47 protein-coding genes and 1 pseudogene (1 of these 48 running past the window's edge) are annotated in these 57,671 nt (G+C 61.3%); 24 read left to right on the top strand and 24 right to left on the bottom strand.

Features of this window, described 5'->3' with window-relative positions:
• The 6 genes from ACZM8Y_RS01520 to ACZM8Y_RS01495 all read left to right on the top strand — a co-directional run.
• On the top strand, positions 1-278 hold the final stretch of the coding sequence (locus ACZM8Y_RS01520; protein WP_302552225.1) for a hypothetical protein. It extends 1,126 nt beyond the left edge of the window; the window shows 278 of its 1,404 coding nt (coding positions 1,127-1,404); its start codon lies off the left edge, out of view; it ends in the stop codon at positions 276-278.
• A gap of 10 nt (positions 279-288) precedes the next feature.
• Positions 289-1,437, top strand: a complete 1,149-nt coding sequence (locus tag ACZM8Y_RS01515) for an MBL fold metallo-hydrolase (protein ID WP_005029938.1) — start codon at positions 289-291, stop codon at positions 1,435-1,437.
• Positions 1,438-1,771: 334 nt separating this feature from the next.
• Positions 1,772-3,511 (top strand): CobW family GTP-binding protein, encoded by a 1,740-nt coding sequence (locus ACZM8Y_RS01510; protein WP_482333936.1) that lies wholly within the window; start codon positions 1,772-1,774, stop codon positions 3,509-3,511.
• Positions 3,512-3,522: 11 nt separating this feature from the next.
• Positions 3,523-4,296: a MotA/TolQ/ExbB proton channel family protein gene (locus tag ACZM8Y_RS01505; RefSeq protein ID WP_482333934.1), complete on the top strand. Its 774-nt coding sequence runs from the start codon at positions 3,523-3,525 to the stop codon at positions 4,294-4,296.
• Positions 4,290-4,712, top strand: a complete 423-nt coding sequence (locus ACZM8Y_RS01500) for an ExbD/TolR family protein (RefSeq protein WP_279043446.1) — start codon at positions 4,290-4,292, stop codon at positions 4,710-4,712. Before ACZM8Y_RS01505 ends, ACZM8Y_RS01500 begins: the two co-directional genes overlap by 7 nt.
• Positions 4,709-5,221, top strand: a complete 513-nt coding sequence (locus ACZM8Y_RS01495) for an energy transducer TonB (protein ID WP_482333931.1) — start codon at positions 4,709-4,711, stop codon at positions 5,219-5,221. Before ACZM8Y_RS01500 ends, ACZM8Y_RS01495 begins: the two co-directional genes overlap by 4 nt.
• Before the next feature lie 183 nt (positions 5,222-5,404).
• On the opposite strand, the gene ACZM8Y_RS01490 is transcribed toward ACZM8Y_RS01495, so the two are convergent.
• On the bottom strand, positions 5,405-5,647 hold the full coding sequence (locus ACZM8Y_RS01490) for an aldolase/citrate lyase family protein (RefSeq protein WP_482333929.1): 243 nt from the start codon (positions 5,645-5,647) through the stop codon (positions 5,405-5,407).
• Here ACZM8Y_RS01490 and ACZM8Y_RS01485 point away from each other — a divergent pair.
• The 8 genes and pseudogenes from ACZM8Y_RS01485 to ACZM8Y_RS01450 all read left to right on the top strand — a co-directional run.
• A pseudogene (locus ACZM8Y_RS01485) lies at positions 5,637-6,279 on the top strand (UGSC family (seleno)protein); the annotation flags it as partial. The gene ACZM8Y_RS01490 and the pseudogene ACZM8Y_RS01485 overlap by 11 nt on opposite strands.
• 196 nt (positions 6,280-6,475) lie before the next feature.
• Complete coding sequence (locus ACZM8Y_RS01480; protein WP_479858699.1) at positions 6,476-6,721, top strand: hypothetical protein; 246 nt, start codon at positions 6,476-6,478, stop codon at positions 6,719-6,721.
• A 397-nt stretch (positions 6,722-7,118) separates the two neighbouring features.
• The gene (locus ACZM8Y_RS01475) at positions 7,119-7,877 is read left to right on the top strand and encodes an IclR family transcriptional regulator (protein ID WP_302552230.1); all 759 of its coding nucleotides are present in this window, start codon (positions 7,119-7,121) and stop codon (positions 7,875-7,877) included.
• A gap of 13 nt (positions 7,878-7,890) precedes the next feature.
• Positions 7,891-8,688, top strand: a complete 798-nt coding sequence (locus ACZM8Y_RS01470; protein WP_302552231.1) for an SDR family NAD(P)-dependent oxidoreductase — start codon at positions 7,891-7,893, stop codon at positions 8,686-8,688.
• A gap of 274 nt (positions 8,689-8,962) precedes the next feature.
• Positions 8,963-10,651 (top strand): thiamine pyrophosphate-binding protein, encoded by a 1,689-nt coding sequence (locus ACZM8Y_RS01465; RefSeq protein WP_479858698.1) that lies wholly within the window; start codon positions 8,963-8,965, stop codon positions 10,649-10,651.
• A 239-nt stretch (positions 10,652-10,890) separates the two neighbouring features.
• Entirely contained in the window at positions 10,891-11,823 is a 933-nt protein-coding gene (locus tag ACZM8Y_RS01460) for a tripartite tricarboxylate transporter substrate binding protein (protein ID WP_337430463.1), read from the top strand.
• 57 nt (positions 11,824-11,880) lie between these two features.
• Positions 11,881-12,360 carry a tripartite tricarboxylate transporter TctB family protein gene (locus ACZM8Y_RS01455; protein WP_479858697.1) on the top strand — a complete coding sequence of 160 codons (480 nt, stop codon included), beginning with the start codon at positions 11,881-11,883 and terminating at the stop codon, positions 12,358-12,360.
• Between the two features lie 278 nt (positions 12,361-12,638).
• Positions 12,639-14,135: a tripartite tricarboxylate transporter permease gene (locus tag ACZM8Y_RS01450; RefSeq protein WP_482333971.1), complete on the top strand. Its 1,497-nt coding sequence runs from the start codon at positions 12,639-12,641 to the stop codon at positions 14,133-14,135.
• A gap of 254 nt (positions 14,136-14,389) precedes the next feature.
• On the opposite strand, the gene ACZM8Y_RS01445 is transcribed toward ACZM8Y_RS01450, so the two are convergent.
• From ACZM8Y_RS01445 to ACZM8Y_RS01435, 3 genes are read right to left on the bottom strand one after another with little or no spacing between them, the layout of a single operon-like run.
• Positions 14,390-14,521, bottom strand: a complete 132-nt coding sequence (locus ACZM8Y_RS01445; RefSeq protein ID WP_479858696.1) for a hypothetical protein — start codon at positions 14,519-14,521, stop codon at positions 14,390-14,392.
• A 23-nt stretch (positions 14,522-14,544) separates the two neighbouring features.
• Positions 14,545-15,147, bottom strand: a complete 603-nt coding sequence (locus tag ACZM8Y_RS01440) for a sodium:solute symporter family transporter (RefSeq protein ID WP_479858695.1) — start codon at positions 15,145-15,147, stop codon at positions 14,545-14,547.
• A 5-nt stretch (positions 15,148-15,152) separates the two neighbouring features.
• Complete coding sequence (locus ACZM8Y_RS01435; RefSeq protein WP_337430459.1) at positions 15,153-15,476, bottom strand: sodium:solute symporter family transporter; 324 nt, start codon at positions 15,474-15,476, stop codon at positions 15,153-15,155.
• A 468-nt stretch (positions 15,477-15,944) separates the two neighbouring features.
• Between ACZM8Y_RS01435 and ACZM8Y_RS01430 the strand changes: the two genes are divergently transcribed.
• From ACZM8Y_RS01430 to ACZM8Y_RS01420, 3 genes are all read left to right on the top strand, one after another.
• Positions 15,945-16,547 (top strand): hypothetical protein, encoded by a 603-nt coding sequence (locus ACZM8Y_RS01430; protein ID WP_479858693.1) that lies wholly within the window; start codon positions 15,945-15,947, stop codon positions 16,545-16,547.
• A 16-nt stretch (positions 16,548-16,563) separates the two neighbouring features.
• Positions 16,564-19,374 (top strand): hypothetical protein, encoded by a 2,811-nt coding sequence (locus ACZM8Y_RS01425; RefSeq protein ID WP_482333968.1) that lies wholly within the window; start codon positions 16,564-16,566, stop codon positions 19,372-19,374.
• Between the two features lie 1,256 nt (positions 19,375-20,630).
• Positions 20,631-20,867 (top strand): hypothetical protein, encoded by a 237-nt coding sequence (locus ACZM8Y_RS01420; protein WP_479859393.1) that lies wholly within the window; start codon positions 20,631-20,633, stop codon positions 20,865-20,867.
• A 504-nt stretch (positions 20,868-21,371) separates the two neighbouring features.
• Here the strand turns inward: ACZM8Y_RS01420 and ACZM8Y_RS01415 are convergent.
• The 5 genes from ACZM8Y_RS01415 to ACZM8Y_RS01395 form a co-directional block, all read right to left on the bottom strand.
• Positions 21,372-21,521, bottom strand: a complete 150-nt coding sequence (locus tag ACZM8Y_RS01415) for a hypothetical protein (RefSeq protein WP_483971602.1) — start codon at positions 21,519-21,521, stop codon at positions 21,372-21,374.
• Positions 21,522-21,601: 80 nt separating this feature from the next.
• Positions 21,602-23,392, bottom strand: a complete 1,791-nt coding sequence (locus ACZM8Y_RS01410; RefSeq protein WP_489501512.1) for an FAD-dependent oxidoreductase — start codon at positions 23,390-23,392, stop codon at positions 21,602-21,604.
• Positions 23,323-23,886 (bottom strand): alkyl hydroperoxide reductase subunit C, encoded by a 564-nt coding sequence (gene ahpC, locus ACZM8Y_RS01405; RefSeq protein ID WP_308772284.1) that lies wholly within the window; start codon positions 23,884-23,886, stop codon positions 23,323-23,325. Before ahpC ends, ACZM8Y_RS01410 begins: the two co-directional genes overlap by 70 nt.
• Positions 23,887-24,913: 1,027 nt before the next feature.
• The gene (locus ACZM8Y_RS01400; protein WP_487480168.1) at positions 24,914-26,521 is read right to left on the bottom strand and encodes a GGDEF domain-containing protein; all 1,608 of its coding nucleotides are present in this window, start codon (positions 26,519-26,521) and stop codon (positions 24,914-24,916) included.
• 8 nt (positions 26,522-26,529) lie between these two features.
• Positions 26,530-27,567 (bottom strand): substrate-binding periplasmic protein, encoded by a 1,038-nt coding sequence (locus ACZM8Y_RS01395; protein ID WP_482333919.1) that lies wholly within the window; start codon positions 27,565-27,567, stop codon positions 26,530-26,532.
• A gap of 168 nt (positions 27,568-27,735) precedes the next feature.
• Here ACZM8Y_RS01395 and ACZM8Y_RS01390 point away from each other — a divergent pair, with 168 nt between their 5' ends.
• A complete protein-coding gene (locus tag ACZM8Y_RS01390) occupies positions 27,736-28,053 on the top strand; it encodes a hypothetical protein (protein WP_489501511.1) in 318 nt (105 codons plus the stop codon).
• A 907-nt stretch (positions 28,054-28,960) separates the two neighbouring features.
• Here ACZM8Y_RS01390 and ACZM8Y_RS01385 read toward each other — a convergent pair.
• From ACZM8Y_RS01385 to ACZM8Y_RS01340, 10 genes are all read right to left on the bottom strand, one after another.
• Positions 28,961-29,104, bottom strand: coding sequence for a hypothetical protein (locus ACZM8Y_RS01385; RefSeq protein WP_482333915.1), 144 nt, complete (start codon positions 29,102-29,104; stop codon positions 28,961-28,963).
• Between the two features lie 165 nt (positions 29,105-29,269).
• Complete coding sequence (locus ACZM8Y_RS01380; protein WP_308771683.1) at positions 29,270-29,872, bottom strand: TetR/AcrR family transcriptional regulator; 603 nt, start codon at positions 29,870-29,872, stop codon at positions 29,270-29,272.
• Positions 29,873-29,880: 8 nt separating this feature from the next.
• A complete protein-coding gene (locus tag ACZM8Y_RS01375) occupies positions 29,881-31,404 on the bottom strand; it encodes a DHA2 family efflux MFS transporter permease subunit (protein WP_302552644.1) in 1,524 nt (507 codons plus the stop codon).
• On the bottom strand, positions 31,401-32,627 hold the full coding sequence (locus ACZM8Y_RS01370) for an EmrA/EmrK family multidrug efflux transporter periplasmic adaptor subunit (RefSeq protein ID WP_482333910.1): 1,227 nt from the start codon (positions 32,625-32,627) through the stop codon (positions 31,401-31,403). The genes ACZM8Y_RS01375 and ACZM8Y_RS01370 overlap by 4 nt, the downstream gene beginning before the upstream one ends.
• A gap of 92 nt (positions 32,628-32,719) precedes the next feature.
• Positions 32,720-32,968 (bottom strand): hypothetical protein, encoded by a 249-nt coding sequence (locus ACZM8Y_RS01365; RefSeq protein WP_479858750.1) that lies wholly within the window; start codon positions 32,966-32,968, stop codon positions 32,720-32,722.
• Positions 32,969-33,459: 491 nt separating this feature from the next.
• On the bottom strand, positions 33,460-34,368 hold the full coding sequence (locus tag ACZM8Y_RS01360) for a DMT family transporter (RefSeq protein WP_482333908.1): 909 nt from the start codon (positions 34,366-34,368) through the stop codon (positions 33,460-33,462).
• 741 nt (positions 34,369-35,109) lie between these two features.
• Positions 35,110-36,186 (bottom strand): ABC transporter substrate-binding protein, encoded by a 1,077-nt coding sequence (locus ACZM8Y_RS01355; protein ID WP_479858753.1) that lies wholly within the window; start codon positions 36,184-36,186, stop codon positions 35,110-35,112.
• Positions 36,187-36,354: 168 nt separating this feature from the next.
• Positions 36,355-37,455, bottom strand: a complete 1,101-nt coding sequence (locus tag ACZM8Y_RS01350) for a DmpA family aminopeptidase (protein ID WP_479858754.1) — start codon at positions 37,453-37,455, stop codon at positions 36,355-36,357.
• Positions 37,452-38,099: a GntR family transcriptional regulator gene (locus ACZM8Y_RS01345; protein ID WP_482333426.1), complete on the bottom strand. Its 648-nt coding sequence runs from the start codon at positions 38,097-38,099 to the stop codon at positions 37,452-37,454. The genes ACZM8Y_RS01350 and ACZM8Y_RS01345 overlap by 4 nt, the downstream gene beginning before the upstream one ends.
• Positions 38,100-39,505: 1,406 nt before the next feature.
• On the bottom strand, positions 39,506-40,654 hold the full coding sequence (locus ACZM8Y_RS01340; protein ID WP_482333428.1) for an MFS transporter: 1,149 nt from the start codon (positions 40,652-40,654) through the stop codon (positions 39,506-39,508).
• Between ACZM8Y_RS01340 and ACZM8Y_RS01335 the strand changes: the two genes are divergently transcribed.
• Both ACZM8Y_RS01335 and ACZM8Y_RS01330 read left to right on the top strand, forming a co-directional pair.
• The gene (locus ACZM8Y_RS01335) at positions 40,636-40,872 is read left to right on the top strand and encodes a hypothetical protein (RefSeq protein ID WP_487480194.1); all 237 of its coding nucleotides are present in this window, start codon (positions 40,636-40,638) and stop codon (positions 40,870-40,872) included. The genes ACZM8Y_RS01340 and ACZM8Y_RS01335 overlap by 19 nt on opposite strands.
• Before the next feature lie 490 nt (positions 40,873-41,362).
• Positions 41,363-41,596, top strand: coding sequence for a hypothetical protein (locus ACZM8Y_RS01330; RefSeq protein ID WP_487480195.1), 234 nt, complete (start codon positions 41,363-41,365; stop codon positions 41,594-41,596).
• Positions 41,597-41,746: 150 nt separating this feature from the next.
• Here ACZM8Y_RS01330 and ACZM8Y_RS01325 read toward each other — a convergent pair whose 3' ends face one another.
• On the bottom strand, positions 41,747-43,102 hold the full coding sequence (locus ACZM8Y_RS01325) for a 5'-deoxyadenosine deaminase (RefSeq protein WP_482333430.1): 1,356 nt from the start codon (positions 43,100-43,102) through the stop codon (positions 41,747-41,749).
• A gap of 532 nt (positions 43,103-43,634) precedes the next feature.
• On the opposite strand from ACZM8Y_RS01325, the gene ACZM8Y_RS01320 reads away from it, so the two are divergent.
• Entirely contained in the window at positions 43,635-45,251 is a 1,617-nt protein-coding gene (locus tag ACZM8Y_RS01320; RefSeq protein WP_482333432.1) for an amidohydrolase, read from the top strand.
• Positions 45,252-46,311: 1,060 nt separating this feature from the next.
• On the opposite strand, the gene ACZM8Y_RS01315 is transcribed toward ACZM8Y_RS01320, so the two are convergent.
• Positions 46,312-47,496, bottom strand: coding sequence for an MFS transporter (locus tag ACZM8Y_RS01315; protein ID WP_302552659.1), 1,185 nt, complete (start codon positions 47,494-47,496; stop codon positions 46,312-46,314).
• A gap of 328 nt (positions 47,497-47,824) precedes the next feature.
• Positions 47,825-49,384, bottom strand: a complete 1,560-nt coding sequence (locus tag ACZM8Y_RS01310) for a BCCT family transporter (protein ID WP_482333434.1) — start codon at positions 49,382-49,384, stop codon at positions 47,825-47,827.
• A 421-nt stretch (positions 49,385-49,805) separates the two neighbouring features.
• Between ACZM8Y_RS01310 and ACZM8Y_RS01305 the strand changes: the two genes are divergently transcribed.
• From ACZM8Y_RS01305 to ACZM8Y_RS01295, 3 genes are all read left to right on the top strand, one after another.
• Positions 49,806-51,692, top strand: coding sequence for an alkaline phosphatase family protein (locus ACZM8Y_RS01305; protein WP_489501509.1), 1,887 nt, complete (start codon positions 49,806-49,808; stop codon positions 51,690-51,692).
• A 415-nt stretch (positions 51,693-52,107) separates the two neighbouring features.
• Positions 52,108-52,662 carry a hypothetical protein gene (locus ACZM8Y_RS01300; protein ID WP_479860002.1) on the top strand — a complete coding sequence of 185 codons (555 nt, stop codon included), beginning with the start codon at positions 52,108-52,110 and terminating at the stop codon, positions 52,660-52,662.
• Between the two features lie 730 nt (positions 52,663-53,392).
• Positions 53,393-53,620, top strand: coding sequence for a hypothetical protein (locus tag ACZM8Y_RS01295; RefSeq protein ID WP_482334726.1), 228 nt, complete (start codon positions 53,393-53,395; stop codon positions 53,618-53,620).
• 212 nt (positions 53,621-53,832) lie between these two features.
• Here ACZM8Y_RS01295 and ACZM8Y_RS01290 read toward each other — a convergent pair whose 3' ends face one another.
• Positions 53,833-54,849, bottom strand: coding sequence for a DMT family transporter (locus tag ACZM8Y_RS01290; RefSeq protein WP_482334724.1), 1,017 nt, complete (start codon positions 54,847-54,849; stop codon positions 53,833-53,835).
• A gap of 1,110 nt (positions 54,850-55,959) precedes the next feature.
• The gene (locus ACZM8Y_RS01285) at positions 55,960-56,667 is read right to left on the bottom strand and encodes a GntR family transcriptional regulator (RefSeq protein ID WP_479859238.1); all 708 of its coding nucleotides are present in this window, start codon (positions 56,665-56,667) and stop codon (positions 55,960-55,962) included.
• Positions 56,668-57,671: the final 1,004 nt, after the last annotated feature.

The following is a 57,671-nucleotide window of genomic DNA, read 5'->3' as shown; positions in this document are numbered from 1 at the left end:
TCTCCCACCCGCAGCAGTTCCCCATGATCCCCATGATCTGGCTGATCAACATCTGGCTGATCAACTGGTGGTTCATGGACGGCTGGCCGGGCTGGCGGCGTGAATTCAAGACCGCCGAGGAATTCGCCGCCGAGGAGCGCCATCTGGCCGCCAACGCCGCATGGAACCCCGCCATGCTGCCCGGCGTGATCATCGGCCTCGTCGTGGGCGTGATCGCCTACTTCGCCATCGTGGCCCTGCTGCCTCTGGCGAGCGCAACTTTCACTCTGGTTCAATAGGAGGGACGAAATGGACAGACGCGAATTCATGAAGGGCGCCGCGCTCGGCGTGGGCGCGGGCGTGCTCGGCTCCATGGGGCTGTACTCGTATTCGCCGCTCCGCAGGGCCTTCCTTCCCGAAGTGAAGCGCGGCACGGCGGACATCGGGGTGTGCAAGTCGGTCAAGGTCACCAATATCTCCGAGACGAGCTGGTTCGACAACGGCATCTTTATGAACGACGTGACCGGCGCGGGCGGGCTGCTCGTGGACCAGTACACCTTCAACTGGGCGCCCTTCGGCAACGGCAAGGGCGTGGGCAAGGGGACGTTCGAGGAGGGCCTCAAGCGGATCAAGCACCTGCTGCCGCACAAGATCGACGAGGCGTGGGCCATCGCCAAGGAAAACTGCGTCCATGCCGACAACGCGGGCGGCTACTCCTGCCTCGTCGAGATCGAGAGCATGGAAGGCGAGACAACCCGTTACCTGTTCGATACCGGGTGGAATTACGACTGGATGGACACGTGCTTCAAGCGCGAGGGCATCGACGTCATGCTTGCCGACAACAAGATCGACGCCTTCATCCAGACCCATGAGCACATGGACCACTACTGGGGCTTCCCCGTGGTCACCAAGTACAATCCCAACATCCACGTCTACACGCCCAACACCTTCTACCCGGCGGGCAAGGAATACCTGAAGGCCTGCGGGCATGTGGGCAAGTGGACGGAAGTGCCGAAGGGCCTGCACACGCTCCAGCCCGGCGTGGCGCTCTATCAGTTCGACTGCCCGATCATCTTCAAGGTGTTCGGCGAGATGTCGCTGTACTGCAACGTCAAGGATGTGGGCTTGGTGAGCATCACCGGCTGCTGCCATCAGGGGATCATCCTCTTCGCGGACACGGCCTACAAGGAGCTTGCCTACGAGAAGGATCAGTTCTACGGCCTGTACGGCGGGCTGCATATCTCGCCCTTCGACGACTGGGACCCGAAGTACGACGACCTCGTCATCGGGCTCAAGAAGTGGAACCTCCAGCAGGTCGGCTGCAACCACTGCACGGGCCTCATCACCGCCCAGAAGTTCGTGGACGCGGGCTATCCGGTGGTGAAGGGCACGGCCCGGTTCCGCTCCAAGACCACCAACTACCTCGGCAACGGCGACGTCATCAAGTTCCCCGCCTAAGATGAGAAAGTATTGGGGAAGGGAGGGAAACCGTCTCTGAAAGGGCCGCGCTTTTCCCTCCCTTCCCCAAACCCGCCGGCGCGGAGCTCGTCCCTCCATTTCCCAAGGTTTTTTGTGTACCGGCTCTCTGTTCGCGTGCGTTTTTACTTGCTGAAATGGTGTTCCTGTTTCGTTTTCCCATTCGGTTTGTGTCTGGTTGTTGCCTGTTTCATCCGCCGCTTTTTGGCGTGGATCGCTTTTGAAAGAATGCCGTTTCAAAACGGAACGGCTTAGACCATGACGGGGCGGGGCCGTGTCCCACGGGACGGGCTCCGTCCCGGCCCCGGAGCCCGCGATGCGACTTGAAACACTCCTTCCCCGGCCCCTCGACCCCTGCGGCGGGTCCGAGTGCGCCACGCTCATGGGGGCCCTCATCGCCGCCATCCATCTGGATCGCCGCCGCGCCCGCGCGCTGGGCTGGCGGGGGGTGCGTCCCTCCGGTTCTCTGCTGCCCGCGTGGACCTGCCGCGTGGCCGGGAGCGGGCTCGTGTTCGGGCTCGTCTTCTTCGGCGAGGACGCGGACGGAGGCGCACTGCGCGGCACGTTCGCGGCCTACGCCTTCCCGCTCCCTGACGATCCCCTCCTTGAGGTTTTTCCGCTGGAAGCCCTGCGCCTTGCCGTGGACCCCGGCTACGGCGACCGCATCCGGGCGCTTTCGGAGCACGCCGAAACGCTCTCCCCATTCCGGATCGGCACGGTTTCGCTGCGGGCCGCCGTCGACGGCTCCGGGCTGTCCCTGACCCTGTCCGCCCCGGCCCGCCTGCGCATGGCGGCGCTGGACGGTGTGGCGACTTCTCCCGGCGGGCAGCGCTGGCTCGTGGAGCCGGGCGGCTGGGAAACGGACGTGCCCGCCTTCCGGCTGCTCCTGCGCCCGTTCGCGGCCTTGTCGGCCACGGCTGAAAGCCTGCTTGGGGACCCCGCCCGCGTGTCGTTGGACGGCGAGGCGGCCCCGATCCCCGGTTTCGACGCCGCCGGGAACATCCGGCACATCCCCGGCGGGACAGGGCGGGAACTCCGGCTCACGGCGGCGTTCGGCAGCGCCGGAGCCCAAGGGCGTCCCCTCGCCCGTCTGCCCCTGCGCCACAAGCCGCTTGAGGAGGAATCCGGCCTGCCCGTGCTGCACATCCTCACCGGTTTTCTCGGCTCGGGCAAAACCACATTCCTGCGGCAATGGCTGGATTTCCTGCACGGGCGTGAGCGCTATACGGGCGTCATCCAAAATGAATTCGGAGAAATCGGCCTTGACGCGGCGCTTCTGCGCGGCGAAACCCAGGTGGAGGCGCTTGATGAGGGGTGCGTGTGCTGTTCGCTGGCGGACAGCCTGCGTCCGGGGCTGCTGCGGCTCATCGGGGACATGCCCGCCGAGCAGTTCATATTGGAAACTACGGGGCTGGCGAACCCCGCCAACGTCATGGACGCGCTGTCCGAGCTGCGCGACATCGTGCAGCCCGGCCTTGTGATCACGGTGGCGGACGCCCTTGATCTGTGCCGTTCGGAAGGGGACATTGCGGGCATCCGCCGGGCGCAGGCGGCGCGGGCGGACGTGATCGTCCTGAACAAGGCCGACACCGTGGAGCCCGCCGCGCTAGAGGCGTTGGCGGAACGGCTGCGGGCGCTGAACCGTCAGGCGCTGATCCTGCCCGCGCGCCACGGGGCCATCGCCTTCGCGGAGCTGGACGCCTTCTATGCGGACTGGGCGGATCGCCGGGGCACGCCGCTGCCGTCGCATCGGCCAGCCCTGCCGTGTTTCGGCGAAACGGTGACCCACGCGGATGAGGGGTTTGTCTCGGCTGCGCTCCGCCTGTCCGCCCCGCTGGACGAGGCCGCGCTCCTGGCGTTGCTGGACAGCGCCGGGCCGGGGCTGTGCCGGGCCAAGGGCGTCGTGGATCTGCGGCTGGACGGCGGCGTGACGGTGCCCGCGACGGTGCAGTACGCCGCCGGACGGCTGGGCTTCGAGCCTGCCCCGGAAGGCGAGGAGCGCTATCTGGTGTTCATCGGCACGGATATTTCCCTGCCGGAAGCGCCGTCTTCGTAAAGGAGGAGCTTGTGGGGCTGATCGAACTGGGCGGCTGGATGATGTGGCCGCTGTTGGCCGTCTCGGTGGCGGCGCTGGCGATTGTCGTCGAGCGGGCGCTGGTGTTCATGGGATGTCCGTTCCCGGACTCCCGTTTTCCCGGCCTCGTGCTGGAGGCGATGCGCACGGGCGACGTGCGGCCTCTGGCGGCCCGGCTGGAGGCCGTCCCCTCCCTGCGGGACTTCGCGGCGCTCCTGGGCTCGCCCCTTCCGAACCGTGAAGCCGCCTTGCGCCTCGCCGGGGAGACGGTGCTGGAACGGCTGGAAACGCGGCTTTCCCTGCTGTCCGTGCTGGCGCGGCTGGCCCCGCTCATGGGGCTGCTCGGGACCATCCTCGGGATGATCACGACCTTCTCGCGCATTGCCGAGGCCCGCTCGGGCGTGGACATGTCCCTGCTCGCCGGGGGGATCTGGCAGGCCCTGCTGACCACGGCGGCGGGGCTGTGCATCGCCATTCCCGCGCTGTTTTTCCTGTCCTGCTTTCAAGGCAAGGTGCGCCGCGTGGCCGACGCCCTGAACAAGGCCGGAAACGCGGCTCTGCTGGCCGACGGCGGACCGGGCATCACCGTTCGGGCCGGGGCGGAACCGCTTCAGCTCGGAGACATTCCCCGTGGGGGCGGCACTGCGGAAGGGGACTCTTGCCCGGAATCGCCGGAACCTCGCGGCAGCGCTCCGGAGGGCCGGGAAGCCCCGCAATGCCGGGATAACGCCGGGGAAAGGCTGCCGGACGGAGGGCGATCATGCTGAACCTGCGGCCCAAGGCGGCGCGGGACGACGAGCCGGATCTCACGCCGCTCATCGATATGGTCTTCATCCTTTTGATTTTCTTCATCCTCGCCGCGTCGTTCGCGGTGCGGGGCATCGACCTCGACCTGCCTCCGGCGCACAGCGGGCAGGCGCTTTCCGGGCGCGTGGTGGAAATCCGGCTGCTCAGGGACGGCTCGTTCCTGTGCGAGGGCATACCCGTGGCCCGCGCCGACATCCGCGCGAAGCTGCAAAGCCTCGTGCGGGACTTCCGGGCGCGCCCCGGACAGCTTGTGCTCAAGGCCGCGCCCGACGCGCCGGTGGAGGCGCTGGTCTTCATTGTGGACGAGGTGCGGATGCAGGGCGGGGAAAAGCTGCTCATCGCCACGGCTCAGCCCGACGAGGCGGGGCGCCCATGACGGAAAAGGAATGCCTCACCGCCGGGATCGTCGTGTCCCTGTTCGCGCATTTCGCGCTGCTGATCACCCCGAGGCCGCCCAAGCCCGAGCCGTCCTTCACCACCGTTGTCCAGATGGACATGGCGTCCCCGGCAGTGGCAACGAGCCGGGAAAAGGGCATCGGCATAGCCGCCGCCAGCCCGCGCGACATGGACAAGGCCGATGCCGCCGACCGCAAGCGGCAGGCCTTCCTGCGCTACCTCGACGACATCGACGAGGCCGTGCACGCCCGGCGTCTGGACGGCGGCGAAACCGGGCTCATCGGCGTTGCCGAATATATGTTCACCGTCCGGCCCGACGGGACGTTCACCGATCCCGTGCTCCGCGCATCCTCAGGATCGGCGCAGCTCGACGCCTCGGCGCGCCGGGCCGTCCTCGCCGCCAGCGGCAAAGTCCGCCGCCCCGCCATCATCGGAACGGAACCCATCCCCGTCATTCTGCACGTCAAATACCAATACGGCCTCCGCTGATCGCGCCACCGCCCGGCAATCCAGCAGGATCGCACGGAGAGGGCAGGGTGCGGGGCTGACGGTGCAATCTCTTTTCAGGTGCGCTTCAGCGCGGAGGCAGGCCGTTCCCGGGCGCGGCCACGGGCGGTTGCCGCGCATGAGCCGGGCCTGTCCCGCCCTTCCCGGACGGGGCTTTTCGGAACATTACGCCTGCAACATGCCCTGAATGGCCTTGACCAGAAAGGCCGTATCCGTGCCTATGGCCGCGCCCTGATAGCCTTGTGCGAAGTACGCCCGGGCTTCCGGCATGGTATTCGCGTAGATGAACGCCAGTTTGCCGGAAGCCCGGCAAGCGGCAATCACCCGGCTGAGAGCTTCGGTGAACCGCGGAGTGGCGAACCGCGCCGGAGCGCCCAGCGCCACGGAAAGATCATACGGCCCGACCATCACCGCCGCCACCGTACCCGTGTTCTTCATCAGCGGACCTATCATTGACAAGCTGAAGCTCAACCCCGGCACCGGTACAGCCGGAGTGAAACCCCGGTGACCAAAGCCCTCGGCTATTTCGTCAACCTCGTCGGCGGCGTGGAGGGAGGCTCCGTACCCCCGAACCTCAACAAGAGCACGCTCGGCTCCTCGGCCGACCTTGTGGCCATGGTATTCACGGAAAACACCAAGGGAAAACTCGTGGAAGACGGCCTACATCGAAGAAGCGGGCTTCAAGGCGAGCGGTAGCATTGTGAGGCATTTCAACGCCTATTTCGGCAACGCCGACATCGACCATGACAGCAAGACCGGCCAGTACCTCCTGACCACCCTGTCCACCGGACTGCTCGGCTCGACTTCCGGACTCGCATCCTGCCTTGCCGACTACGATGCCAGCTGTACCATCAACAACAAGGTTTCCTTCGCGTTCATCGTCCTGTGCCCGCGAACACGCGGCGACCATTGTCAAGGACTTCCCGGAACAGTGCGCCGCCCGCGACTTCATGCGGGAAACGGTGGCCATGCCGTACAAATTCTACTCGCAGGAAGCCTGCGTTCCGGGCAAGGACTACGATCCTTATGAGAAAAGCACCTTGTAGGGCGAGAACATGAGTGTCATGGGAACGTCGATGGGCCCGAGCTCCTTCGAGGCACGGGCGGCGAACATGTTGGTGACCGCCCCGGCCTTTATGTCGGCCACGCTGGGGCCGTAGGCGCGGCCCCTCCACCCGGAAGGGGCGGGCCGCCGTTCCGGTGGGGAATACCGTACCCATGTGTCCTAGAAAAACGATGCCCGGCCCGGCTGCCCGTTCGTGGGTACGGGCGGAAAACACGCTGCCGAGCTTCTTCATCCAGCTCTCGTCGGGGTCGATGGCGGGCTTGGCGATCTTTTCCGTATGGAATCCCGCCTCCCGCGTCCAGCCGGAAACGGTTTCCCCGACCTTATTCACGTCCTCTCTGTCTTCGGGAAAGGAATCCATGTTTACCACCCGTTCGATCATGCCCATGATCTCCGGCTGGCGCCCGTTAAAGTAGAGATTGAGTTTCCCGGTCGCGCTCTCCAGTTCCATGAAAGGCTCTTTCTCCGGCTGACCGCCGGACGGATACACGGTTGGGGGAGGAATGGGGCGGACCGTCTGCTGTTACGGAGGAACCCGCCCCGCAAGGCGGCCTGACGTGATGTTCCTTGAAAAGGGAGTGGAGTTCGGCTTATTTCGGCAATGCCTCCGCCTTGTTCCGCAGCTGTCCAAACTGGGGAAAGCCAGAAACGGGGGCCGTCCCTCAATCAGCCCGCTGTGGGCAACCCTTTTTCGCTGCAGGCGCTCTCCGGCGGGAAAATCGCTTGACAGAAAAAGGACAACAAAATAATGTGAGCTTACGATTTCGTTAAACGGAATAGCATTCCGTAACACGGAATGAAAGAGAGGACAGCATGTCGGCTTCCATCCAAGTTCTGACCCGTGCCATGCAGCTTCTGGAGATCCTGACCCGGAAGGATGCACCCATGTGCCTTGCGGAGATCGCCGAGGCGTCCGGCCTGCCCAAAAGCAGCGCCCACCGCATCCTCATGGCGCTTGAGGCCGAAGGGTATGTCCGCTCAGAGGGGCAGGGCACGTATGCCGTGGGCATGTCCATGATCTGCCTCGCGGGCAAGGTCGTCCGCCGGGGCATCGTCTTTCAGGCCGCCCGGTTCATGCGCGAGCTGCGCGACCTCACCCAATGCAGCGTCTACCTCTCCACCGTCAACAATTTCGAGCTCGTCTACCTGCACCGCGCTCCCGGCCCCATCGCTCCGGTCAACGACATCGGGTACATCGGGGATATTTACTACGGGACCGGCGGGCGGGCCATCCTCTCCACCTACTCGGAGCAGCAGATTGAGGAGTTGTTCCTCAGACGCCCGTTGACTCCCCGTACGGATCTTTCCCTGAAAACGCGTGAAGCCTTCCTTGAGGAGCTGGAGTGTACCCGCAAGCGTGGGTATGCCCGTTCCGTTGGCGAATACCTTGTCGGCGTGTCCGGGATCGGCGCACCGATTTACGACTATACCGGCGAATGCGTAGCGGCCCTGAGCCTGTCCGCCGTAGCCAGTACGATTCCCTGCGATATTGAAGATTATGCTGGTGTTCTACTGCGCACCGCCGAAGAGATTTCGCAGTGGCTGGGGTACGGGAAAAACGCCTCCGCATAACACGGGGTTTGCCATGTATTCTGAACTCAAGGGAAAAGCGGCGTTCGTCACCGGGGCCGCACTTGCGACGGGTATTGGATTCGGGATTGCGGAACAGCTTGCCGCCAACGGCATGGACGTACTCCTCGGCGACCTGGCCGCGCAAGGCGGGCCGCTTGAGGAAAACTGCGCGGCGCTGCGGCGGGATTACGGCGTCAGGGCCGAACCGATCACGCTTGATGTTTCCGATGCGGAGAGCATCCGGGCGGCGGTGGAAAACATCCGGGCCTTTGCCCCGTCCCTGCGCGCCCTTATCAATAACGCGGGCATCAACAGGGGGGCCAGCAGGATCGGGGAGTACGACGCCGGGCTGTGGAAGTCTGTGCTTGACGTCAACCTCATGGGCCCCTTTCTGCTCACGAAGGCACTGCTGCCGTTCATGGAGCGGGGGGGCACAGTGGTCAACGTGGCTTCGCGGGCCGGAAAGCGCCCCCTGCCCACATGCAGCGCCTATTCGGTCAGCAAGGCCGGGCTCATCATGTTTACCAAGTGCCTCGCCGTCGAGTACGCGGCTGAAGGCATCCGGGCCAACGCCCTCTGCCCCGGCCAGATCCTTACGGATATGAACGTGAAGCGGTACGCCCGTGAAGCCGCCGCCGAAGGCTGCGCGCCCGAGGAAACCATGCGGCGGGCCATTGCCACCGTCCCGCTCGGACGGATCGGCACGCCCCGCGATGTGGGCCTTGCCGCCGCGTTCCTCGTTTCAGACGCTTCCGCGTACATGACCGGGCAGGCGCTGAACGTGACCGGGGGCCAGATCACCGAGCTCTAGCCAAACTTTCGGATGCTCTTTCCAGAGGCGTTTTTTTCCGTTTTCCTCGGTGGTTCTTTCTTTCGTAACCCCTCTCCGTAATCGGGACGCTCCAGCGCCCGTATTCATATATCCGTTTCCTTTTTCCTCTTCGGGAGGGGCTCAAGCCCCGTGCCCGGCAGGGGACACACCAACCCGCTGTGCCTTTTCTTCGGATTGCTGCGCACGCCGCTTTCAAGCGGTGGTCTGTCGTTGCGTCCCTTGGAGTGGGGCGGCGGCGCAACAGGAGCCCTACATGAAATGTTCGACAGGCGGAGAAGCTGCGGCAAAGGCGCTCATCGATCTCGGCGTGGAGTACGTCTTCACCCTGACCGGAGGGCATCTGAACCACATCCACATGCATCTTGAGGGGAGCCCGGTCAAGCTCATCGGTACCCGGCACGAGCAGGGGGCCACGTTCATGGCCGACGCCTACGGTCGTATGACCGGACGCCCCGGCGTGGCCATGCTTACGGCTGGGCCCGGATTCACCAACGCGCTGACCCCGATCATGCACGCGCTGTTCTGCAACACGCCCCTGCTGGTCATTGCCGGGGCCGCGGGTATCGAGCACCGGGACAAGCTGGATCTTCAGGATGCCCCGCAGATCGCCGCGGTCACGCCCATGGTCAAGAAGGCGTTCGTCTGCACGCAGGCCTCCCGCGTGGCCGAATATGTGGAGATGGCCTACCGGACGGCCTATACCGGGCGCCCCGGCCCGGTGTTTCTGGAGCTGCCCTGCGACGTGCTCGGCGCGGCGATCCCCGGCGGCGAAGCCCCGTATTTCAAGACGGAAGTGCACTCCCAGCCCGTGGATCGCGAAGCCGCCGCAAAGACGCTGGAAATCCTGCGCAGCGCCAGTAAACCCATCATCGTCGCCGGAAGCGGTGCAGGATTCGCCAAGGCCGGGCCGGATCTGCAACACTTCATCGAAGCGGCGGGCATCCCGCTGTATACCTGCAATATGGGGCGCGGCATCGTCTCCGACGAGCACCCGCTGTGCTTTGGTCTCGCCCATCCGAGCCGTAACGGGGCGGCGACACAGGCCTATCTCGAAGCGGACGCCGTGCTCGTCCTCGGGCACCGTATCAGCCTTGTGGAATTTTTCGGCGCGCTCATCAATAAGGACGCCGTGCTCATTCAGGTGGACATCGAAGGTGAGGAGCTGGGCCGGAACCGGCAGGTGCAGGTTCCCGTGGTGAGCGACGCGGGTGGTTTTGTGCGGGAGCTGAACGAGCTGGCCGCGAAATCCCCCCTCGATCCCCGGCGTTATGAGCCGTGGGTTGCCTTTGTGCGCGGTGAACAGGAGCGGTACGAGGAGGAAAGGAAGGCCGCCGTCACCAGCGACGCCGTACCCATCCATCCTCAGCGGCTAGTCCGTGAGCTTGATAATTACCTGAACGGCGAGGACGACATCATCATCGCGGACGGAGGCGACACGCACACGTGGGTTCAGTTGGGCCGGACGGTGCGCAAGCCCTACCGTTTGTTGGATCACGGGCTGTTCGGATGCATCGGCGGCGGTATCTGCAACACCGTCACCGCCCGCCTGCTCCATCCCGAAAGCAGGCTGGCCCTGCTCACCGGAGACGGCTCCCTCGGCTTTAACTTCATGGAGATCAACACGGCGATCCGCTACGGGATGCGTTTCGTCATCGTCGTGTGCAACGACGCAAGCTGGGGCATGATCCGGCACAGCCAACAGCTCCGCTTCGGGCGGCCTTTCGACTTCGTGGCGTGGCTCGGCGCAACACCCTACCATACCATGATCGAAGGCATGGGCGGCAAGGGCTTCCTCGTCACCAAGCCGGAAGAACTGCGGCCCGCGCTTGATGCTGCCTTTGCTGCCGATACGGTCGCGCTGATCAACGTCATGGCCGACCCGGAAATCATCAGCCCGGCAAGTACGTCGCTGTCCAAGCTTGGGGCTTACAAGACGACCTGATGTTTCGCCCCGGCGGGGGCATGCGGAAAACAAGGGTACGCGTACCCCGCCCGGACGCCTCCCGCCGGGGCGGAATCCACAAGTTGCATGGCCTTAGGCCGTACCGTTATTTTGTATGTAATTATTTGAAATTATTAAAATAATCTTTGCGGTTTGAAAAATTATTAAATAATTTCAATAGATTATATCTAATTAACGACACGGCCTAAGAGCTTTCAGCATCGGTAAGGAGATACGATATGAAGCGTTTCTGGCAACTGTTGATCCTGTGTCTGGCCCTCATGCCCTGCGGAGCCTTCGCCGGGTACCCCGAAAAGCCGATCACGCTCCTCGTCCCCTACACGGCGGGCGGAAACGTCGACATGCTGGCCCGTGGGCTCGCGCCCGCCCTTGAAGAAGAGCTCGGCGTCAAGATCATCGTCACGCCCACGCCCGGGGCCGGGGGCATGGTCGCCACCATGAAGATGCTGCAAAGCAAGCCCGACGGCTACACCTTGCTCATCGGCAACCAGACCATTTTCGCCATGCGCCCGTTCATGCAGAAGACGCGCTTTAAGGCCGGGGCGGTGACGCCCGTCTGTTCCGTGGCCCTGCCCGTGCATGTGCTCGGCGTGAACAAGGACGGCGCCTATAAGACCCTCGACGACGTGATCGCCGCTGCCAAGGCGCGGCCCGGCATGGTTTCCGTGGCCCTGCTCGGCCGGGGCGGGCTGCATGAGATCATGGCGGTTATGGTCATGCGCGAACTTGGCATCGACCTGAAGTTCGTTCCGTTCAACAGCGGCCCCGAACAGGTGACGGCCCTGCGCGGGGGGCATGTGGATCTCATCATCACCGACAACTACAACCCCGATATTCTGCCCGTGGCCTCGTTCAACGACGACTGCAAGGCCATCTATCCCGAAACCAAGAGCTTCAAGGAACAGGGGTATCCCCGGCTTGGGAGCCTGCTCAATGTATACAGCCTCTACGCCCCGGTCGGCACGCCCAAGGAAGCCGTGGAGCGTTTCGCGCAGGCCGTGCGCAAGGCCGTGGCCTCGCCCCAGTATGTCACGGTCGCCGAAAACCTGCGGGTCCCCCCGGACTTCATCGACGCCGGGCAGCTTGCCGAGCGCATCCGCTCCGACATCGCCCTGATGCAGGAACTCAAGAAGAGCGGCGCAATAGAGTAGCCCCTTCACCGGAACGCGGCCTCTGTCCCGCCGCGTTCCGCCACACGGAGCCGAACCATGACGTACCATGAAAAGAATCTGGTGGTCGGGCTGCTGGCCCTTGCCGTGGGCCTGGCCTACGCCCTGTGCATCCCCTATGAGGTCTCGGATTACTCCGAAGGCCACAACGTGAGCGGGCGCACGCTGCCCGCCATCCTCGCCGTCCTGCTCATGCTGGCCGGGGCCGGGCTGTCCGTCCGGTCGTGGCTGGCCCGGAAGCGGAACCTTCCGGCGGCGGGGGCCGAGACGCCTCCGATGAACCCTGCCGCCCGGCGTCGCGTCGCCGCCTATGCCTGCCTTGTCGCCGGGTACACGCTCGGCCTCACCTATGTGGGGTTCATCGTTTCGACGGCCGCCGCCATGTGGCTGGCCATGCGCCTCAGCGGAGCGGGCAGGCCAGTGCTGACAGCCGGGATCAGCATCGCCGGGGCCGTATTCCTCTATGTCTTTTTCACCCTTGTTATGGATGTGTACTTCCCTTCCGGTTGGCTCCTGTAAGGCGGAAGCCGCAGCCATATTGAGAAAACGACAGCCCGGCGAAGCCACGGCCCCGATTGGACGGGCGCCGTACCCTTATAAGGAAAACTTCCACTCCACAATAATTCTTTGAAATCATGGAAGCCGCACCCGCGCAGGGGAGCGGCCCGTACGGGGCATCCGTATCTGGAAGTCCCGGCCTTCCGCCGGGGCGGCGGGGCTCTATGCCGAGTCCTCGCCTCCCCGGAAGGCTCCCCGCAAACCCTCTTTCGTTTTCCGCGCCCGGCAAGGAGGACAACATGATCGAATGGTTCATGGATTTGGGCATGGGGATGCTCCATGCCATGCAGCCCGCCGTTTTCGCCGCCGCCTTCATAGGCGTGCTGATCGGATGCGTAATCGGCGTCATCCCAGGGCTGGGCCCGGCAGTGGCCATGTCGCTGGCTATCCCCCTGACCTTTACCCTGCCCGCCAGCGTAGCCATTTCGCTGCTGCTCGGCATTTATAAGGGCGGCACCTACGGCGGCTCCATCTCTGCCATCCTCATCAACACCCCCGGAACCCCGGCGGCCGCAGCGACCATCCTCGACGGCTACCCGCTGGCCCGGCAGGGGAAGTCGGGGAAGGCGTTGTACATGGCCCTGTACGCCTCGGTCTTCGGCGACGCCCTCAGCATTTTCATCCTGATGGCCGTGGCCCAGCCGCTGGCGTCCGTAGCCCTTATGTTCGGGCCGCCGGAACTGTTCGCCCTGCTGCTCTTCGCCCTGACCGTCATCGGCGGGCTGTCCGGCGAGTCGCTGTTCAAAGGCTTCATCTCGGCCTGTCTCGGACTCATGCTCGCCACCATCGGCACCGACACCATCACCGGGGACATCCGGTTCACCTTTTCCCTGCTCTATTTTGAGGATGGGCTGTCCATCATCCCCATGATCATTGGCCTGTTCGCCATTTCCGAAGTGTTTCAGCAAATGCGCGGCGTCGGGGAAATGCAGGCCGAAACCCTGCTCCCGCCGCCCTCGTGCCCGGACGACAACCGCGTGAACCGACGCGAGTTCATTTCCAGCCTGCCCATTTTCGTCCAGTCCAGCCTTATCGGGGTGAGCATCGGCGCGCTGCCGGGCACGGGCTCTACCACCGCCGCCTACCTGAGCTACGGCGCGGCAAAGCGGCGCTCGAAGCACCCGGAACTGTTCGGCAAGGGGAGCCTTGAGGGGGTTGCCGCCGCGGAGTCGGGTAACAACGCGGTGTGCGGCGGTGCGCTCATCCCCATGCTCAGCCTCGGCATTCCCGGCGACGTGGTGACCGCCATCCTCATGGGCGCGCTCACCGTGCACGGCATCATCGTCGGGCCGAGCATTTTCGTGGAGCACCGGGCGTTCATGTTCACCATCTTTTCCATGCTGCTGCTCTCCGTCCTCATGCTCTGGCTGATCGGGTACGGGGCCATCCGTTCCTGCCGGGTGCTGGCGAACCTGCCGCAGGCGCGCATCATGCCCGTGGTCATGATCCTGTGCGTGCTTGGATCGTTCTCAACGAATCTTAGCGTCAACGACATTTGGCTCATGCTGGTCATGGGGCTGTTCGGCCTGTTCATGAACACCTTCGGCATCCCCATCGCTCCGCTGGTCATCGGGTTCGTCCTTGCGCCCAAGCTTGAGCAGAGCCTGCGGCAGGCGCTCATCCTGTCTGACGGCGGCTACTCCATTTTCCTGACCCGGCCCATTGCCCTGTTTTTCCTGTGCCTGGCGGTGTTCTCCCTGTGGCAGATCCTCAGGATGTCCCGCAAGGCCGCATAAGCCTTCCGTTGGAAACGGCTGGCCCGGCAGGGCTGCCCGGACGTTATGGAAAAAGGGGGGAGAGCCATCTCCCCCCTTTTTCCGCGGGGATGCGCTGCGGTCCTTTCCCGGCGGGGCGGGCCTACTGTCTGTTCAGATCCCTGAGCCACTGGATGATGCCGAAGAATACCCACACGTCCAGGCGATATTCAGGAAGAAGGAAAGATAGAACAAGTATTTCGTCAACTGAAGCCACATGATGACGCCTCCGGCGGTTAGTTGAGATCGGGGAGGAAGGGGCCTTCGGGCTTGTGGTTCTTCATCTTCTGATGGATGAAGAACAGCACGAGGCAGTTCATGCCGATGCCTATGAAGTTGGCGGGGATGCCGAAGGGCTCCCCAAGCACATTGTCGCTCCAGAGGAAGAAGCTCAGGCCGCCGGCGATGACTGCGGGGCGCCCACGTAGGGGGAGATCTTGCCCCAGAGCAGGCCGCACATCAAAGGCGGCAGGATGGCGGAAGGCCACAGCTTGAATAGGTAGATCATCAGCCCGAACACGTCCTGGAAGACGATGGCCACGCCGATGGAGATGCCGCCCACAAGCAGGGTGGACAGGCGGGACTGGCGCAGGAGCTCGGCCTGCGTAGCGGCGGCGTTGATGAACTTGTTATAGATGTCGCGGGAGTAGATGACCGCGGCCGTGTTGATCATGGCCGCGCCGGTGGACATGACGGCGGCGAGCAGCGCCCCGAACACGAGCCCGGTGATGCCGGGGGGCAGGATGTCGCGGATAAGGTTGGTGAAGGCGAGGTCGGGCTTCACGTCGGGCTGGATCGCCATGGACGCCAGGCCGATGGCGGCGGTGGTGGCCATAAAGAAAATCCAGTGCACGCCGAAAATGAGCAGCCCGTTCTTGCTGTCCTTGGCGGACTTTGTGGGGGCGTGGCGCTGGATGTAGTACGGCGCGCAGAACTCGCCGAGCAGGAAGCTGAAGAACAGGCCGAGGAACTGGACAAGGGACCAGTTGGCCATGGGCTTCATGTTCGACTCAAAGCGCGGGTTGGAGTAGAGGATCGAATCATGGCGTCGAACCCGCCGAGGTGATCGATGGCGAGATAGCCGCAGAGCGTAACCCCGATGACGATGATGACGTACTGCACGGCGTCGGTAAGGGTTACGGCGAGGATGCCGCCCGACCATGTGTAGGCCAGCGTCACGATCGAGGCAATCAGCGCGGCGGGGATGAGGCTGATGCCCGTGGCGGTCTGGAGGATGGCGCCCATCGCCAGTATCTGCACCCCGAACGCCCCCACGCAGAACAGCGCCCGGATATGGGGAAGGTACGGAGGCTGCCTCTGCATAGGACACGGACAGCAGGGTATATCCGGGGAAGTACGAGATACCGTCGGACAGATCACCAAGCTGATCAGGAAATCCCCCGTATCCGGGGAAAATGCCGGTGGCGGAGACGCGGCGTGCATCATTGTCCGGGGAACATACTCGCCGTGACTTTGGGGAAGACGAGGTAGAACAGGGAATTCCCTGCGTCCGGGGAACATACCCTTTCCATAGATGTAGCAATTGTCTATGAGGAATCCCACGCATCCGGAGAACGTGCCGAAGCAGGCGCGGATCCCGCCGCCCCGTGGCGGGGCCACGGCATCCGGGGAAGGTGTTGCGGGAACAGCCCCTGCTGGTTATGACTTCTCTGAGCACGGATTTTGCTTGGGCCTTTTGCATGAAGCGCCCGCGCGGGGAAACCGGCAACGCCGTTGGCGGCCCCGTGCGGCATGTCCCGCCGTTTTGCGGCATGACGAAGGAGTCGGACAATGGATGCGACCGTACGGGAATTGCGGCTGCCGGAAGGGTTTGCGGGGATGCTTGAAGACAACGGCCTGCCGTTGCCCCCCCTGCCTCTGGAGGCCGTCAATGAACTGGAACAGATCGACGAATGGTTTTTCGCCACGGACGGGCGGGAGTTCTCCGAGCTTGCCGGGCTTTACCTTGAGGAGCTGGACGCCTTGTTTGGCGGCCCCGGAGCGCCGCAGGGCATCGGGGAAGGCCCCGTCCGCTATCTCGGCTGCGGGCTTGTGGGCAGGGGGCTCCAAAGTTGGCAGTTCCGCTACCTGCTGGATGCGGGACGCCTGCGTCTTGGGCTGTCGCTCCCGTGGGGGGGCGCGTGGGGCGACCCCGAAGCGGAACGCCTGTCCCTTGAGGCGGCATGCCGTTTTATCGAGGTCTGCCAAGCCTGCCTGCCCCGGTCGGGCGTGCTGAGCGTCGTCCTTGACGCCGAGCGCTGCGCGTGGCGCTTGGACACCCCGGAGGGCGAGGTACGGCAGCAGGGCGAAGGGCTGGATGCCCTGCTGGATCTGATGCAGGGCTTCGATTCCGGGCCTGTCGGCATCCCCAACGTCAACTGGATGCGCGTCTAGCGCACGGAGGCCACCTATGAGCTCCACGATTTTCTCCACGACGCCCGGCACGCCCCTCGGCATCGATCCCCATGCGGACGTCGAAGACGCCGGGCGGCAAAACCCAGTCGCCCCCAACGCCACACGGGACGAGGCCCCGGCCCCCGGAAACCCGCCCGGTGCGGATCTCGTCCAGGCCGAGCCGCGGCTGCGCCGGATGCTGGACACGGCCCTTGACCGCTCCGGCGGGCTGCGGGGCATCGGCGGGGATCTGTACGAAGCCCTGAAAGCCGAAATCCCCCGCCCCAAGCTCTTTCACGGCGGCTTCAGCATCCACTCCGCCATGCTGGATGCCGCCAAAGCCTGCGACGCGGCGGCGGCGAAGCTGCGCGGCATCCCCATCGGGGACTTCCGCGGCAACCCGCTTCCCGATGCCGCGTTCAAGGCGCTGAAAGGCTTCGTCGATGCGCAGAACAAGCTGTATTCCCAGATTGCCGCATTCCAAAAGGCCAGCGGTGTTCGGGCCGCCCTGCTTGACTCGCTGGCGCAGGCCACCCAGTTCCGGGCTTCAGAGGCGCTGAATTTTGCGGCCACCATGCAGCTCATGGCTATGCCCGCCAACCGGCAGCAGGAGGTGGCCCCCGGCGTCGCGGAGCCCCAGGCGCCCACGGCGGGGAAAGCCATGCAGGACATGGCGCACTTCATGCACGGCAGCGGCGGCGTCGCCGGGGCGTTCAGGGCTGATGCGGCGCGGCTTTTCGGAAAAATCGACGCGCTGGAAGCCCGCAAGGGGCAGATGCCGCTTGATGTATTTCAAGATACGATAGCCCGTTTGCGCGACGATCTCGAAACCCTGCGCGGGCGCATCGACGCGGCCATCAACCCCGATGCCGCCCCCGACGAAGGGATAGCCCCGGAAGGCGCCCCCACTCCCGACGGAGGCGTGGCCCCGGAAGGCGATCCGGCCCATCTTCCTGACGGAGGCGTGGCCCCTGAGGGCGGCCCCCTCCCGGACGGCGATCCGGCCCCCGCCCCCGACAGCGGCCCGGTCCTCATCCCCGACCGCTCCCTGTTCGCCCCCGCCGAGGCCATGCTTGCCCGCTCCGCCGAGCGGCTGGACGCCCTTGCCGCCGCCGACCCCAAAGCGGGCGTCAGATCCGCCATACGCGCGATCCTGCCGCTTGTGGATCCCTCCCTGTTCCACGAGGCTTCGATCCTGCCCAACGGCCTCGGCACGCAGCTTTCCGTGGGGCTTGCCCGCTACAACGCCAGGGTCGGCGAGCTCATGGCCCGCTTCGACGCCGGGGAGCTCTCGCCTGAACAACTGGCCCACGAAATAAGGGACGCCATGCGCATCCTACAGGCACCGGGCACCCGCCGGGCCTGCGGTACGCTCCTGACCATGATGGAAATCGTGAAGAAGCCCAACATGAGCGCAACGAAGATCGGGAACTATTACCGGAAATTCTGCGGAGAGGAGCTCCGGCCCGGTATGGCGGATCAACTGCGCCGGAGCGTGGGGCAAAGCGGTTTCATGCTCGTGCCGCCTGAGATGAAAAGGCTCGCGGCCCAGATCGAAGGCACGCCCCTGATCACGCGCAGCGGGATTTTGGTTTCCGAGATCATAGAGGTCGTCGGGATGATGCGCTCGACCGGGGCCAACCCGCAGGCGCGGGGCGAATACATCCAGGCCGCGCTGGATCACCATGTGGACATCAATACCGTCCTCGAAGCCTCCCTTCGCGGCATCACGGCCGACCAGCTTGAGCTCCGGGCGGGCGACGCCATCCTGAAGGGCTCCCGCAAGCTGGGGCAGGGCGCGGCCAATACCGTGCACCTGTGCACGTACCGGGGCAGGGACGGCGAAGACATGACGCTTGTCTTCAAGCCTGAGGTGGGCGCACGGCGCGGCCTCGACCAGTTGTGCGCGGGCGGTCTCGGCTACCGCAACGGCGCGCGCGTCATGCAGCTCAACGTGGCGGCCTCCCGCGTGGCGGATGCCATCGGCTGCGGCGGAACCATCGCCCGCTCAAGCATCGGCAGCCATGAAGGGCAGCTCGGCCTGTTCATGGAGGCCGCCCCCGGCAAGACCTTCTACGATATCGTCAAGGACAAACCCGTCTGCCGGATGCCCGACGGCAGGGAGCTCAATTTTCGGGAAGCCTGCCGCGTCCTGCGCTCCAACGGGAAGCTCGGCGCCATGCGCGCCAACCTGATGCGCGAACTTTGCAGGCTGGAATGGGCCGATGTCCTTTCCGGGCAGGTGGATCGCCACGGCGACAACTACCTCGTGGACATCAACCCGCAAACCGGGGCCGTGAAGATCACGGGCATCGACAACGACGCCAGCTTCGGAACCCGCAAAAGGGGCATGGCCGTCATCGACCTGAGCCGCCCCACCCCGAACCAGAAGAAGTTCCTGGAACTGCTGGAAAGCCACGGGCGCGCCATACACAAGGACGGGCGCATCGACCTCTCGAACCTCCCTGAAGAGCTGCTGATCGAAGCGCGCCGTCATTTCGGCTTCAACCAGTTGTTCTGGCCGACGCTTATCGGCCGCGACACGTTCGACAGGCTCATGGCCCTCAATGAAGAGGATTACCGGGCCATGCTCGCCCCCTGCATGGACGCCGCCGCCGTGGATGCCGCCGTCGACCGGCTCAAAGAAGCCAAGGCCTACGCCGCGGAACTTGCGAGGGATGGCCGCGTCGTGGACGACTGGGCCGCACCGGGCATCAGGGAAACGTATGCCCGGCATAAGCGCGGCGCGGAGGGCTCGTTCGGAGGGTACATCCAGAACGGCTTCTTCACCCGCGACTTTCTGGCGAAGTTCAGCGACATCCTCTGAGCCGACGATCCGGGAGGCCGCGAAACGCTTGCGGACGCCGTGCCCCCTTGAGGGATGCGGCGTCTTTTTTCATGAACCGCCTTACGGCAGCGGTGCTGCGCCTTCCGAAAAGGGAAGGGCCGCCATACCGGAGGGAACCCGCTGCCTCCGGGATTTGAGGGTGGCAGCCCCGGATGGCAATTATAGGAAAAGCAAATCCATTCTTCGCACTATGGGCAGCCCCGGATGGGCGGAGAGGGCATGAATCGCAAGGTGATATGGGCTCTTCCCGGCAAGGCAGCCTCGGATGGGCAGGGGGGACATCCCGCCCTTTTATGGATGTCCATTTTATGTGTGCGATATGAGCGTCCGCTTAAAGGGGATATTCTGAGCGTCCATTATATTAGGATAAAGAGACAGGAAAGTGTGAGCGTCCACTCTGACGGGAATTTTTTAGGCTGTGTCATAGAAAATGGTTGATGCTTTTTTCCTTGAAGTTTCAAAGGAATAACCAGCAAAATGCCTTAGCCATAGGTTTCGCCAAGGGGAAAACAGGAGAAATAGGCTGTATTTTCACCACACTGTGGGATGAAACAACCGCATACTATGACAGAGCCATTTTTTATAGGTCCCGTCAGTGCATACGGTTGTTTCATCCCCAGAACATGCTGAAAATACGGCCTTTTTCTCCCGTTTTCCCGGTGGGGCTTGAGAAGCATATCATTGGTCATTCATTTGGAATTTCAAGAAATAAATCGGCAGCCGTTTCCTCTGGAACGGCCTTTTCAACGCATATGGACGGACATTTTGAGCGTCCATTGTATAGGTCAAAGAGACGGGAAATTGTGAGCGTCCATTTTTGCTTATTAATGTAGTCTGTTGTCATTATGAAGGGGTAAAATTGACACTGACATAATAAAAAAGGCCCTGTCATGGTATGTGGTTGTCTCATCTCCACAGCACGGTGAACATACGGCCTTTTTCTCCAATTTTCCCTTTGGCGGACTTCATAGTTGAGGCATTTTGTTGATTATTCCCTTGGAACTTCAAGGAAAAAGGCCTCAGCCATTTTCTATGGCACAGCCTAAAAAAATTCTATGTCTCGGTTTGTGCGGCGTGCGCTCCCCGCATCACGCTTCTCCCATACGCAATACGCGTTTTGGGAAGCCGCCCAGCGGGGGGCCTTCTTTCTCTAAGGCTCTGTCAGAGCATCTGGTTGTTTTATATCTGCAATATGCTGAAAATACAGTTTTTTTAATTTTTCACTGATGGGCTTCATGGTTGGGGGCATCTTATTGGCTATTCCTTTGGAATTTCAAGAAATAAAGTATCGACCGTTTTCTATGGCACGGCCTTCCCTAAAAGGCCGCAATGTCCATTTCCCCGGCGGCAAGCAGGGCTCTGCAAAAAGGCCGCAGGGAACCGTTGCTGCTGGCTTGCCGGAAGCCAAAGCCTTTGAGGAGAGGGACCGTCGGCATCTGCCCCGCCATGTTACCCAAAAGAAAACTTCATGAAAGAAAACCCTGTGCCGGAAAAGCACAGGGCAATGTGTGCAGCCTTGAAAAGAAAGGCTGTGTCATAGAAAACGGTTGATGCTTTTTTCCTTGAAATTCCAAGGGAATAACCAATAAAATCTCCCAATCACAGAGCCCACTAGCGGAAAATTTGAAAAAACATATAGTTTCAATATATTACTGAAACAAAACAGCCATGTACTATGACAGAGCCAAAAGAAAAGGCTGGCAAGCATGAAGGAGGAGAGGGGGGAGAAAGGGGCGTGCCCGCTGTTTTGGGGAAGGGGAACTTTTCAGCCCCCTTCCCCAAAACAGCCCTAGGTTCGCCTATGGAAAGGCTCTGTCATAGTATGCGGTTGTTTCATCCAACAGTGTGGTGAAAATACAGCCTTTTTCTCCAGTTTTCCCCTTGGCGAAACCTATGGCTAAGGCATTTTGCTGGCTATTCCTTTGAAACTTCAAGGAAAAAACATCAACCATTTTCTATGACACAGCCTATGGAAATTACCCGGCGTGCCCGGCCTCCAGTTCCGCCAGCAATTCCGGCAGTTGGGCAAGCGTCTTTTTGCCGAATGCCGTCTTCGCCTTGTTGATGATGAGGCAAGGCACGCTCATGATCTTGTACCGTTCCCGCAGTTCCGGGAAGAGGTTCACATCGTAGGCCTTGGCTTGTCACCAGCGGGTTTGAGGCGGCGATTTTCTGCGCCGCCATTCCAGTTCCGGGCACATGGAAATCACCCGGCGTGCCCGGCCTCCGGTTCCGCCAGCAATTCCAGCAGTTGGGCGAGCGTCTTTTTGCCGAACGCCACCTTCGTCTTGTTGATGATGAGGCAAGGCACGCTCATGATCTTGTACCGTTCCCGCAGTTCCGGGAAGAGGTTCACATCGTAGGCCTTGGCTGTCACCAGCGGGTTTGAGGCGGCGATTTTCTGCGCCGCCATCACCAGTTCCGGGCACATGGTGCAGGTCAGGGAAACCACGATTTGCAGCTCCAGCGGCCTGCCGATGGCGGCGATGGCCTCGGCAAGGGCCGGATCGATGCTCTGGCCGGGGCCCGCCGCGTTGTACAGGCCCACGATGAACGAATTGAACTCATGCCCGCCGGGGACGCCGTGGAAGGCAATGCCGGTATCGTTCCCGTCCGCCCGAAAAAACCGCACGCAGGGGCGTTCCGGCCCGTCAGACGGCGGCGTCCACTCCACGGTCAGCTTATCCGTCAACGCCGCGAGCTCCAGGAGCATCCGGCGCAGATCTTCCGAAACCGGGCGTCCGTCCGGTTCCGCCTTCAGGGTGAGCGGGCTTTCCATCCGGGTGAAGACGCCCGCAAGCTGTTCCCGCTGTTCCGCCGTGAGGAACCCGTCCCCTGCACCGCGGGCATTTCCCGAAGGGGCTTTCGGGGCGCCGGAAGCCGCGGCTGCCGGGCCTTGCGGATGCGGCTCGCGCGGGGCCGCCCCATTGTGCCCCGTATCGGCGGCTTCCGGGCGCTGCGGGCGCAGCCCCGTCCTGCGCTGCATGTCCGCCGCATAGCGTTCGATGGCGGTGGCGGCAACGGCCCCGTCCGAGACGGCGGTGACCACTTGGCGCAGCCGCTTGTCGCACACGTCCCCGGCGGCGTAGATCCCTTCCGTCCGCGTCCGTTGTTCCCTGTCGGTAACGATATTGCCCCGCTCGGTCAGCTCCGCAAGCCCTTCGGCAAGCCGCGAGGCCGGTTCGTACCCGGCGAAGACGAATACTCCGAAGCTCTCGCCCTCAGGCGGCGCATACGTTTCCTGCCGCCCGGTCACGGTGTCGCGGAACACGGCGCGGCGCAGGGCCGTGTCGCCTTCCACCGCTTCCAGGACGGTATTGAAGCGCACCCGGACGGATTCGTGGGCCAACACCTGTTCGGCGATGCTTTCGGCGCAGGACAGCGTGCCCCGGCGCACGAGCATGGTCACGGAGCGGGCGTAGCGGGTGAGGTACATGGCTTCCTCGGCGGCGGCGAACCCGCCGCCCACCACAAACACGTCCCTGCCCGTAAAGAACCCGCCGTCGCATGTGGCGCAGTAGGCCACGCCCCGGCCCCGGAACGCCTCCTCGCCTTCAAAGCCCACCTTGCGGGGATGGGCCCCGGTGGAGAGCAGCACGGCGAAGCACCGGAAAGCCCCCCGGCTCGTGCGCACGATGCGGAAATCCCCGTCCACGTCGATCCCCTGCGCTTCGGCCAGCAGGAATTCCGCGCCGAAATGCCGGGCCTGACGGCGCATCGCCTCGGTGAGCGAATGGCCGTCAATCCTTTCCACGCCGGGATAATTCACCACTTCGGCGGTGAGGGCTATCTGCCCGCCGAAGGCGTCCTTTTCCACGACAAGCACCCTGTACCGGGCGCGGGCAAGGTAGAGGGCGGCGGCAAGCCCTGCCGGGCCGCCCCCCACCACCACGGCGTCGTACAGATCCGCAGTCCGGGCGGCGTCCATTACAGCAGGCCCACGAGGTCGAGGCTGGGCTTCAGGGTTTCCGCGCCGGGCCGCCACTTGGCGGGGCATACCTGATCGCCGTGCGAGGCCACGAACTGGGAAGCCTGCACCCGGCGGAACAGTTCGTCCGCGTTGCGGCCCACGTTCCCGGCGATGACCTCGTAAGCCACGATGCGGCCTTCGGGGTTGATGATGAAGCTGCCCCGTTCGGCCATGCCTTCCGATTCGATCATCACGTCGAAATCCCTGGCCAGCGCGCCGGTGGGATCCGCGAGCATGGGGTATTTGATTTTCTGTATGGTCTTCGAGGCATCGTGCCACGCCTTGTGGACGAAATGGCTGTCGCACGAAACCGAATAGACCTCGCATCCAATGGACTTGAAATCTTCATATTTTTCGGCGAGATCCTCAAGCTCGGTGGGGCACACGAACGTAAAGTCCGCCGGATAGAAGAAAAACACGGCCCATTTCCCAAGGATATCGGCCTTGGTCACGGTCTTGAAGGCGTTGTCCTGAAAAGCCTGAACGCTGAATTCGCTTACTTCCTTATTGATCAGCGACATAACGATCTCCTTTGGTTTTTGTTGGCGTCCCCGCACGGCCATGCCGCCGTGCCCTACTAATTGAATACGAAATTCATTACCATTTAGAATTCCTTTGTCAAGGCCGCAGGGACATGGTTTTCCTGAGCGCGCCCGCCCGTCACATGCCCCGGCCCTTCACGCCAGTACCGCATTTCCCCGCAAGGATACATTACTTTTTCGTCCCATCCCCACCCGTGCCGCACCCCCGCGCCGTATGGGGCCTTGCCGCGGGCCTTCGCCCATCCGTGCGGCGGCCTGAAAAAATTCAGCCTGTCCGGTTTGGGCCTCCGCCGTATCTGACGGAGCCCTCCCGCGCCCCCCGATGCGCTGCAAAGCCCGCTCCCAGACATCCCCTGTGCCGTATATGCCCAAGCGCTTTGAAACAGGGGCTCCTGCCCTCGCACCTTCCCCAGCAGCGCCACGGAATTTTTTTCCGGGGCTTTTCTTTGGCTGTGTCATAGAAAATGGTTGATGCTTTTTTCCCTGAAGTTCCAAAGGATTAACCGATAAAATGTCTTAGCCGTAGATCCCGCCAAGGGGAAAAACGGAGAAAAGGCTGTATTTTCACCGCACTGTGGAGGTGAAACAACCACATACTATAAACAGAGTCTTTCTTTCAGGGGGCAAGTGTGCGGCGTGCATCCACATCATCATAAAGGCAGGTCTGATAGAGGCTGGCTGGAGGTTCGCCTGAACAGGGGCTGTTTTATCGGATGCCCCGCCTCACCGTGATTCGCGCATAGATGGGAAGGAGGTTCCACAGTGTGCCCCTCATCTTGATAGGGAGGAAAAAGATTGGGAATGGATGCCTTCCTGAATATGCCGCTGAGAGGGGCAACCGTGCCCATTCCCCCGCGCAAGACGATCAAGCTCAGGGTATCCAAGGAGCTCAAGGAAGCGATGGGGGCTTCCGAAACCGTGCGCACGGGCGGGGCCGATGGTGCCCAATAGCCCCGCCGATCCCCGCTGATCCGGGTCGATGCGGGCCTGCCGGGATCGGAAGGGCTCACTCCCCGAAAAGGGCGATCCGGTTCCTGCCGGACGTCTTGGCTCTATAGAGCGCTTGATCCGCGTGGGCCAGCACTTCGCAGATGTCCTGATCGTCCCCGGACGGGCGGTGCGCGATGCCGATGCTGACGGTGAGCCTGCCCGTCTGGGAATCGGGATGGGGAAGGTTCAGCGCGGCCACTTCCTCCAAAATGCGCTGAGCCACGGTCATGGCCGAATACTGCCCGCCCCCGGCCAGGATGGTGGTGAACTCTTCGCCGCCGTACCGGAATATCCTGTCGGAATTTCGCAGGAGCGCCTTCTGCGTGGCCTGCGCCACGGCTTTGAGGGCGGCGTCCCCGGCCTGATGCCCAAACCGATCGTTGTAGTTCTTGAAAAAGTCGAGGTCGAGCATCAGCAGGGCGAGCGGCGTGCGCGCCGGGATGCGTTCCATCGTCTCCTCAAGCGCCCGGCGGTTGTACACGCCGGTCAGCGCATCCCGGAAGCTGAGGTCGGCATACTGATCCCGCTCCTGCGCGAGCTGCCCGGAACGGGTATTCAGTTCGTCCATATGGCGGCTGATGTCCGGCAACACGTCGAGCACGTCCTGCAATTCCCGGATGCGCACGCGGGGGAGCTCCGAGATGGGGCGCCCGGAACGGATGGTGCGCAGCGCCTGGGAGAGCAGGGACAGGGGGCGGAGGATCTGAAGGTGGATGAGCAGCAGCGTGGCAAGCAGCCCGGCGAACACCGCGGCCCCCATGATCGGGAAGAGTTCCTCGATGCGTGAAACTTCCTCGTTGATGTGAGACATGCTCCGGTAAATCCATTCGGCCTCGTGGGTCGAAACGGCGTCGCTGAGTTCGCGCAGCTTGCCGTCAAGGGTGCCCCAGAGCTCTTTGGCTTCCGCCTGCCCGCGCGCGAGCTGCGCCCAACTGGAGGCGATGCCTTCCCAGCCCGCCCGGAATTCCGCGCAGTCCTTGAGCAGCGGCTGGTCAGGGGGCTCCGCCCGTTCCGCCTTGGCGCACATGCCCATCAGCGGGCGCAGGCTTTCCTGCAGGCCCTGCCTGTTGGCCGTGCCGCTTGCGAACTCCTTGCCCAGATGCCGCGCGCTGTGCCTGAGGGGATAGCCGTATTCTATCCCGCTTCGGATGAACAGCCGGCCGAGCACGTTTGAAAAAGAGATTTCCCCGTCATGAAGCCGATCCTCGGCCTGATGGTTTTGCTGCTTCAGCTCGATGAGGCGGAGGAGCTGGGGTTTGATTTCATTCATTTTGCTGGAGAAATCCAGCGACGTTTCCTCAAAGACGGACTCCGCGATCAGGGCTTGGGCGGTAATGCCCGCGTTCCGGCTGATGGTGGGGTCTGAGGAGCTGTACACCAGCGCAATGCTGCGGCGCATGTTTTCGACGTTGAGGAGCATCTGCTGCTTGGCGAGGACTTGCGGCAGATGGCTGTTGCTGGTGGAGAGCGCCAGGTTTTTGATCCGTTGAAGGTCACTGATGAAGATGAAGGAGACGAAGGCCAGCAGCGCCATCAGGGGTGCTGAGACGATGACGGGAAAAAGGTTGATGCCGATCTGCCGCTTTCTTCCCGGTTCCGCGTTTCGTGAAGGCTTGGAATGCATGGACGCGCTCAATAAATGCTGAAGGGGAAATATTTGCGCACGATGCGGTCGTAATCGCCGTTCAGTTTGATATGGACGATGGCTTCGTTGAGGGCGTCCACCAATTCGGGAGCGCCTTTCCTGACGCCGATGTGGGCATAGGCGAGGTCTGCGTCCGGCGGGAGGGGGTCATCCAGTATGGCGAAAGGCTGCCCGCGCTCGCTCTGGAGGAATTCATACCCGGACAGCCCATCCACGAGGATGGCGTCCAGCCCCCCGGCGCAGAAGGCTTCAAGGAGCTGTTCATAGGCGGGGAAATGGATAAGCTCAACCACGTCGGCCCAGTGCCTCTGGAGGAAAATCTCCTGCTGCGTATGCTCCTGGACGCCGATGCGCTTCCCCTTCAGCCCTTCGGGGCTGATTTCCACGCTGTTCGGAAGCCCCAGATAGATGGAACGGGAGTGGTAGTAGCTGTTGGTGAAATCCATGTACGCCTGCCGCTGTTCGTTTTGGGCAAGCCCGGCGACGATCAGGTCAAGCTCGTCCCCACGCATCTTCTCGAACAGGGCGCCGAAGGGCAGCGGCTTGATCGTGCAGGAACGGCGCATGGCTTTGCACAGAGCCTCAGCGACTTCGGGGTCGAACCCGGCCTGTCCGCCTTCTATGGGAAAGGAAAAGGGCGCATAATCGTCTTCCACGCCGATGCGGAGGGTTTCCTCGGCCCCGCCGCGCGCCGGGAAGCCCGCGGACAGCAGCGCGAGGAGGAGCACAGCCAGCAGGACGGGCCGGAGCGGGGAAGGAAAAGACGGTATCATGATCTTCAAAGGAAACTCTCTTGGGGGGCGGTCCCTGCAAGGTTCCCGTTTCTCGGCGGGGAACACGGGACGCTTCACTGTGATGCTCTCGTTTTCAAAGGGGAAAAGGCGTTCCTCAGAACTTGTTGCGGGAAGCCCCGGCAGGCTGATCGGAAAACGGCGGGACGCTGGCCCCGGAGAACCGGGGATCAGCCGCACGGCGGAACCGGCGGCGGGCACCCTCAGCCCCTGGCCCCGCGCGGTACGCGGCATCAGGATCCGATGGATGGGGCAGGCCGCTTTTCCCAATGCGCGGCCTACCCTTTTCTAAAGGATATTCCGGCCCGTTGCAATCAGTGCTTGGGGAGGAATAACGATTTATTGCGAGGAAGAATACCGTGTTATGAGAAAACATGGAGAAGGCCGGAAAAGGCGCGGGGGATGTTTTGGGGCCGCCGTTTTTCGGCGGCAGCGGCCCGGAATTGGTATATCCCTATAAAATTATATGGGATCGCGATCCCCACCCGTACCGGGTGCGCCATGGCCCCATCGGGGTTCCGCCTGCGGCATGGCGATCCCCGCCTATGCGGGAAGAGCCGTGCCCATGCGGGAGGTGCCGTCAAGGAATCCGACGACTGCGCCGATCAGGACAGCGCTCCCCGCCCGTACGGGAAGTGCTTCGGCTTTACGTCCGGGGTTCCTGCGGGTTCCCTGCAATCCCCGCCCGTGCGGAAAGTGTCCGGCGGACGGTGGGCGTAGGGAACGGAGGAATCAGGAGGCAGAGGGCGGCCTCCGGTGTTCCTTCCGCAATCCTGCGGCACAGCCTGAGATGGCTTTGGCGGCCTGTATGTTGTTGGAAAGCCTTCCGTATACCCTGCGATGCGGCCCCTGTTTTGGGCGTGCCCGTTCCCGGCTCCGCATAGGGCACCGGATTGCCACCCGGCTGGGGCACAAGGCCGGACGGCGGGAGTAGGGAGCGGAGGCATCAGGAGGCAGAGGGCGGCCTCCGGTGTTCCTTCCGCAATCCTGCGGCACAGCCTGAGATGGCTTTGACGGCTTGTATGTTTTTGGAAAGCCTTCCGCACACCCTGCGATGCAGCCCCCTGTTTTTGGGTGTGCCCGTTCCCTGCTCCGCACAGGGCACAGGATTACCACCCGGCTGGGGCACAAGGCTGGACGGTGGGGGAACGGGGTGGCGCATCACATGGAGGGACGGCAGACAGGACGTGGGCGCTTGTTGATGCCGCAGAAATATATCACATAATCATTTTTATTATGTTAATTTTATGCTGTTTTATACCATGAAAAACAGCGGAATCCTTGCCGCAAAGCCGTAAAACATACGCGGCCCTTTGCGGGCGCTTGTAACGCGCCACAGGAAAAACCAATCAGTGTCCATTGTTGCAAGAAAAACAAAGCCCACCCGTCTTGAAAGCGGGCGGGCCTTGGGGCCAGAAGGTACTGAGGGGAGGGGCCGCTGTCTATTCCGCGAAAGACTTCCGGCGCAACCGGGGAAAAGCGTAGCCGCCCCCATAATGGGAATTACTTGCTTATAAATACATGATAGTCTGTTAGAGATCTACAATTTGTTGGCTTTCAAAGCTGGCGGCGGAAAAAGGGATGCCGCCCAAACGCCCTGCTGCATTTCCGGTGTGACCTACCGAATTTACTTACTAAACATCGCGTAGAAGGCCGCACGGCGGCCCACCGCGCGCAGGGCCACGGCCCAGAGAGGGCATTTTCCGGTGGCGTGCGTATCCGCCATGTTATGGACAACAACCGCCCGCCCGGAGAAGCCGCGCCTGATCATGCCCGAAGCCCCCGCGCGTTGTTTAATACCCTTTACCCAGAGGGGCGACATCGGCAGGTCGGGTCACGGGCCGCGATCCTGTGCTAACACTCGCGCGGAGGGGCCACACTCCAACCGCAAGCTCCAAATGGCCACTCAAAAGGAACCGCCCGCACGAGGCCGCCCTTATTTTTCCGGCAGGATGATGTCGAGATAGGCGATATACAGCTCCTTTACGTCGAGCGGGGCCTTGTCCCTGAACATCCCCTGCCAGAGCAACCCCTGCATGATCGGGGAAACGAGAAGCTGCGGGAACTGCTGGAGCGCCGGGTGGGGGTGCTCATGCGCGGCGAGGCGCAGGTTTTCCCGATGCAGTTCGAGGAGCGGGACGATCAGGCCGTGGTAGAACGGGGTGACGAGCTTGGGGTTGTGCAGCCCCTCGGCCCATACCAGCCTGATGATCCGCGCCGTCCGCGAACAGCCTTGCTCATCCAGCATCGGCCCGCAGAAGCGGATCAGCTTTTCGCGCAGGGTCAGGGCCTTATCTTCAAGGATCTCCTGAGCCAGCTCGTGCATGGGTGCGAACGCCGATTCCGTGAGGCCGTTGAACAGCCCCTCCTTATCCCCAAAATGCAGGTACAGCGTGCCCTTGGCGACCCCGGCACGCCGGGCGATGTCTTCCATGCGCGCCCCGGCGTACCCCTTGGCGGCAAATTCCTCCAGCGCGGCGTCGAGGATGGCCTCCCGGCGCGCCTCCGTCTTTTTCCGGCATTTCGATTGCTGTGCCATGCGCCCGCCTACCGGGTTTTCTTGTTGATGGGAACGGACAGCCAGACCAGCCCGGCCAGCCCGATGAAGGCTATGGACGCCAGCCAGAACAGTTCGTTGAATCCGAGCAGGAACCCTTGCCGCGTGATTTCGTTGGCGACCCATGCCTTCGCCTGTTCCGGCGACAGGCCCATCTGCGCGAGCTGGCTGAGCCCGTGCTGCGCCGCCGGGTTGAACGGGGTGATGGACTCGGTGAGTCGGACGTGGTGCAGGGCTTCCTGCCGTTCCCACATGGTGGTGGCGAGGGACGACCCGATGGAGCCCGCCAGCACGCGGATGCAGTTGAAGAGGCTGGAGGCGTTGGCGATGTCCTTGGCGTCGAGCCCTGAAATGATGATGCTCGTAAGCGGCATGAAGAACATGGCCACGCCGATCCCCTGCACGACCTGCGGCCAGAGGACGAAGAAGAAATCGACGTCCGGGGAAAACAGGGTGCGCATGTAGAAGGCCGCTGCGAAAACCAGAAAGCTCATGGTGACGATGATCCGCATGTCGATGCGCTGTGCGAACCGGCCGATGAGCGGCGAGAGGAAGACCGGGAAAATCCCGATGGGCGCGAGGGAAAGCCCGGCCCACATGGAGGTGTAGCCGAGCCGCGTCTGGAGCATCATGGGCACCATGACCACCCCCGCGAAATAAAACAGGAACCCAAGGCTGATGCAGGTTGTGCCCACGGTAAAGTTGCGGTGCCGGAACAGGGAGAGGTCAACCACGGGGTGCTCTTCGGTGAGCTCCCACGCCACGAGGAGCACCAGCCCCACCACCGTGAGGATGCCGAGGAACACGATGTAGCCGGAGGCGAACCAGTCCTTGTCCTTGCCCTCGTCGAGCATGAGCTGGAGGCAGCCCACGCCGATGATGAGCAGGATCAGCCCCACGGTGTCGATGGGGTTCTTGGCGGTGGGCGTCTCGCGCCCCGCCATAGGGATGCGCAGCGCGACGAGGCATACGGCCCCCACGGGCACGTTGACGAAAAAGATCCAGTTCCACGTATAGTTGTCGCAGATGTACCCGCCGAGGATCGGCCCAAGGATGGGCGCGAGCACGATGGTCATGGACCACAGGGAAAGGGCTATGCCGCGCTTCTCGCTGGGGTAGCAGGCCAGCAGGAGGCTCTGGGAAAGCGGGATGAGCGGCCCGGCGGCGGCCCCCTGCAAAATGCGGCAGATGATGAGCATCCCAAGGCTGTTGGCTATGCCGCACAGGAACGAGGCCACGACGAACAGGAACGTGGACCAGAAATACAGCCGCACCTCGCCCATGCGCCGGGCGAACCAGCCGGTGAGCGGGATGGCGATGGCGTTGGCGACCCCGAAGAAGGTGATGACCCACGTCCCCTGTGAAGACGCCACGCCGAGGTTGCCCGCGATGGTGGGCAGGGCGACGTTGGCGATGGTGGAGTCGAGCACGGTCATCGCCGTGATCACCGAAATCCCGATGGTTGCGGCGGCGAGCATCCCGCCCTGAAGCGGCGGCAGGGGCTGGGCGCTCATGGCTTGTCCGGGATGGGGCAGACGCCGGGCAGGGCGTTGTCCCGGATGATGCCGTCAATGGTCGCCTCGACCGGGGCGAAATCGACGGCGGGGGCCTGCGAGACGAGATCGCTGGGCACGGGTTCGGTGCGGGCGGCAGCGGCGAGGAGCCGCCCCGACGTGTCGGACGTGTCCACCTTCACCACGGCGGACAGGCCTACCAGCAGGGGGTGTTCCCTGAGGTCGGCGGGATCGATTTCAATGCGCACGGGCACGCGCTGGACGATCTTGATCCAGTTGCCGGTGGCGTTCTGGGGCGGCAGGAGGGAGAAGGCGCTGCCCGTCCCGGCGGAGAACCCGGTCACGCGGCCATGATAGGTGACGTCGCCGCCGTACATATCCACGCGGATCACGGCGGGCTGGCCGATGCGCATCTTATGAAGCTGGACTTCCTTGAAATTGGCGTCGATCCAGAGGCGGTGGAGGGGGATCACGGTCATGAGCGGTGTGCCGGGCGATACGACTTCTCCTGCCTGCACGCTGCGCTTGGCGATCTGCCCGGCGGCGGGGCTCAGGACGGTGGTGCGCTGGAGCGCGAGCCAGCAGTCGCGCACGTTGGCGGCGGCCTGACGCACGGCGGGCTGTTCGGCAAGCCCGGTATCCAGCAGCACGGCGGCAAGCGCGTTGCGTTCCTCTTCGGCGGCGGCGAGGGCTACGGCGGCGTTCTCGCGGGCGTCGCGGGCGTGCTTCAGCTCTTCCGCGCCGATGGCGTTTGCCCTGCCCAGCGCCTCGCGCCGGGCCAGGTTGTCGGCCTTCTGGCGCAGATCCACCCGGCGCATGCGGATGGCGGCCTCGGTTTCCCTGAGCTGCGCCTGAAGGCGGCAGGTATCGCGCACCGCCGAGGCCAGCGCCACAAGGGAACGCTCATAGGCAAGGCGGGCGTCCACGGGATCGATGCGCACGAGCCCCTGCCCGGCGGCGACCATGTCGTTGTCGTCCACATCCACGGCGACGACCTTGCCGCTCACCTGCGGCATGATGCGCAGCACGTTGCCGGCGACATAGGCGTCGTCCGTGCTTTCCTCAAAACGCAGGAACAGATACCACCACGCGCCCGCGCCTATCCCCGCAAGCAGGAACAGCAAAAGCAGGAAGCCGATGAGCGGGCCCCTGCGGGGGCGTTTGCGCCGCTGCTGGGCCTTGTCGTCATCTGGGGTCATGGAGAGGTTTTCGTCTGTCGTCATGAGAGGCTCCCGTGCAGCGCATGGTTCCCTGATCGGCCGTTCTTTTCACAGATTAGAATATTTAGAATAAAACAAAAACTGACCAGTCAGTTTTATACCACGCCCAGCGCACCGTCAATCGGTTTTTGGCGCACGGGCCGCCGCCCCGTGGCGGCAACCCCGGATGGCGGGGAATCCCGCGAACAGGGAGAAGGCTGGACAAGCGGCAACAGCTTGCTTGCTATAGCAGGAGAACCCCCGCGAGCGGGAAAGGCCGACCTACAGCACGGCCCGCTCAGGAGGCACAGAACCATCATGGCGGAACCGGGCGAGGCGTTCCGGGCCAGTGGCTTGCTGAACATGAAAAATAGCAGGCATGGGAGAGTCCCGCGAGCAGGGGGAGAGCCGAAAATCCTTATTCTTAAGAATGGCATTGAGGAGGAGAACCCTCGCGAGCGAGGTAAAGCTGGACAAGCGGCAACAGCTTTCTTGCTGTAGCAGAAGAACCCCCGCGAGTGGGGTGAAGGCTCCTCCCAAGATTTTTGTATGGGGCAATGAAGGGAAGAGCCCCATGAGTGGGGGTAAAGGCTTTCAAGAAATAAAGTATCAACCATTTTCTATGGAAGAACCCCACAAATGGGGGAAAGGCGGGGAAAGCCGAGGTATCAGCATCCCGGTTGGAGGGAACAGGGGAAGGCTCACGCCGGGCAGGGCGGCTCGCATGTCCTCATCGGCGGCCCCCCGCGAGCGGGCAAGGCTCCACACGGAAAAGGGGCAGCTCCGGCAGAGAAAGGAAACCCCGCGAACAAGGGAAGGCCACACATGCCTTTGGGGGCACGCGGGGCCATCCCCGTCATTGCCCTTGCGGGCGGGGGGCGAGTTTTCCGCTGGACGGCTGGGCGGACGGGCAGGCTACGAGGATGAGGACACTGCCGAAGATGAGGGCAATCCCCACGGCGGCGGACAGTGACAACGGCTCATGGAGGAAGAAGATCCCAAGGCAGGCCGCGGAGAGGGGCTCCGCAAGGCTGAGGGTCGAGGCTGTGGCGGCGGGCGTCACCTTGAGCCCGGCGAGGGTGAGGGAAAAAGCGATGGCCGTGGTTACAGCCCCAAGGTGCAGGGCCACGAGTGCGCCCACGGGGGTCGCCAGCCATGCAACCGGGTAGATCCAGAAGACGGGCAGCATACACAGCCCGCTCAGGAGGCACAGAACCATCATGACGGAACCGGGCGAGGCGTTCTGGGCCAGCGGCTTGCTGAACACGAAGTAGCAGGCATAGGAGAATCCCGCGAGCAGGGGGAAGGCCATGCCCGCGAAGCTGGCCCCGTCCACGGCGTCGGCGTTGAGCAGGAGCAGCCCGATCAGGGCGATCCCGGTGGCGGGATACCATGCCTTGGCGGGCTTTTCGCGCAGGAAGATCAGTCCGAGCAGGGCCACGACGATGGGCGAGAAGCCGATGGCGACCACGGTGCCCACGGCAACCCCGGCTTCGAGCACGCCCCGGAAAAAGAAGAACTGGAAGCCGAGCAGGGCAAAGGCGGAGGGGATGACGCAGCGCATGGGCCAATGCCAGAACCGGGGCAGATCCCCCCGGAACGCGCACCACAGGAGCAGGGACAGCCCGCCGACGAGCATACGCAGCGCGCCGATGACATAGGGCGTCGCCCCTTCCGGGGCAAGGGCTTGGACAGTCCCCGTGGTGCTGAAACACAAGGCCCCAAGAAGGATGAGGAGGGGCCCTCTGACAAAGGATGTGCTCATGGCTGCTTTCCTAAAGGCTGTATCATGGGAAACGGTTAATGCTTTCTTTCTTGAAATTTCAAAGGAATAACGAATAAAATGCCCCAATCTGGAGCCCATCAGCGAAAAAAATGAGAAAAAGTCTCTATTTTCCCGCATACTGCAAAAATAAGATAACCTTATACCATGACAGAGCCTTCCTGAAAGGGGCAGGGCAACCGGCAGGCCCGTTTTCCCCGGACAACGCTTTTCCCCAGCGCAATACGTCTTATCCCAAAAGCAGCCCGCACCGAATCAGGCTCGCGGACAGGGATTCGATAAACGCAAAAGTCTTGGGAGAGGGCTCCGGCAAGGGGTACGCTCATGGCTGCTTTCCTAAAGGCTGTATCATGGGAAACGGTTAATGCTTTCTTTCTTGAAGTTCCAAAGGAAGAACGAATAAAATGCCCCAATCTGGAGCCCATCAGCGAAAAAAATGAGAAAAAGTCTCTATTTTCCACATACTGCAAAAATAAGGCAATCCTATGCCATGACAGAGCCTTTCTGAAAGGGGTGGGGCAACCGGCAGGCCCGTTTTCCCCGGACAACGCTCTTCCCCAGCGCAATGCGCCTTATCCCAAAAGCAGCCCGTACCGAAGCAGGCTCGCGGACAGGGATTCGATAAACGTAAAAGTCTTGGGAGGGGGAGGGGTGGGGGAAGCCTTTCTTCAGAAAGGTTCCCCCTCCCCTCCCCAATTTCCTCCCAAATCTTCCCTATCCCGACTACTTCTGCTGTTCCTTCAAGAGCTTCAGATACTTGCCGGTCGCATACTTGCCGTCGGAAACCTTGGCGGCTTCATCGGCGGTGATGCGGCCCACGTTCGAGAAGAAGGCGGCGATGTCGGACTGGTGGAGCTGCGCCTGGCTCGGCCCCTTGGAGTCGTCGAAGATGGCGAGCTGTTCGTCAAGGTTGCTGACGGGGTGCGTCTCAAGGTCGAGCAGGGCCTGATTGTAGTTGTATTCCTTGCCCACAAACTCCAGATAGAACTTCTGGTATTCCTCGACGAACTGCTTGGGCGGCGTATTCTTCATGAGATCCACCGCGCGCATGTATACGCTGAGGAACTTCGCGGCCACATCGGGATGGGCTTCGGCGTACTTGGTGTCGGCGATGAGCACGATGGGGTTGGACTTCTTGCAGTGCACGATGTCGCCCGCGAAGACCACGCCGCCCTTTTCCTGAATGATGAAGGTGTGTGGGGCCCAGATGGCGATGCCGTCGCCGATGTTGTTTTCAAACGCGCCCACGACCTGCGACTGATCCATGTTCTTGATGACCACGTCGCTGTCCTTGAGGCCGAGGACGTTGAGCCATGTGCTGAGGGCGTAGTGCGACGAGGTCAGCGTAGTGGCGAGGAAGGTCTTGCCGCGCACGGTTTCAGGGCTGCCGTAGACTTCGGGGTAGTCCTTGTTCCAGCCCTTGACCTTGGCGATGGGGCTGTCGGCGCGGACGACGACGGAGGTGCAGAGCGCGGCCTCGTTGTTGGCCTGCGCGATGATGGAGGTGCCGTAGCGCAGGTTGCCGAGCATGGCGGGCAGGGCGCCCACGGCGGCGAAACGCCATTCACCGGCGGGCAGGGCGTTGAGGATGTCCGGGCCGGAGTTGAACAGCTTCATTTCGATGTCAAGCCCGGCTTCCTTGTCCCAACCCTTTCCCTTGGCGTACCACATCAGGAACGTCTCGTGCTCGTCCAGCCATGCGGTGGGGACTTTGACGAGATCAGCCGAGAAGGCGCTGCCCACGGTCAGGTTCAACACGCAAAGGGTTGCAGCCATGATGCCTAAAAAGCGCTTCCACATAAGGGACTCCTTGTTTATGTGGGACGCTCCCGTATAGGAGCGCCCTTTTTTGGCAAGAGGTTGTCTCACGGTGAAAACCGGGCTCTTCAAACATTGCTCCGCCCATCCCTTTCCGGGGATAAGGGGGGGCCGCCGCGCCCGTTGCGGGGGGGTGCGGCGCGGCGGCCTCTAGAGGGATTCGTAACGCCGCATGATCCCGCGCACCTCGTCGAGCGGCAGCGCGTACATGCGCCGCCCAAGGATGCCGTCCGTGTCCGTCGCCGCGCACATGGCGTTGACGATGGCTTCGTGGGTGGCTTCGACCGTGGCGCGGAACAGGGGGTCCATGCAGCCGTGCGACAGGGTGCGCACGGTATGCTCACGCGGGCCGCCCCCGGCGTTGTTGCCAAGCCGGTTGGCGGTGGAAAAGGCGATGAAAATATCTCCCGATCCGTCGAAGGCGAGGCCCCCGGTGCGTCCGAGGCCGAGACCGGCGCGGCGGGCCAGCCGCTTGCACTGGTCAGGGGTAAGCGGGGCGTCGGTGGCGACGACGATGATGATCGAGCCGTCCTCTTTGGGCATGGGCTGGGACGCCTGTTCCTTGCCGGGGATGCGCGAGGTGGGGATGTGCCTGCCCACGGGCACGCCGTTGATGAGCAGATCCTCACGCTTGCCGTAGTTGCCTTGAATGAGCACGCCCACGGTATAGCCGCCGAGCTCCTTGGGGAGCACGCGGGAGCTTGTCCCTATGCCGCCCTTGAATTCGTGGAGGATCATGCCGGTGCCGCCGCCGACGCAGCCTTCCGCCACCGGGCCGGAGGCCGCCGAATCGAGCGCGGCGTACAGGTGCTCAGGCCGCACATGCATCCCGTTGATGTCGGAAAGCCAGCCGTCCCATGTCTCGCCCACGACCGGGAGCATCCAGTACGAGGAACCGTCGGTCTTTTGGCGTTGGGCGTAATAGCTGATCATGGCGTCGCGCACGACGCCGAGGCTGTGCGTGTTGGTCAGGGCGATGGGCGTGGTGAGCAGGCCCGATTCCTCGATCCAGTGGCAGCCGGAAAGCTCGCCGTTCCCGTTCAGGCTGAACACGCCCGCATACATGGCGTTTTCCACGATGTCCTCGGCGGGGAGCACGACGGTGACGCCCGTGCGGGCGATGCCTTCGATGGGGCCCGGCCCCTCCTTGATGACGGTGGAATGCCCCACGCGCACGCCCTTGACGTCGGTGACGGCGTTGTATTCCCCGCAGGGGAACCCTTCGATGCGCGCGATGTCTCTGATTCTCATGATTCGGTTCCTTGCTGCCAGTTGAACGACCAATGGACTTGCGTGACGTAGCGGGAAAGCTCTTCGGCGGTGCCGGATTCAAACAGCTCGATGATCCGGCCGTGCTCGGCGTGGTCGGCCGCGCAGAACGCCTTGCCCCAGTCCCTCTGGGAGAACTGGAACAGCCGCAGCCGGTTGATGCGCAGGAGCTTCCTGAGGAGGGCGCTGGTTTCCAGCTCAAGGTACGTCTCGTGGAAAGCCAGATTGATGCGGTTGTACTCGTCGCTGGAAATGTTCTGCGTTCCGGGGTGCATTCGGGCGTTGAGCTCTTTGAGGCGGGCGATGTGGCCCGGCGTCATGCGGGGGAAGACGTTGCGGATGACCTGCCCGTCAAGCACGCCGCACACCTCATAAATCTCCCGCTTCTCCTCTTCGGAAAGGACGTTTACCATGACCCCGCGCTGCGGATAGAGGGTCACGAAGCCTTCCGCCTGAAGTTCCAACAGGGCGTCGCGCAGCGGCGTTTTGCTGATGTTGAGGGCCTCGGCCAGCTTGTTCAGGCTGATGGCCTCGCCGGGGACGATGATCCCCTGCTGGAGATCCGAGAGGATCCGCTCGTAAACGGCCGTCCTCAACAGGCCGGGGTTCGTATTCAGTCTGATCATGCTGGCATTCCTTGCTGTTGGGGTAGTGATATACTAATATATTAGTTGACGCAAGCCTCGTGTGCCCTTTCCCCAAAAATATTTGGCTCCGCCACGGCATGTGGTTGTTTCACCTCTACACTATGCTGAAATGACGTTTTTTCTTCAGGTGTTCCGTCGGTGGGATTCATGGCTGAGGCACGTTGCCAGCTATTCCCTAGGATTCAAGGAAGAAGGCATCAGTCCTTTCCCACGGCAGGGGCTATTCCCCGTCCGCCCCTGTTGCTTGACGGAAAACAGCCCCGCGCCTTTCCCGGAAAAGAGGGGAACCCTGCGGGCGCGGGATTTCCCGCGCAACGACGGGCTTGCAGGATTACCGAGCTGGCGGGAATACCGTGGGTACGGGATTTCCGGCAGCTTGATCCGCGGGGCCTGCAAAAAAAGATGGGGAGAATCCCGCGGGTGTGGGGCTTCCGGGACTCCCTTCAATGACCGGGGTGAGGCCGTAGGGGAATCCCCTGCAGGGCGGGGCTCCCCTCTCTTCGCTCCAGAAAGCAGCCTCATCCAAGGGGAACCCCTGCGGGCGTGGAGCTTCCCGCCGCCCGCCGCCGGGGGAACAGGGGGAGGAAGGAACCCCTGTGGGTGTGGGGCTTCCTGACGCTTGAGAAGATTCCCACGGCTAACACTGGAGGAATCCCTACGGGTGCGGGCTTCCACGATGAAGCGGTGCCGAGCGACCACGATGGGGGTGAATCTTTGCGGATGCGGGGCTTCCGACTTTGACACGTTCTTTTCCTGCTCGATCAAGGGGGAATCCTTGCGGGTGGGGCTTCCTACGGACGGCTGCGCTTCGTCAGCAGGTACGGGGGAGAACCGGTGGAGTCCATCAACAGGAAAACTGAAAAAGGCTTTGCCAGCAGGTACGGTGAACCCTTGCAGGTGTGGGGCTTCCTCCTTCCAACCGATCCAGCGGTTGCCCTGATCGGGGGAAACCCTACGGATGCGGGGCTTCCGGCTGCGCGTTGCCAAAGAAGATCTCGGCAAGGTGGAACCCCCTGCGGGGGCGGGATTTCCGGCCTCCATCCTTCCTCCATCCTTGATTCCCATTCCAATAAGATGGGGAAACCCCGCAGGGCATGGCTTCCGGCCATAGCCGCCTTTCCGCCGTGCGGAGCGGCGGGGCGGCCCGCCGGGAAGCGGGCGGGGACGCCGCTCCTGAAGGCCCTATGGCGGGAACCGTCCGCAGCATCAACGCCAAATACAAGGCCCCCCAGCCGCCGCAGCAGGTAGGGGGGCCGCTTCAAAGCCGATGCCAAAGCCAGCCGTGGCAAAGGCCGTCAAGCCCGGCCCCACTGAAAGCGCGGGCATACGGCCCATCAGCCCCGGCGGGGCAGGCAGGGGCAGCGCGAAACGCCGATGCCCCGCGCCTAAGACGATTTCGGCACCGCTTTGAAGGCAAAACTCCCTCCCACCAGCAAAAGGCAAAGGGCAAGAGGTAAAAGCAATGCCTTGTCAAGGCCGATGTTATTGGCAAGAAATCCTAATGTCGGAGGCACGATAAGCAGCCCGCTGTACCCAAAAAGCGACACTATTGCGCTTGCGTCGTTAGGCGGTATGAGGCCGGAAACACCGGCACGGCTTAAAACAATGGGCATGACGGGAGCAAGGCCCAACCCAATAAAGGAATAACCGATAAGGCATACTGTCGGCCAAGGTGATTCAAGCACGATATACATGCCTGCGCTTGCTGCTATTGTTCCGCCGAATAATAGCGGAAAGTCTCCAAAATATTCGCGCATGCGGTCGCCAAATAACCTTGCTAATGCCATGAGTGCTGAAAATACGCCGAAGCTTAAAGCTGATACCCCTTCGTCCGCACCCTTGACCGTATGCAGAAAGATCCCTCCCCATTCGGCTACGCTTCCTTCGGAAATGAAGGCGCACAGCGCCATGAGGCCACAAAAGATGATAAATGGCGGAATTTTATATTTCTTTTTCTCATGTGAAGCCGCTTGTATGTCGTCATGCAGATGGGACGATGCGAAATGCCAAAAAAAGAAGAGCGCTATCACGGAAAGGGCATAATTGATATAAACGGTGATGTCCAAAGATGCGAATAGGGCCCCTATTGAAGAGCCGGATAAACATCCGACACTATAAAAGGCATGCATTACAGACATATAAGCATGGCGTGTTTTTATTTCAAGCAATATCGCCTGGGTATTCATGCATACGTCAAATAATGCGGTACAAAAACCAAATAAAAAACATGCCGCATATAACATGGCAATGGAAAAAGAAAACCCGATAAGCATAAGCACCAAAAGCAGTGCGGCACTTATAGTCTTTAACATTGTCCGAGACTGAATAAGCCGAAGCAAAGGGCTTGCGCCGATGAACCCGATAACGGATCCAACCCCTAATGAAAGCAAGGCCAAGCCAATCTGTGCTTCGTCGGCTTGGGTTTGTGCTTTAATCGCAGGCAGACGCGAAGAAAATAATCCGTAAACTATACCCGCACAGAGGAAAAAGAAAAGACAGCCTAAAATCGATGCTTGTGGAAGACGTAGCTTCATGGTTTTTCTCCAATAAAGTCGGAAAAGCCAAAAAAAAGGATAAGAGTGTCAAAAGACACTTCTTATCCAACTGTGCGCCGCGCATGCGCCAATCCTCCGAAGGAGCTTTGGCTTCTAAAAAAAACGTTTTTTACTGTCAAGCATTACAGAAAAAAATCCTGTGCTGCGGGGAAGAATTGATGGGCGGGAAAAAAGCCTCGGATCGTGTCGTCAATTAGATATAATCTATTGAAATTATTTAACTATATTTAAGCTATAAAAATATTTTTTAATAATTTCAAATAATTGTATGTAAAATAACGACACGATCTAAAAAAGAGGTGCAGGATTGACCACCCAGCCCCGCAGGGGTGCGTCCCCGCAATTGCGGAACCACACGTGCTGGTGCAGGGAGGCTCGTTTTTGAACGAGGCGCGTCCCCGCAATTACGGAACCACGGGACGCCCCGGCAGGGTTCTCACCTCCGCCGGGGCGTTGCCCCATCTTAGGGGCGGCAAAACGGGCCTCCCCGCTAGGGCGTGTTCACACTATGCTGCATTTTTCCCATGACTGAGGCGGATTGGAAGGAACATTCAGCATCGCTCAAAAATGAGGATAACCATTTGTAAATGATGTTTATTCCCGGTTGTGTGAACAGGCCCTAGGCCGTGTCGTCAATTAGATATAATCTAATGAATCCATTTGATTATTTTGGCTCTGTCATAGTATATGGTTGCTTCATCTTTACAACGCGGTGAAAATGCAGACTTTTTCTCCATCTTTTCCCTTGGCGGAATTCATAGCCAAGGCATTTTGCCGGTTATTCCTTTGGAACTTCAAGGAAAAAAGCATCAACCATTTTCTAGGACACAGCCATTATTTTTCAAGCCGCAACAGATTGCCTTCAATAATTTTAAAGGCTCTGTTCTAATATGTGGTTGTTTCTTCTCCACAGTGCGGTGAAAAATACAGCCTTTTTTCCAGTTTTCCCCTTGGCGGGATCCACTGCCAAGGCCTTTTCCGGTTATCCCTTTGGAGTTTCAGGGAAAAAGCATCAACCACTTTCTATAACACAGCCATTTTAAATTGTTCCATGCAAGATGACGACACGGCCTAGTGCGCGAACAGCGGCGCGACGTCCGGGCTGCGGAGTATCCGGGCGCAGGCGTTTTCCGCATCGCGCAGGCACTCTTTGAGATCGAGGGACGCATATTTCCCGTCCCGGTACAGGAAAACGCCGTCGACCATGGTCGCTTCCACGTTCTCGTGCGTGGCCTGATAGACCACCTGCGCCACCGGATCGCGCCCGATGCGGGGGGCCATGTTCAGCCTGTCCGGGTTGATGACGGCAAGGTCGGCCTTCTTGCCGGGTTCGAGGGAGCCGAGCTCGTCCTCTTGCCCCATCGCCCGCGCACCGCCGAGGGTGGCCATTTCCAGCGCCTGAAGCGGGGACAGGGCCGTGGGGCGGTTGGTGCGCACCTTCTGGAGGATGCCCGCCTGCCGCAGTTCCACGAGTGCATCCATATGGTTGTGGGCCCCGTCGAGCCCGATCGCCACCCGGCACCCGGCGGCAAGCATCTCGTCTATGCGGGCAATGCCGGACGCGAGCTTCATGTTGGAGGACGGGCAGTGTACGGCATGGGTGCCCGTGTCCGCGAGGATGCGGATCTCGTCGTCGTCGATCCAGATGCAGTGGGCGAGGATCACGTCCTCCCCGGTGTAGCCGATGGAGTGCAGGTAGCGGAGGTTGCGCATGTGGACGAGGCTTTCCACATAGGCGCACTCGCCCTTGTTTTCTGAGGCGTGGGTGTGCAGGCGCACGCCGTTGGCCCTCGCCATATCGCGGGTGCGCGTGAGGAGCTTTTCCGTGCACGAGGGCACGAAGCGCGGCGCGAAGGCGTAACGGAGCCTGCCCCCCGCGCTCATGTGCCAGCGGTTCATGAGCCGTTCGCTCTCGCGGAGGCAGGTTTCGGTATCCTCCATGAGCGCGGCGGGAACGTCCGTGCCGCCCATATCGAGCATGCACTTGCCGAACAGCCCGCGCATCCCCACGTCGCGCATGGCCTCGAAAATGGCGTCCTGACAATGGGCCGTGCCCATGTCGATGAAGGCCGTGACCCCGCTGCGCAGCCCTTCGGCGGCGGCGAGGCGGGCGGCCGCCGCGTTGGTTTCGGGCGTGTGCGCGCCTTCGAGGGGCCAGATCCGGCGCTGGAGCCAGTCCATGAGTTCCATTTCGTCGGCCAGCCCCCGGAACAGCGACTGCGTGACGTGCATATGGCTCTGGATGAGGCCCGGAATGACGATGCGCCCGGAAAGGTCGATCCGTTCCGCATCGGCGTTTTCCGGGCGTCCGGCCAGCCCCGGCCCCATGTCCGCGATGACACCGTTTTCAATGAGGATGTCCGTGTCCAAAACATCCCGCGCGGGGTTCATGGTAATGACGGTTGCGTTGGCGAGCAGTGTGCGCATGTGTTTTCTCCTGTCGTGAACCGTGGCGTCACGTTGTGGTTGGCCGGTATGGCGGGTGGGGATACCCGGAGGGAAACGCGAGGCCCTTCCCTGCCGTAGGCACCCCGCGGCCTTGATCCGGATCGCTGCTTTGGGAGCGGCTCCTTCCCTGCCGTGCGGCGCCCCTCCCGCACAATTCAGGCCGGCGGGCAGGGAAGGCGGAAGGGGCACGCTTCCGGGGCCCCTTCCGCATACTACGCCGTATCGTGTGATAATGGAATGTGCGTTCCGCCCCCATGCGGGGCCGGGCATTGATGGAACGGATGATGGGCCCGTCATCAAGTTCCGTTGCCGTGCGGGGCTGGGCCCGCCCGTTTCCCGTGTTGGATTCCGAGGCCGCCGCGCCCTTTTTCAGCTTGCGGCCCATCGCCTTCGCCGTGTACCGTGTGGTTAGTCTTTCAGGCTCGCCTGCGGCAAGCCCTCCAAAGCCGCGGGCCGGGGCTCGCTGTGCTGGCTTTTTGAACGGTTCTCATGTGTTGTCAAGGAGTTCCTTATGCGGTGCATTGAAAAGACGCTGTACACGAATGGGCGGATCGTCACGATGGACGCCGCCGGGAGCATTGCCGAGGCGGTGCTTGTGGCCGGGACCGTCATCGAAGCCGTGGGCTCGAAGGACGGGCTGGCGGCGCTGGCCGGGCCCGGCTGCCGGACCGTCGACCTCAAGGGCGCGTCCCTCTACCCCGGCTTCATCGACACGCACAGCCACGCCTCGCTGTACGCCATGTGGAAAACGCACTGCCGCTGTCCGGGCATCGCGCACCTCGAGGACGTGTACCCCCTGATCCGCAGGCAGGCCGAACGGGTGCGGGGCGACGACGGGATTGTGGTCTACAATTTCGACGATACCGACATCCCCGAACGGCGCGGCCCGACCAAGCGGGAGCTTGATGCGGTGATGCCCGACCGTCCCGTACTGGTCTTCCACATTTCGGGGCATACCTGCTACGCCAACTCGAAGGCGCTGGAGCGCATCGGCGTCAACCCGGACGCGCCTTTCGACGACGTGAACGTGTTCCTCGGCAAGGACGGCCTGCCCAACGGGTACATTGCGGAAGAGATGGCTTTCAAGGCCATGGGCGAACTCATGCCCGCGCTGGATCAGGAACGCCACAAGGCCCTCGTCCGCGAGTGCGTGGCGGAGTACAACGCGCAGGGCTTCACTTCCGCGCACGACTCGGCGGTGGGCATCGGCAACCTGAGCGCCGAAACCGTGTACCGCACCTATAACCAGCTGTACGAATCCGGCGAGCTGAACATGCGCGTCTATCTGGCGACGATGGAGCAGCCTTTCCGCAGGCTGGAGCCCACGGGCCTCCTCGACGGGCCGGGCAACCGCTTCGTGCAGTACTCGGCGGTCAAGACGCTTGCGGACGGCTCCATCCAGGCCGGGACCGCCGCCATCCCCGAAGGGTATTTCTTCGACCCCTCGCTCAGGCCGGGCATCATCGGCACGCAGGACTACTGGGACGAGATGGTCTACCATTGGCATTCGCGGGGCCGCCAGCTTTCCATCCACTGCAACGGCGTCGGGGCCATCGAAACCATCATCACGGCGGTGGAACGGGCGCAGGCCCGCTGCCCCCGCAAGGACGCCCGGCATCTGATCATCCATTGCCAGATGGCGACCGACGAGCATGTCCGGCGCATGAAGGAGGCGGGCATCCTGCCCTCGTTCTACGGGCTGCACGTCTGGAACTGGGGCGACCGGCACCGGGACATCTTCCTCGGCCCGGATCGGGCGGCGCGCCTTGACCCCGCCGGAAGCGCGGTGCGGGCTGGCCTGCCTTTCTCGCTCCACGCCGACACGCCGGTGCTGCCGCAGATGACCATGCTCTCCATCCATACCGCCGTGAACCGTGAAACCAAGGGCGGCGCGGTGCTTGGCCCGGATCAGCGCATCTCCACGCTGGAGGCCGTGCGCGCCTACACCTCCTACGCGGCGCTGTTCAGCCACAGCGAAACGTGGCGGGGCACCATCGAGCCCGGCAAGGTCGCGGACTTCGTGATCCCCTCGGAAGACATCCTGGAAGCCCCGGTCGGGCGGCTCAAGGGCATCACCTTCGCCGCGGCCATCGTGGACAATAGGGTCGTATACGGACAGCTTCCCTAGGCCGTGTCGTCGTTTTATATGTAACTATTTGAAGCTATTTAAAAATAATCTTTTCGTGACTTGAAAGATCGTTATATAATTTCAATAGATTATATCTAATTGACGACACGGCCTGGAGCGGAAAACGGGGAAAAGAGGGAAAGGCAGGGGGGAAATCTTTCTGAGGAAAGGCATTTCCCTCCCTTCCCCACCCCTGCCGGGCTGTGCCCCTTTCCAAAGGCCCCCGCTTTAGGTTCCGGCATAGGATGCGGCTGTTCCATCTCCGCAGCACGGTGAAAATACGGCCTTTTTCCCGTTTCCCGCTGGCGGCCCAACGGCTGTGGCAGATTGTTGGTCATCCCTTTGGAATGTGGAGAAAGCCTCAGCCGCTTCCTGTGGCGCGGCCTTATGTTATCGAATCCCCATGTTGGGGGGAATCTTTCCCATCCTTCCTACCCCTGCCGGGCCCTCTCCCTTTCCAAAGGCCCCTGTTTTAGGTTCCGGCATAGGATGCGGCTGCTCCATCTCCGCAGCACGGTGAAAATACGGCCTTTTTCCCCGTTTTCCGCTGGCGGCCCAACGGCTGTGGTAGCTTGTTGGCCATCCCTTTGGAATATGGAGAAAGCCCCAACCGTTTCCTGTGGCACGGCCTTATGTTATCGAATCCCTATGTTGGGGGGAATCTTTCCCATCTTCCCACCCCTGCCGGGCTCTCCCCCTTTCCAAAGGCCCCCGCTTTAGGTTCCGACATAGGATGCGGCTGTTTCATCTCCGCAGCACGGTGAAAATACGGCCTTTTTCCCCATTTCCCGCTGGCGGTCTAACGGCTGTGGCAGCTTGTTGGTCATCCCTCTGGAATGTGGAGAAAACCTCAGCCATTTCCCACGGTCTTATCTTATCGAATCCCTGCGTATTCCGGTTTCTTTTGGATTGGGGCGGAACATCGGAAAACGGGTGCCTTCCGCGTTGGCGGGGCGTCCGTTTTTTTACAGGGGGCGGCACTGTGCGGCCCCGCCCTTTCCGTGGGGCCGGGATCGGATCGTCCCAAACAGCCCCACCCTTTTCGCGTGGGCCGGGGGCCTCAGCGCAGCTTGTTTTTTTCGTACTGCGGGCCGATGACCTTCATATACAGCACGGCGGAGAAGAACAGCATGATCAGGCCGAGGATGAACGCGTGGTCGAAGCTGGATATTTCCGCGATGAGCCCGCCGAGGAGTACGGCCGCGCCGATGCCCACGTCCCACGCGATGAGGTAGGTGGCGTTGGCCGTGCCGCGCCGGGTGGGTTCGGCAAGGTTGATGAACAGGGTCTGGTAGGAAGGCGACATCATCCCGAAGCCGAGCCCGAAGGCCACGGCGGAGCCGAAGAACACGGTTTCCGTGGGCACGAAGAGGAAGAGCAGGGAAGCCAGCAGGATGGCGCTCTTGCCGCCGAGGATGAGCCGGCCGATGTAGCCTTTGTCGATCATGCCGCCCGCAAAAAGGCGGCTGAGGACGAGCCCAAGGGACATGAGCAGGAAGAAGTAGCCGGGGTTCGCCATGACGTGGCGTTCGCGGGCGAAGACGGACAGGTAGTTGACGAGCAGCCCATACACGAAGGCCATGAGCACCAGCCCGATGAAGGCGTAGGTGCCTTTTTTCAGGAAAAAGCGGTCAAGCGAGATTTTTTCGCCGCGGCTGAGGGTCACGCGCTGTTTCCTGACCAGCAGGCCGAGCAGGACGCCGCCCGCAGCGCAGCCCATCGCGGTGATGAACACGGCGTCGTATGATCCCGCCTCAAGGACGAGCATGCCGATCATGGGGCCGAGGGCCATAGCGAGCGATCCCATCATCCCGTACAGGCCGATGCCGGTGCCGAGCTTGGCGATGGGGATGACGTCGACGGCGAGGGTGGCGGCGGAGGTGGAAAGCGCGCCGAAGCTCATGCCGTGCAGCGCCCGGACGATGCCCACGAGCGCCAGCGCCTTGAACAGCAGGTACCCCTCGAACTGGGCGGCGAACAGGATGCCGCAGGCGAGGAAGAGCATCTTGCGCGGGAACTGATCCGCCAGAAAGCCGGAGATGGGGCGCATGACCAGCGCGCCGATCATGTACGCGGAAAGGATGATGCCCACGACGGACTTGGAGGCGTGCAGGCCGTCGAGCAGGTAGATCGGCAGGACAGGCACCATCATGAAGCTGGCGATGAAGAAAAGCAGGTTCGCGGAACAGACGGCAATAAAGCTCGGCGTGAACAACGCCTCTTTGGGACAAAGGCGACTGCGCATCAGGGCTCCTTTGTGTTGTCCGGGACGCTCCGGCATGGCGGCGCGCCAGCCGTGAAGGGATCTCCCGCCCGGAGGCGGCCTGCGATGACGTTACGTGTTTTGATGGGGAGCCGCAAGGCCGCAAAAAGGCGGGCCCAGCCCTCCATAATCCGGCGTAAACGCTAGCCAGGCGTCGACAAAGGACATTCGCCGCAAGGCATGGGAAAGGGATTTTTCGGGGGCGTGGGGCTTGCGCACCACGGCAATGCGGCGCACAGAAACGCAAAACCCGCCCCTATGCTGCCGGACATGGGGCGGGTTTTTGCTGGATCTGGTTCCGCGTCGGGCGTCAGTCCTTGGCCCGGTAGGTATGCAGCAGTTCCTTGCCGTCCTCGCGGATGATCTTCAGCCAGCAGGCCGTCAGGAGCAGTGACGGAAGAGCCATCAGCGCGCCGGAGAAGTTGCCGAAAATCTTCGCCACCTCAAGGCCGCCCATAGCCAGCAGCCCAAGCGCCAGCAGGCCCTGCGCCACGGCCCAGAACGTACAGTGGTAGCGGTGCGGGTCGGCGTCCACGGGCATCCTGCGGGTTGCGGTGGCGGAAACCACGTAACAGCCGGAATTGACCGTGGTGGCGAGGAAAATCGTGGAGAAGGCGCAGTAGACCAGCATGACGACCTTGCTGAACGGCAGCGTGTCGATGACGGCCATCATGGCGGCGGGCGCGCCCTGCGCCTTGAGGATGGATACGGCGTCGATGATGCCGTGGTACTGCGCCCACAGGGTATAGGAGCCGAACACGCCGTGGATCATGAAGCCGCCCGCCACCGTGCCGAACATCCCCCAGCCGATGACCTCGCGGACGGTGCGCCCCCGTGAGATGCGGGCGATGAACAGGCCCATGAACGGCCCGTACCCCGCCCAGAACAGGGCGTAGAAGATGGTCCAGTCGCGCGGGAAGGAGCCGTCGGAGAACGGGTTTGTCCAGAAGGTCATGTTCCAGAAGTTGCCGAGCATCCTGCCCACGGCGTTGGTGAAGATGTCGAACAGCGAGGCCGTGGGGCCGACCAGCGCGCCGTAGGCCACCATGGCGAGCGCGATGATCACGTTGAGGTCGCTGAGGCGCTTGATGCCCTTCTTGAGGCCGAGGTACACCGTGACGCCCGCAAGCAGCGCGCTCACGAGCAGGATGGCGATTTCAAGCCCGAACGAGGGCGTGATGCCGAACACCCGCGCCAGCGCGGCCTCCACCGTGGGCAGGGAGATACACATGGTCACGGCGGTGCAGAACATCAGGCCGAGGATGAAGAACACGTCCACGCAGCGCCCGATGAGGCCGTCCTTCTGTTTGCCGATGATCATGTCGGCGGCGGAGCTGATGCGCAGGAACGGCTTGCGGCGGATGTGGAACATGTAGGCGATGGGCAGGGCGGTGATGAAATAGGTGCACCACGCGTTCGGCCCCCAGTGCAACAGCAGGTAGGCGAGGGCCCAGTCATAGGCCTGAGTGCTCATGGGCGCGGCGTATTGCGGGGGCTGCACGATGTCCCACAAGGGCTCGATGATCGACCAGAACATGACCGCCCCGGCCACCCCGGAACAGAAGATCATGGCTATCCATGAGGACAGGGGGAATTCCGGCTTCTCGTCCGGGTCCCCGAACTTGATGTCGCCGTACCGGCTGCACGCGAAATACACGCACAGGACAATCAACCCCACCGTGATCCACAGGTAGAGCGTGCCGAAGTTCGCCGCGAACGGCTGGTAGATGGCGGCGACCACTTCTTCGGCGGCCTTGGGGTACAGGACGGCTGGAATGCTGATCAGGATGATGACCAATACGGAAGGGATGAAGATCCCCCACTCGGGACGCAAATCGTTGCCGTTGCCTTTGTCTGTAGCTTGGTTCATGCGCTCTCCTCAGCCCGGTCTGATTCGGGGCCGTAGTTTTGGCTGAGGGTGTTGCCAAGATTGTGCCAAAAGGAACATTTTCTTTCAATACACTGAATTAGCATGAAAGATGCTTTCATATGTCCCATATACGACATTTATGTCACCATTTGCGACAAAGGAGGCTTTTCTTTTCAGCCATTATGATTTCCATATGTTATGCCCGGCAATGAATGCCCTATGACAAGGTTGTCGCCTTTTGCGCCGCGAAGCGGGGCCCGTGCATCCCCGCGCATTGTCCAAAAAGGAGCAAAATATCCTGAAAGCGGCCCTGCGGGGCCTTTGGAAGCATCTGGCACGCATCTTGATACAGCCTTGCCGACGACACACCGGGCCGGCAAGCGGCCCTGAACCTTTGACCGCAATAGAGAAGGAGTCCGTGATGGCAGACAAAGCGAAGCGCGCCGCACTCATTGGGTATGACTGCCTCATCCCGAAACGTCTGGAAGCCATGCTGGCGCAGGGTGGGCTGGAAAACTTCCGTAAATTCATGGCTGAAGGCAGCTTCATCCCCGAAGGCTACAACCTGCCCACCGTCACCCCGCCGTCTTGGGCGACCATCTGCACGGGCGCCTATCCCCGCACGCACGGCGTGGAGGACTATTACTATTACCATGAAGGCCGCAGCCTCGATTACAAGGAAACCACGCAGGCGTTCGGCTCCGACATCGTGACCGCCGAAACCATCTGGGACGCGTGGGACAAGACCGGCAAGAAGTGCATTGTGGTCAACTACCCCATGTCGTGGCCTTCCCACATGAAGAACGGCGTCATGATCATGGGGCAGGGCCTCTCGCCCGCCGAAACCCGCTGGCCCCTGCACGGCAACGAGCACAAGGAATTCCTCGCTTCCGAAAGCGTGATCTCCACGGAATTTTACCCGATGGGCGTTCAGGGCTCCTTCGACGACGCCAAAGGCTGGAAGAACCTGCCCGAATGCGACGAACCGCTGGAAATGGCCGTGAACATGGTCTTTAAGGAATGCGTCGAGCCGGTCGAAGCCCAGACGTGGTATTGCCTCGCTTGGGAAAGCGGCGACGACGGCTATGACCGCATCGCCCTGTGCCCTGAAAAGGATTACTCGAAGGCGTTCTTCACCATCAAGCTCGGCGAATGGAGCGAGCCGGTTCAGCATGACTTCACCATCAAGGCCGACGGGCGTACCGAAAAGGGCGTGTTCCGCTGCAAGCTGATGCAGCTCTCCGACGACGCCGAGGAATTCAAGCTGTACATCTCCGGCATCGCGGGCCGCATCGGTTTCGTCGCTCCCCCAGAAGCCGCCGATCAGATTGATTTTTCCAAGCACATCACCGCGAACGACATCGGGCTGGTGGCCTTCCTCCACGGCATCATCGACACCGATACCGTGTGCGAGCTGGTGGAGTTCCACAGCGCATGGCTCTGGAACACCATCGAATCCCTGCTCAAGGCCAACCCGGACTGGGATCTGTTCTACATGCACTCCCACCCCATCGACTGGTTCTATCACGGCTGGCTGAGCGAGCTGGACAGCAAGGACCCTGAAGTCCGCGCCCGCGCCGAAAAGATGGAGCGCCACATTTACGAAGTGGAAGACCGCCTTCTTGGGCGCCTCATGGACATCATGGGCGACGACACCCTGATGTGCGTGTGTTCCGACCACGGCGCGACCCCGATGGGCCCGATCCTGAACACCGCCCACGCCCTCAAGGAAGCGGGCCTGTGTTCCTACGAGCCCAAGAAGTCCGAGAACTACTGGGACATCTATGAAGAGACCGAAGGCTTCAACTACGTGCTCGACGTGAGCAAATCCCTTGCTGTCCCGCAGCGTTACATGTTCGTGTATGTGAACCTCAAGGGCAAGTACCCCGGCGGCATCGTCGAGCCTGAGGATTACGAGAAGGTGCGCGGCCGGATCATCGACGCCCTGCTCGACTACAAGCATCCCGAAACCGGCGAGCGGCCCGTGCTCCTCGCTGTGCGCAGGGAAGACGCGCATGTCTTCGGCATGGGCGGCGCGCAGGCGGGCGACGTGGTGTACGTCCTCAAGCCGGAATATATGGCGGAACACGGCTACGGCCTGCCCACCGGCGAATCCGGCTGCGGCAGCCTCAAGAACCTCCTCATGTTCCGCGGCCCGAACATCAAGAAGGGCTACCGCTACACCCGCCCGCGCTGGCTGGCGGACATCGTGCCCACCCTCTGCTACATGACCGGCGGCCCAGTGCCCGCGGACGCCGAAGGCGCGCCCATTTACCAGATCATGGAAGACCCCAATCTGGTGAAGTAGGCTGAGCGGATGAAGAAACCGGGGGAGGGGGGCTCTTTTGGAAAGTGTCTCCTTCTCCCCTCCCCGGCCCCTCATCCCCCAAATGTTTTGGCTGGCGGGGAGGCCGCGCGGCGGGAGTTCCTGCCGGGCTGGAAAGGGGATGTTCGTTAGGCTGTGCCATTAGGAAATGGTTGATGCCTTATTTCTCGAAACTCCAAGGGGATAACCAATAAAATCCCTCAACAGAGAGTCCGTCAACGGGGAAATGAGGGAAAAAGTCTCCCTTTTCACCATACTGTGGAGATGAAACAACCATATTCTATGCCGGAGCCGTTCTTAATACCCCATCTTTCGCGGTTGGCAGGGAGTTCCCGCCGCGTGGGAAGGGGGACAAACAACAACGGGTTACTGCCCGTCGAATAAGGAAAATATCGTCATGGCTGAAAAGAAGGCCCTTCTCGTGTTGGCAGATGCGCTTGATCTCAACGGTTCCGGCGAGGCGCTGGACAAGCTGAAGAAAAAGGCCGCCGTGCTGCCCCATGCGGATGCCGCCGGGCTCAAGGAACTGGCCGTCGCCCTCGGCGGGGTTTGCGCCGACGCCTCCGGCATCGAAGCCGCGTTTGAAGCTGACGCCGCGCTGGTGATCGTCGAAGGCGCGGACGCCCTCGCCCCGGCCCTTGAAGCCGCCGACCGCCGCACGCTGGTTGTGGTCGCTTCCGCTTCCGGCACGGCCTTCTACGGGCTTGCCGTCAATGCCAAGGCGGGCACCGTCGGGCGTGCCGTCAATGCGCAGGACATCGCCGTGACCATCGCCACCATCGCCGACATCCCCGTCGACGAGTCCTGCACCGGCGCGATCATCTATCAGGTGATGAAGAACCCCAACCTCAAGCTGGAAGAAATCAAGAAGCTCAAGGAAGCCCTCGTCCGTATGGAGTCCGTCATCCAGCGCGACAACCGCGAGCCTTGGGACAAGCACGACTGCGCATAAGCGGTTTGTTTGAAGCATTGGGGAAGGGAGGGAAAACTTTTCTGAAGAAAAGCTTTTCCCTCCCTTCCCCAAACCCCATCCATCCCTTTCCAAAGACTTTTGCGTTTATCGAATCCCTGTTCGGCATTTTCCCGTGATATGGGAGGTGGTTGCCCCGTATGACGGGCTTTGTGCGTACAGTCCTTCATTTCAAAGCCATTCAAGTAAGAAGGATGAAGGGGCCCTGCCTTTTCTATTTTTCATCTTTTTCTATCTTTTCTTAACTCCGTTCTGCTAACTGGTTTATTTTGTAATTTTTGAAATAATAAGAAAGGTTGTGTCATAAATAGTTGATGCTTTTTCCCTGAAATTCCAAAGGAATAATCAACAAAATACCTTGGCTATGGATTCCGCAGCTATGAATTCCGCCGATGGGAAAACTGGATAAAAAGCCTGTATCTTCACCGCGCTGTTGAGATGAAACAACCGCATGTATGACAGAGCCAATTTAAACACTTTTTAGAAGAACAGAGTTTTTTCTTTGCCTCTGTCATAGTATGCGGTTGTTTTTATAATATAATGAAAATACATGTGTTTTTCAAATTTTTGCTGATGGCTCCAGATTGGGGGCATTTTATTGGTTATTCCTTTGAAATTTGAAGGAATAAAACATCAACTGAAGTTTGAGGAAATAAAGTATCAACCGCTTCCTATGACACAGCCTTTTCTTTTATCCATGTAACCGGGAGGCATGCGCATCCGAAATGTTCCTGCGTGCCGCCCCCCCTGCGAGGGCCTGAACCTGTTTGCCGAGCATGGCGAGGGCGACGGAGGAGCCGATAAGGAGCACGCCGCCGACGAGTGCGGGCGTAAAGGGCTCGTTGGAGTTATCCGGGGCGGCACGGCAACGGCGAAAAGGCGGGGAAAGCAGTTTTCCTCGCCTTTTGTTTTTGAAGGGCGTGTTGGGTTGTGGGGTTAAGCCGTTTTTCTTTGCAGTTTTCAGGCGAGGGCCTGAACCTGTTTGCCGAACATGACGAGGGTGACGGAGGAGCCGATAAGGATCACGCCGTCGACGAGTGCGGGCGTAAAGGGCTCGTTGGAGTTATCCGGAGCGGCACGGCAACGGCGAAAAGGCGGAGAAAGCAGTTTTCCCCGCCTTTTGTTTTTTGAAGGATGCGTTGGGCTGTGGGGTTAAGCTGTTTTTCTTTGCAGTTTCCGGGCGAGGGCCTGAACCTGTTTGCCGAGCATGACGAGGGTGACGGAGGAGCCGATAAGGAGCACGCCGCCGACGAGTGCGGGCGTAAAAGGTTCGTTGAAGACGATGATGCCTACGAAAACGGCTGTAAGGGGTTCCATGACGCCGAGGACGGACGTCAGGGTCGAGCCGATGCGCTGGACGGCGAGCACGAGGGTGAGGTTGGGCAGCACCGCCGTGATTACGGCGAGCAGGGTTGCCATCATGAATTCCCACCATGAGGACAGGGGCTGGAAGGTTCCCGTGCCGACGGCATTGGCGAACGCAAACGCCGCCCCGAAGAGCAGCACGTAGAAGGTCATGACGAGGCCGTTCATGTTCCTGATCCCCGCGACGTGGATCCCCGTGATGTACAAGGCGTTGCAGAAACCCGAAAGGAGCATCATGCCCACGCCGAGCAGGGTGACGGGCTTGCTGCTGTCCCCCCCGATGGAAAGCAAGGCCACCCCCGCCACGGCAAGCATGATGGAACAGGCCGTGATCAGGGAAAACTGCTCATGGAAAAAGGCGATCATGAGCAGCATGACCATAACGGGGTACAGGAACTGGATAGTGGTGGCGACGCCGCTCGGCATGTGGTTCAAGCCGTAAAAAAGCAGCAGCGCTGCCGCGGTATACATGAAGCTCATGCCCGCCAGCTTGCACAGATCGATTGCTCTGGCATGGAAGCGCTCCCGCCGCAGCACAAGCACGGCCCCAAGCGTCAATGAGGCGATAAGGAATCGGTAGAACAAGACCGAAGCCGGAGAAACCCCGTCGTGGATCAACGGCAGAGTGAACAGCGGGATCAGCCCGAACGTCGCGGAAGAAAACAGCCCCAGAAAAAAGCCCATGAATGCCTCCCTATTCCGGCGGCGTGCCGGCAGGCTCCCCCCGCCTCCCCGTTTCGGAACGGAACTCCCCGTGCGGGCGCGGCGGCTCCGCTCACGCTTGGCTGTGCGGACAAGGTGCATGAGAATTCCCCATGTGGGCGGGGCGGCTCCTCCCAAAGGGGGAGTTATGTCCGTGATGAAGTAGAAAGATGAAGTAGAACTCCCAGTACGGGCGGCCCCGCCCGGTCTTGCCTTATCAACATTGGGCGTAAGGCACAATGGCATCTTTTCCGGCTTTCCGCCCTCATGGTTTTGCCCTGTTTCTCGCTCCATCGGAAGACCGGAAAAAAGGAAGGCCGGGCTTCCCCGACCGTTTGGCGGCTTCAACGCTTCTCCCGGAAAGAAAACGGCAAGGGTGTATGAACGGGCAATGGCGTTTCCCAGCCCGGAGGGAGACGTTTACGTTTTCAATGGAATGGCGCCATGACAAGTCAAGAGGACGGCTGAATGATTTCAAAGGCTCTGTTATGGCATGTGGTTGTTTCATCTCCACAGTGCTGTGAAAATACAGCTTTTTTCTCCGGTTTTCCCTTTGGCGGGATTCACGGCTAAGGCCTTTTTCCGGTTATCCCTTTGGAACTTCAAGAAAAAAAGCATCAACCATTTTCTATAACACAGCCATTTCAAAAGGCTCTGTCATAGTACACGGTTGTTTTGTTTTATCAATATGCTGAAGATATATAACTTTTTTCCAATTTTTCCGCTGGTGGCTCCATGATTGGGGGATTTTATTGGTTATTTCCTTGGAATTTCAAGAAATAAAGCATCAGCCGTTTTCTATGACACGGCTTTTCAAAATACATTAGATAGTGCCGTTAGTTTGATATAATCTATTGAAATTATTTAGCTATTTTTCAAGCCACAAAAAGATTGTTTTAAATAATTTCAAATGGTTATATGTAAAATGACGACACGGCCTAGAAAAGCGAATGTCCCCCGGAGGGACGCGCCGTAGCCTCCCGCTTCTTGCAGGCTCAACTGTGGAAGGCCGTGCCAGAGAAAATGGCTGATGTTTTTTTCTGAAGTTTCAAAGGGGTAACCGGAAAAATGCCGTAGGTATGGATTCCGCCAAGGGGAAAGCTGAAGAAAAAGGCTATATTTTCACCGTGCTGTGGAGATGAAACAGCCGCATATATGGCAGGGCCGTTGTGGAACGGCGTTCCCTTTTGCGGTTGCTCCAACGCCGGGGCGTCATTTCTTCTGATCGAAGTCGTAATAGAGTTTGAGATATTTTTTGTGAACCTCATAAGACCAGTGTTCAATACGGAAGATGCTGACGGCAGCTTCGCGGTTGCCGAGTTTGACGGAATCGATGAAACGCTGATGTGTATTGAGGTTCATGGATTCCCATTCGTAGGAATACTGGCGGCGCGGGAAGTCGTAGAGGCGGCGGCGCAGCGGGATGAGCGTCTGTTCGAGCAGGATATTTGCGGAGAGCGACAGGAATATGCCGTGAAAACGGATATTTTCATCATAATATTCCGTATAGTCGTTCTTTTTGAGCAGTTCCCACTGTCTTTCATTGGAGGCCTCAAACTGCCGGACATGGTAGGTGGTGAGCTTGCCGAAGACTTCATTGAGGCAGTCGGCCTCGATGGAACCGATGATTTGGTACGCGCTTTTGATGAAATCCTGCGTGATGGGGTTGATGTAGACGCCCTTGCGGGGCAGGATGGTTACGAAGCCTTCCGCTTCGAGGCGGATAAGGGCGTCGCGCAAGGGTGTCTTGCTGACTTCGAGGGTTTCACAAATGCTGTCCTGATCGAGGAATTCGCCATACCGCAGGTTTCCCGCACGCATGGCGTCCTTGAGGTATTGATAGACACGCTCGCGGAGGGAATCGGCTTTTGGATCCTCGCCAGGTACGACACCTTTACCGGGCTTTTGGGAATGGTTCACCCTCGCCCTCCCGTTATTCATAGATATATGAGATTGCCATATGCGGCATGGATCGGCCCCTGAGATCAAGGAAAAAGTGCGGGGCGGAAGTTCTTGGCATGGGGAATCCTGCATGGTTGGAGGCGTTTGATTTTTCCGCTGGGCAATATCTTATGGGGCCTGTACGTTTTTGATATATGAAAAGGGTCGATGAAGAACGTAGCGTATCCGCAGGGCGTGGTAAAGCGTTTCCGCGCGTTGCCGTTTGCGGGGTCGGAGATGCCCGGCGCGTTCGTGCCGTGAAGCTTGGAGCGTTCGGTTTGAAGCCGACGCTGGCCCGCAGCCCTGAAAAGGGAAGGCTCTGTTGTGGTGGAAACCTGCTTTCGGGCCCGTGGGCCGCAACCCTGACCTTTGCGGGGCAGGACGCGGAAGAAGTGGCATCCCGCCCAGCGGCTGTATGGCGTATTTGCAGGGGGTGGCAAGGAAACGGCTGGAAAGGCGCGTTGGAAAGGGTGGCTTCAATTGGAGAAGCGCGCCCCAATTGCAGCCAACCTGTCTCACTCAACGGCGGGCCGTTTGCGGGGGCGGAGATGCCCGGCGCGTTTGTGCCGGGAGGCTTGGAGCGTTCGGTTTAAAGCCGACGCTGGCCCGCAGCCCTGAAAGGGAGCGGCTCCGTTGTGGTGGAAACCTGCTTTCGGGCCCGTGGGCCGTAACCCTAGCCTTTGCGGGGCAGGACGCGGAGGAAGTGGCATCCCGCCCAGCGGCTGTATGGCGTATTTGCAGGGGGTGGCAAGGAAACGGGCTGGAAAGGCGCGTTGGAAAGGGCGGCTTCAATTGGAGAAGCGCGCCCCAATTGCAGCCAACCTGCCCCACTTAACGGCGGGCTGCTTGCGGGGTCGGAGATGCCCGGCGCGTTCGTGCCGGGAGGCTTGGAGCGTTCGGTTTGAAGCCGACGCTGGCCCGCAGCCCTGAAAAGGGAACGGCTCCGTTTTGGTGGAAACCTGCTTTCGGGCCCGTGGGCCGCA

The organism is Bilophila sp. (genome assembly GCF_057864385.1).
Note: the sequence above shows the minus strand (reverse complement) of the source record. Positions and strands in the feature narration are given on the sequence as shown.

Coding starts and splice junctions, on each gene's coding strand:
- ACZM8Y_RS01400 (WP_487480168.1), bottom strand. CDS start 26,521: ATGCATTCCAAGCCTTCACGAAACGCGGAACCGGGAAGAAAGCGGCAG.
- ACZM8Y_RS01365 (WP_479858750.1), bottom strand. CDS start 32,968: ATGTTCAGCAAGCCACTGGCCCGGAACGCCTCGCCCGGTTCCGCCATG.
- ACZM8Y_RS01480 (WP_479858699.1), top strand. CDS start 6,476: ATGCCCGGCCCGGCTGCCCGTTCGTGGGTACGGGCGGAAAACACGCTG.
- ACZM8Y_RS01430 (WP_479858693.1), top strand. CDS start 15,945: ATGGATGCGACCGTACGGGAATTGCGGCTGCCGGAAGGGTTTGCGGGG.
- ACZM8Y_RS01315 (WP_302552659.1), bottom strand. CDS start 47,496: ATGCGCAGTCGCCTTTGTCCCAAAGAGGCGTTGTTCACGCCGAGCTTT.
- ahpC (WP_308772284.1), bottom strand. CDS start 23,886: ATGTCGCTGATCAATAAGGAAGTAAGCGAATTCAGCGTTCAGGCTTTT.
- ACZM8Y_RS01345 (WP_482333426.1), bottom strand. CDS start 38,099: ATGATCAGACTGAATACGAACCCCGGCCTGTTGAGGACGGCCGTTTAC.
- ACZM8Y_RS01330 (WP_487480195.1), top strand. CDS start 41,363: ATGGTTGCTTCATCTTTACAACGCGGTGAAAATGCAGACTTTTTCTCC.
- ACZM8Y_RS01350 (WP_479858754.1), bottom strand. CDS start 37,455: ATGAGAATCAGAGACATCGCGCGCATCGAAGGGTTCCCCTGCGGGGAA.
- ACZM8Y_RS01295 (WP_482334726.1), top strand. CDS start 53,393: ATGCGCATCCGAAATGTTCCTGCGTGCCGCCCCCCCTGCGAGGGCCTG.
- ACZM8Y_RS01425 (WP_482333968.1), top strand. CDS start 16,564: ATGAGCTCCACGATTTTCTCCACGACGCCCGGCACGCCCCTCGGCATC.
- ACZM8Y_RS01420 (WP_479859393.1), top strand. CDS start 20,631: ATGGTTGGGGGCATCTTATTGGCTATTCCTTTGGAATTTCAAGAAATA.
- ACZM8Y_RS01355 (WP_479858753.1), bottom strand. CDS start 36,186: ATGTGGAAGCGCTTTTTAGGCATCATGGCTGCAACCCTTTGCGTGTTG.
- ACZM8Y_RS01305 (WP_489501509.1), top strand. CDS start 49,806: ATGGCAGACAAAGCGAAGCGCGCCGCACTCATTGGGTATGACTGCCTC.
- ACZM8Y_RS01390 (WP_489501511.1), top strand. CDS start 27,736: ATGTTTTGGGGCCGCCGTTTTTCGGCGGCAGCGGCCCGGAATTGGTAT.
- ACZM8Y_RS01340 (WP_482333428.1), bottom strand. CDS start 40,654: ATGAAGCTACGTCTTCCACAAGCATCGATTTTAGGCTGTCTTTTCTTT.
- ACZM8Y_RS01410 (WP_489501512.1), bottom strand. CDS start 23,392: ATGCCCCGCCAAGTGGCGGCCCGGCGCGGAAACCCTGAAGCCCAGCCT.
- ACZM8Y_RS01360 (WP_482333908.1), bottom strand. CDS start 34,368: ATGAGCACATCCTTTGTCAGAGGGCCCCTCCTCATCCTTCTTGGGGCC.
- ACZM8Y_RS01440 (WP_479858695.1), bottom strand. CDS start 15,147: ATGGCCAACTGGTCCCTTGTCCAGTTCCTCGGCCTGTTCTTCAGCTTC.
- ACZM8Y_RS01500 (WP_279043446.1), top strand. CDS start 4,290: ATGCTGAACCTGCGGCCCAAGGCGGCGCGGGACGACGAGCCGGATCTC.
- ACZM8Y_RS01435 (WP_337430459.1), bottom strand. CDS start 15,476: ATGCAGAGGCAGCCTCCGTACCTTCCCCATATCCGGGCGCTGTTCTGC.
- ACZM8Y_RS01375 (WP_302552644.1), bottom strand. CDS start 31,404: ATGAGCGCCCAGCCCCTGCCGCCGCTTCAGGGCGGGATGCTCGCCGCC.
- ACZM8Y_RS01395 (WP_482333919.1), bottom strand. CDS start 27,567: ATGCCGCGTACCGCGCGGGGCCAGGGGCTGAGGGTGCCCGCCGCCGGT.
- ACZM8Y_RS01320 (WP_482333432.1), top strand. CDS start 43,635: ATGCGGTGCATTGAAAAGACGCTGTACACGAATGGGCGGATCGTCACG.
- ACZM8Y_RS01380 (WP_308771683.1), bottom strand. CDS start 29,872: ATGGCACAGCAATCGAAATGCCGGAAAAAGACGGAGGCGCGCCGGGAG.
- ACZM8Y_RS01455 (WP_479858697.1), top strand. CDS start 11,881: ATGACGTACCATGAAAAGAATCTGGTGGTCGGGCTGCTGGCCCTTGCC.
- ACZM8Y_RS01290 (WP_482334724.1), bottom strand. CDS start 54,849: ATGCACCTTGTCCGCACAGCCAAGCGTGAGCGGAGCCGCCGCGCCCGC.
- ACZM8Y_RS01470 (WP_302552231.1), top strand. CDS start 7,891: ATGTATTCTGAACTCAAGGGAAAAGCGGCGTTCGTCACCGGGGCCGCA.
- ACZM8Y_RS01325 (WP_482333430.1), bottom strand. CDS start 43,102: ATGCGCACACTGCTCGCCAACGCAACCGTCATTACCATGAACCCCGCG.
- ACZM8Y_RS01460 (WP_337430463.1), top strand. CDS start 10,891: ATGAAGCGTTTCTGGCAACTGTTGATCCTGTGTCTGGCCCTCATGCCC.
- ACZM8Y_RS01510 (WP_482333936.1), top strand. CDS start 1,772: ATGCGACTTGAAACACTCCTTCCCCGGCCCCTCGACCCCTGCGGCGGG.
- ACZM8Y_RS01300 (WP_479860002.1), top strand. CDS start 52,108: ATGGCTGAAAAGAAGGCCCTTCTCGTGTTGGCAGATGCGCTTGATCTC.
- ACZM8Y_RS01370 (WP_482333910.1), bottom strand. CDS start 32,627: ATGACGACAGACGAAAACCTCTCCATGACCCCAGATGACGACAAGGCC.
- ACZM8Y_RS01450 (WP_482333971.1), top strand. CDS start 12,639: ATGATCGAATGGTTCATGGATTTGGGCATGGGGATGCTCCATGCCATG.
- ACZM8Y_RS01475 (WP_302552230.1), top strand. CDS start 7,119: ATGTCGGCTTCCATCCAAGTTCTGACCCGTGCCATGCAGCTTCTGGAG.
- ACZM8Y_RS01490 (WP_482333929.1), bottom strand. CDS start 5,647: ATGGTCGGGCCGTATGATCTTTCCGTGGCGCTGGGCGCTCCGGCGCGG.
- ACZM8Y_RS01385 (WP_482333915.1), bottom strand. CDS start 29,104: ATGATCAGGCGCGGCTTCTCCGGGCGGGCGGTTGTTGTCCATAACATG.
- ACZM8Y_RS01495 (WP_482333931.1), top strand. CDS start 4,709: ATGACGGAAAAGGAATGCCTCACCGCCGGGATCGTCGTGTCCCTGTTC.
- ACZM8Y_RS01310 (WP_482333434.1), bottom strand. CDS start 49,384: ATGAACCAAGCTACAGACAAAGGCAACGGCAACGATTTGCGTCCCGAG.
- ACZM8Y_RS01465 (WP_479858698.1), top strand. CDS start 8,963: ATGAAATGTTCGACAGGCGGAGAAGCTGCGGCAAAGGCGCTCATCGAT.
- ACZM8Y_RS01515 (WP_005029938.1), top strand. CDS start 289: ATGGACAGACGCGAATTCATGAAGGGCGCCGCGCTCGGCGTGGGCGCG.